Origin of the sequence: Sphingomonas tagetis (genome assembly GCF_024211275.1) — a bacterium.
Lineage (GTDB): Bacteria > Pseudomonadota > Alphaproteobacteria > Sphingomonadales > Sphingomonadaceae > Sphingomonas > Sphingomonas tagetis.
In genome coordinates this window covers 1-56,614 of sequence record NZ_JAMLDX010000015.1, presented here as the reverse complement: position 1 = coordinate 56,614, position 56,614 = coordinate 1, and the positions used below count along the sequence as shown (strand labels likewise).

General features: G+C 63.0%; 53 protein-coding genes and 4 pseudogenes. 42 read left to right on the top strand and 15 right to left on the bottom strand.

Going from position 1 to position 56,614, the window contains the following annotated elements; translation table 11 throughout:
• The first annotated feature begins 33 nt into the window (after nt 1-33).
• The gene (locus M9978_RS17150) at nt 34-486 is read left to right on the top strand and encodes a hypothetical protein (RefSeq protein WP_254295333.1); all 453 of its coding nucleotides are present in this window, start codon (nt 34-36) and stop codon (nt 484-486) included.
• Nucleotides 487-714: 228 nt separating this feature from the next.
• Here the strand turns inward: M9978_RS17150 and M9978_RS17145 are convergent, their stop codons facing one another.
• On the bottom strand, nt 715-921 hold the full coding sequence (locus tag M9978_RS17145) for a hypothetical protein (protein ID WP_254295332.1): 207 nt from the start codon (nt 919-921) through the stop codon (nt 715-717).
• 365 nt (nt 922-1,286) lie between these two features.
• Between M9978_RS17145 and M9978_RS17140 the strand changes: the two genes are divergently transcribed.
• From M9978_RS17140 to M9978_RS17130, 3 genes are all read left to right on the top strand, one after another.
• Nucleotides 1,287-1,757, top strand: a complete 471-nt coding sequence (locus M9978_RS17140; protein WP_254295331.1) for a DUF736 domain-containing protein — start codon at nt 1,287-1,289, stop codon at nt 1,755-1,757.
• A gap of 69 nt (nt 1,758-1,826) precedes the next feature.
• The gene (locus M9978_RS17135) at nt 1,827-2,831 is read left to right on the top strand and encodes a DUF2493 domain-containing protein (RefSeq protein WP_254295330.1); all 1,005 of its coding nucleotides are present in this window, start codon (nt 1,827-1,829) and stop codon (nt 2,829-2,831) included.
• A gap of 15 nt (nt 2,832-2,846) precedes the next feature.
• Entirely contained in the window at nt 2,847-3,098 is a 252-nt protein-coding gene (locus M9978_RS17130; protein ID WP_254295329.1) for a DUF6117 family protein, read from the top strand.
• Here M9978_RS17130 and M9978_RS17125 read toward each other — a convergent pair whose 3' ends face one another.
• On the bottom strand, nt 3,099-3,575 hold the full coding sequence (locus M9978_RS17125) for an SRPBCC domain-containing protein (protein ID WP_254295316.1): 477 nt from the start codon (nt 3,573-3,575) through the stop codon (nt 3,099-3,101).
• 451 nt (nt 3,576-4,026) lie between these two features.
• Between M9978_RS17125 and M9978_RS17120 the strand changes: the two genes are divergently transcribed.
• From M9978_RS17120 to M9978_RS17100, 5 genes are all read left to right on the top strand, one after another.
• On the top strand, nt 4,027-5,004 hold the full coding sequence (locus tag M9978_RS17120) for a DUF2493 domain-containing protein (RefSeq protein WP_254295314.1): 978 nt from the start codon (nt 4,027-4,029) through the stop codon (nt 5,002-5,004).
• 794 nt (nt 5,005-5,798) lie between these two features.
• Complete coding sequence (locus tag M9978_RS17115) at nt 5,799-6,095, top strand: CopG family transcriptional regulator (protein ID WP_254295312.1); 297 nt, start codon at nt 5,799-5,801, stop codon at nt 6,093-6,095.
• Nucleotides 6,092-8,068 (top strand): type IV secretion system DNA-binding domain-containing protein, encoded by a 1,977-nt coding sequence (locus M9978_RS17110; protein ID WP_254295310.1) that lies wholly within the window; start codon nt 6,092-6,094, stop codon nt 8,066-8,068. The genes M9978_RS17115 and M9978_RS17110 overlap by 4 nt, the downstream gene beginning before the upstream one ends.
• A gap of 28 nt (nt 8,069-8,096) precedes the next feature.
• Nucleotides 8,097-8,339, top strand: coding sequence for a helix-turn-helix domain-containing protein (locus tag M9978_RS17105; protein ID WP_367305114.1), 243 nt, complete (start codon nt 8,097-8,099; stop codon nt 8,337-8,339).
• Nucleotides 8,340-9,061: 722 nt separating this feature from the next.
• Complete coding sequence (locus tag M9978_RS17100) at nt 9,062-10,333, top strand: MFS transporter (protein ID WP_254295308.1); 1,272 nt, start codon at nt 9,062-9,064, stop codon at nt 10,331-10,333.
• Between the two features lie 11 nt (nt 10,334-10,344).
• On the opposite strand, the gene M9978_RS17095 is transcribed toward M9978_RS17100, so the two are convergent.
• Complete coding sequence (locus M9978_RS17095; protein ID WP_254295306.1) at nt 10,345-10,851, bottom strand: Lrp/AsnC family transcriptional regulator; 507 nt, start codon at nt 10,849-10,851, stop codon at nt 10,345-10,347.
• Between the two features lie 94 nt (nt 10,852-10,945).
• On the opposite strand from M9978_RS17095, the gene M9978_RS17090 reads away from it, so the two are divergent.
• From M9978_RS17090 to M9978_RS17045, 10 genes are all read left to right on the top strand, one after another.
• The gene (locus tag M9978_RS17090) at nt 10,946-11,995 is read left to right on the top strand and encodes a Glu/Leu/Phe/Val dehydrogenase dimerization domain-containing protein (RefSeq protein ID WP_254295304.1); all 1,050 of its coding nucleotides are present in this window, start codon (nt 10,946-10,948) and stop codon (nt 11,993-11,995) included.
• Entirely contained in the window at nt 11,992-13,230 is a 1,239-nt protein-coding gene (locus M9978_RS17085; protein WP_254295302.1) for a thiamine pyrophosphate-dependent enzyme, read from the top strand. Before M9978_RS17090 ends, M9978_RS17085 begins: the two co-directional genes overlap by 4 nt.
• 13 nt (nt 13,231-13,243) lie before the next feature.
• On the top strand, nt 13,244-14,248 hold the full coding sequence (locus M9978_RS17080; RefSeq protein WP_254295432.1) for an alpha-ketoacid dehydrogenase subunit beta: 1,005 nt from the start codon (nt 13,244-13,246) through the stop codon (nt 14,246-14,248).
• A 1-nt stretch (nt 14,249) separates the two neighbouring features.
• Nucleotides 14,250-15,560, top strand: a complete 1,311-nt coding sequence (locus tag M9978_RS17075; protein ID WP_254295300.1) for a dihydrolipoamide acetyltransferase family protein — start codon at nt 14,250-14,252, stop codon at nt 15,558-15,560.
• A gap of 118 nt (nt 15,561-15,678) precedes the next feature.
• Nucleotides 15,679-16,527 carry a dioxygenase family protein gene (locus M9978_RS17070; protein ID WP_254295298.1) on the top strand — a complete coding sequence of 283 codons (849 nt, stop codon included), beginning with the start codon at nt 15,679-15,681 and terminating at the stop codon, nt 16,525-16,527.
• A 27-nt stretch (nt 16,528-16,554) separates the two neighbouring features.
• Nucleotides 16,555-17,340 (top strand): fumarylacetoacetate hydrolase family protein, encoded by a 786-nt coding sequence (locus tag M9978_RS17065; protein WP_254295296.1) that lies wholly within the window; start codon nt 16,555-16,557, stop codon nt 17,338-17,340.
• Entirely contained in the window at nt 17,337-18,110 is a 774-nt protein-coding gene (locus tag M9978_RS17060) for an aldolase/citrate lyase family protein (protein WP_254295293.1), read from the top strand. Before M9978_RS17065 ends, M9978_RS17060 begins: the two co-directional genes overlap by 4 nt.
• 11 nt (nt 18,111-18,121) lie before the next feature.
• A complete protein-coding gene (locus M9978_RS17055; protein ID WP_254295291.1) occupies nt 18,122-18,766 on the top strand; it encodes a transporter substrate-binding domain-containing protein in 645 nt (214 codons plus the stop codon).
• Nucleotides 18,767-18,793: 27 nt separating this feature from the next.
• The gene (locus M9978_RS17050) at nt 18,794-19,786 is read left to right on the top strand and encodes a PDR/VanB family oxidoreductase (RefSeq protein WP_254295289.1); all 993 of its coding nucleotides are present in this window, start codon (nt 18,794-18,796) and stop codon (nt 19,784-19,786) included.
• 41 nt (nt 19,787-19,827) lie between these two features.
• Entirely contained in the window at nt 19,828-20,754 is a 927-nt protein-coding gene (locus M9978_RS17045; protein WP_436977199.1) for an NAD(P)-dependent oxidoreductase, read from the top strand.
• 71 nt (nt 20,755-20,825) lie between these two features.
• Here M9978_RS17045 and M9978_RS17040 read toward each other — a convergent pair whose 3' ends face one another.
• Complete coding sequence (locus M9978_RS17040) at nt 20,826-21,620, bottom strand: class II aldolase/adducin family protein (protein ID WP_254295285.1); 795 nt, start codon at nt 21,618-21,620, stop codon at nt 20,826-20,828.
• A gap of 286 nt (nt 21,621-21,906) precedes the next feature.
• Here M9978_RS17040 and M9978_RS17035 point away from each other — a divergent pair, with 286 nt between their 5' ends.
• From M9978_RS17035 to M9978_RS17025, 4 genes are all read left to right on the top strand, one after another.
• A complete protein-coding gene (locus tag M9978_RS17035) occupies nt 21,907-24,147 on the top strand; it encodes a TonB-dependent receptor (protein ID WP_254295283.1) in 2,241 nt (746 codons plus the stop codon).
• Between the two features lie 158 nt (nt 24,148-24,305).
• Nucleotides 24,306-25,610, top strand: a complete 1,305-nt coding sequence (locus M9978_RS17030; protein WP_254295281.1) for a Rieske 2Fe-2S domain-containing protein — start codon at nt 24,306-24,308, stop codon at nt 25,608-25,610.
• A gap of 126 nt (nt 25,611-25,736) precedes the next feature.
• Nucleotides 25,737-26,174: a Rieske 2Fe-2S domain-containing protein gene (locus tag M9978_RS23420; RefSeq protein WP_367305120.1), complete on the top strand. Its 438-nt coding sequence runs from the start codon at nt 25,737-25,739 to the stop codon at nt 26,172-26,174.
• Nucleotides 26,175-26,392: 218 nt separating this feature from the next.
• Entirely contained in the window at nt 26,393-26,959 is a 567-nt protein-coding gene (locus M9978_RS17025) for a hypothetical protein (RefSeq protein ID WP_436977198.1), read from the top strand.
• Between the two features lie 60 nt (nt 26,960-27,019).
• Here the strand turns inward: M9978_RS17025 and M9978_RS17020 are convergent, their stop codons facing one another.
• Nucleotides 27,020-27,877, bottom strand: coding sequence for an SDR family oxidoreductase (locus M9978_RS17020; RefSeq protein WP_254295277.1), 858 nt, complete (start codon nt 27,875-27,877; stop codon nt 27,020-27,022).
• A gap of 83 nt (nt 27,878-27,960) precedes the next feature.
• Here M9978_RS17020 and M9978_RS17015 point away from each other — a divergent pair, with 83 nt between their 5' ends.
• The 6 genes from M9978_RS17015 (at nt 27,961) to M9978_RS16990 (ending at nt 33,683) form a co-directional block, all read left to right on the top strand.
• Nucleotides 27,961-28,266 carry a DUF1330 domain-containing protein gene (locus M9978_RS17015; protein ID WP_254295275.1) on the top strand — a complete coding sequence of 102 codons (306 nt, stop codon included), beginning with the start codon at nt 27,961-27,963 and terminating at the stop codon, nt 28,264-28,266.
• 94 nt (nt 28,267-28,360) lie between these two features.
• Nucleotides 28,361-29,209 (top strand): alpha/beta hydrolase, encoded by an 849-nt coding sequence (locus M9978_RS17010; RefSeq protein WP_254295273.1) that lies wholly within the window; start codon nt 28,361-28,363, stop codon nt 29,207-29,209.
• A gap of 95 nt (nt 29,210-29,304) precedes the next feature.
• Nucleotides 29,305-30,627, top strand: a complete 1,323-nt coding sequence (locus M9978_RS17005) for a Rieske 2Fe-2S domain-containing protein (RefSeq protein WP_254295271.1) — start codon at nt 29,305-29,307, stop codon at nt 30,625-30,627.
• A complete protein-coding gene (locus M9978_RS17000) occupies nt 30,627-31,454 on the top strand; it encodes an SDR family NAD(P)-dependent oxidoreductase (RefSeq protein WP_254295269.1) in 828 nt (275 codons plus the stop codon). The genes M9978_RS17005 and M9978_RS17000 overlap by 1 nt, the downstream gene beginning before the upstream one ends.
• A 173-nt stretch (nt 31,455-31,627) precedes the next feature.
• On the top strand, nt 31,628-32,164 hold the full coding sequence (locus tag M9978_RS16995) for a MarR family winged helix-turn-helix transcriptional regulator (protein WP_254295267.1): 537 nt from the start codon (nt 31,628-31,630) through the stop codon (nt 32,162-32,164).
• Nucleotides 32,165-32,279: 115 nt separating this feature from the next.
• On the top strand, nt 32,280-33,683 hold the full coding sequence (locus tag M9978_RS16990; protein WP_254295430.1) for an FAD-binding oxidoreductase: 1,404 nt from the start codon (nt 32,280-32,282) through the stop codon (nt 33,681-33,683).
• On the opposite strand, the pseudogene M9978_RS16985 reads toward M9978_RS16990, so the two are convergent.
• Nucleotides 33,680-34,662 (bottom strand): annotated as a pseudogene (locus M9978_RS16985) (IS481 family transposase). The gene M9978_RS16990 and the pseudogene M9978_RS16985 overlap by 4 nt on opposite strands.
• A 270-nt stretch (nt 34,663-34,932) precedes the next feature.
• Here M9978_RS16985 and M9978_RS16980 point away from each other — a divergent pair.
• Nucleotides 34,933-38,364, top strand: coding sequence for an indolepyruvate ferredoxin oxidoreductase family protein (locus tag M9978_RS16980; RefSeq protein ID WP_254295265.1), 3,432 nt, complete (start codon nt 34,933-34,935; stop codon nt 38,362-38,364).
• Here the strand turns inward: M9978_RS16980 and M9978_RS16975 are convergent.
• A complete protein-coding gene (locus tag M9978_RS16975; protein WP_254295263.1) occupies nt 38,342-39,136 on the bottom strand; it encodes a GntR family transcriptional regulator in 795 nt (264 codons plus the stop codon). The genes M9978_RS16980 and M9978_RS16975 overlap by 23 nt on opposite strands.
• Before the next feature lie 125 nt (nt 39,137-39,261).
• Here M9978_RS16975 and M9978_RS16970 point away from each other — a divergent pair, with 125 nt between their 5' ends.
• Nucleotides 39,262-39,981, top strand: coding sequence for a GntR family transcriptional regulator (locus M9978_RS16970; RefSeq protein WP_254295261.1), 720 nt, complete (start codon nt 39,262-39,264; stop codon nt 39,979-39,981).
• Between the two features lie 7 nt (nt 39,982-39,988).
• Here M9978_RS16970 and M9978_RS16965 read toward each other — a convergent pair whose 3' ends face one another.
• A complete protein-coding gene (locus M9978_RS16965) occupies nt 39,989-41,194 on the bottom strand; it encodes an MFS transporter (RefSeq protein ID WP_254295259.1) in 1,206 nt (401 codons plus the stop codon).
• Nucleotides 41,195-41,271: 77 nt separating this feature from the next.
• Nucleotides 41,272-43,494: a TonB-dependent receptor gene (locus tag M9978_RS16960; protein ID WP_254295257.1), complete on the bottom strand. Its 2,223-nt coding sequence runs from the start codon at nt 43,492-43,494 to the stop codon at nt 41,272-41,274.
• 283 nt (nt 43,495-43,777) lie between these two features.
• Here M9978_RS16960 and M9978_RS16955 point away from each other — a divergent pair, with 283 nt between their 5' ends.
• From M9978_RS16955 to M9978_RS16945, 3 genes are all read left to right on the top strand, one after another.
• Nucleotides 43,778-44,287, top strand: a complete 510-nt coding sequence (locus M9978_RS16955) for a cupin domain-containing protein (RefSeq protein ID WP_254295255.1) — start codon at nt 43,778-43,780, stop codon at nt 44,285-44,287.
• 125 nt (nt 44,288-44,412) lie between these two features.
• On the top strand, nt 44,413-45,273 hold the full coding sequence (locus tag M9978_RS16950; protein WP_254295253.1) for an alpha/beta hydrolase: 861 nt from the start codon (nt 44,413-44,415) through the stop codon (nt 45,271-45,273).
• Nucleotides 45,254-45,883, top strand: a complete 630-nt coding sequence (locus M9978_RS16945; protein ID WP_254295251.1) for a cupin domain-containing protein — start codon at nt 45,254-45,256, stop codon at nt 45,881-45,883. Before M9978_RS16950 ends, M9978_RS16945 begins: the two co-directional genes overlap by 20 nt.
• A gap of 35 nt (nt 45,884-45,918) precedes the next feature.
• On the opposite strand, the gene M9978_RS16940 is transcribed toward M9978_RS16945, so the two are convergent.
• The 6 genes and pseudogenes from M9978_RS16940 to M9978_RS16920 all read right to left on the bottom strand — a co-directional run bounded on the left by M9978_RS16940 (nt 45,919) and on the right by M9978_RS16920 (nt 50,478).
• Nucleotides 45,919-46,662 carry a GntR family transcriptional regulator gene (locus tag M9978_RS16940; protein ID WP_254295249.1) on the bottom strand — a complete coding sequence of 248 codons (744 nt, stop codon included), beginning with the start codon at nt 46,660-46,662 and terminating at the stop codon, nt 45,919-45,921.
• A 29-nt stretch (nt 46,663-46,691) separates the two neighbouring features.
• Nucleotides 46,692-47,048, bottom strand: coding sequence for a 3-hydroxyacyl-CoA dehydrogenase family protein (locus M9978_RS23410; protein WP_367305112.1), 357 nt, complete (start codon nt 47,046-47,048; stop codon nt 46,692-46,694).
• 124 nt (nt 47,049-47,172) lie between these two features.
• Nucleotides 47,173-47,631 (bottom strand): annotated as a pseudogene (locus M9978_RS23405) (3-hydroxyacyl-CoA dehydrogenase family protein); the annotation flags it as partial.
• Between the two features lie 24 nt (nt 47,632-47,655).
• The gene (locus tag M9978_RS16930; RefSeq protein ID WP_302054071.1) at nt 47,656-48,426 is read right to left on the bottom strand and encodes an SDR family NAD(P)-dependent oxidoreductase; all 771 of its coding nucleotides are present in this window, start codon (nt 48,424-48,426) and stop codon (nt 47,656-47,658) included.
• A 22-nt stretch (nt 48,427-48,448) separates the two neighbouring features.
• Nucleotides 48,449-49,225 (bottom strand): SDR family oxidoreductase, encoded by a 777-nt coding sequence (locus tag M9978_RS16925; protein WP_254295245.1) that lies wholly within the window; start codon nt 49,223-49,225, stop codon nt 48,449-48,451.
• Nucleotides 49,222-50,478: an acyl-CoA dehydrogenase family protein gene (locus M9978_RS16920; protein WP_254295243.1), complete on the bottom strand. Its 1,257-nt coding sequence runs from the start codon at nt 50,476-50,478 to the stop codon at nt 49,222-49,224. The genes M9978_RS16925 and M9978_RS16920 overlap by 4 nt, the downstream gene beginning before the upstream one ends.
• On the opposite strand from M9978_RS16920, the gene M9978_RS16915 reads away from it, so the two are divergent.
• From M9978_RS16915 to M9978_RS16880, 8 genes and pseudogenes are all read left to right on the top strand, one after another.
• Nucleotides 50,477-51,739: a phosphotransferase gene (locus M9978_RS16915; RefSeq protein WP_254295241.1), complete on the top strand. Its 1,263-nt coding sequence runs from the start codon at nt 50,477-50,479 to the stop codon at nt 51,737-51,739. The two genes, M9978_RS16920 and M9978_RS16915, sit on opposite strands and share 2 nt — an antisense overlap.
• A 364-nt stretch (nt 51,740-52,103) precedes the next feature.
• The gene (locus tag M9978_RS16910) at nt 52,104-52,358 is read left to right on the top strand and encodes an AMP-binding protein (RefSeq protein WP_254295239.1); all 255 of its coding nucleotides are present in this window, start codon (nt 52,104-52,106) and stop codon (nt 52,356-52,358) included.
• Nucleotides 52,351-52,586, top strand: a pseudogene (locus M9978_RS23400) (AMP-binding enzyme). The gene M9978_RS16910 and the pseudogene M9978_RS23400 overlap by 8 nt, the downstream one beginning before the upstream one ends.
• Before the next feature lie 96 nt (nt 52,587-52,682).
• Complete coding sequence (locus tag M9978_RS16905) at nt 52,683-52,895, top strand: hypothetical protein (RefSeq protein WP_254295237.1); 213 nt, start codon at nt 52,683-52,685, stop codon at nt 52,893-52,895.
• Nucleotides 52,865-53,806 carry an acyl-CoA dehydrogenase family protein gene (locus M9978_RS16900; protein ID WP_254295235.1) on the top strand — a complete coding sequence of 314 codons (942 nt, stop codon included), beginning with the start codon at nt 52,865-52,867 and terminating at the stop codon, nt 53,804-53,806. Before M9978_RS16905 ends, M9978_RS16900 begins: the two co-directional genes overlap by 31 nt.
• A 16-nt stretch (nt 53,807-53,822) precedes the next feature.
• A complete protein-coding gene (locus M9978_RS16895) occupies nt 53,823-54,665 on the top strand; it encodes an SDR family oxidoreductase (RefSeq protein ID WP_254295233.1) in 843 nt (280 codons plus the stop codon).
• A gap of 349 nt (nt 54,666-55,014) precedes the next feature.
• Nucleotides 55,015-55,561 (top strand): annotated as a pseudogene (locus tag M9978_RS23395) (enoyl-CoA hydratase-related protein).
• Nucleotides 55,562-55,685: 124 nt separating this feature from the next.
• Nucleotides 55,686-56,495, top strand: a complete 810-nt coding sequence (locus tag M9978_RS16880) for an enoyl-CoA hydratase/isomerase family protein (RefSeq protein ID WP_254295231.1) — start codon at nt 55,686-55,688, stop codon at nt 56,493-56,495.
• Nucleotides 56,496-56,614 lie beyond the last annotated feature (119 nt).

Below are 56,614 nucleotides of genomic sequence, written 5' to 3'. Positions count from 1 at the left end.
CGCGCGGCGGCGGCTCTGTACGCGCGTCCACAGTTGACCTTGCCCGACGTGCTGCTGATCGATGTGCCGGCGCGGTTCGCGCATCCGAGCCTTTTGCTGGGCCGCTATGATCCGATCCTTGTCGAGACCGGGGCCGAGCGCACCGAACTCGAGGCATATCTTGCCGCCCCGCGCGATGCGCCCGTCCGCCCCGACCTGTTCGATCGGCGCCCGAGCGCACTTCGTGCGCGCAACATCACCTTCGCCAGCTATTCGCCGCCGGAGTCGGGTTGGCCGTATCTTCTGCTGTGCCATTGGCCCGAGACCTATACCGGGCTGGCTTCCGATCCCGCCATGTTTGCCCGCGGTGCTTATACCAGCGAAGCCTTTGAAACGGTCGAGGCGCTTTCCGTCGCTTGTGGTCGACTTCTCGACAGCCTTGGCGGCGAGACCGGCGTGTCGGTGACGATGGTACCGGCAAGTCCCGGGGCTGCCGGGCGAGCTTGACGGGGGTTGCAGGTTGGGGTGGCGGGCTGGGGTTGGTGGGTGGGTTGGCGGTTGCGATTGAGCCACGGGCCGAGCTGGATTTGGCGGATGCCCGCCTGCGGCGGGCACCGGCGTGCTATCTCCGCTTCGCTCCGACCGAGCTCCGGCTGCGCCGGATCTCGGCCCTGCGGGTAACGCCCACCTTCCGGCAGGGGAAGTGCGCGGGCGGGATTGGGCGGGCGGTCGCGCTCAGCTGGGACGGCGTTGGCGGGCCGGTCTCCGCTCGAACTCGGCCGCGCTGATCTCGAGATCGATCGCCAGCTGGGTCAGCGCCCGCTCGGCGCCGAGGCGCGCCATGCCGTCGCCGTGGTCGGCGCCGTTACGCGCCGCGCGTCTGCGGACCAGCTCGGCCCCGGCTTGAACCGTTGGCGCGTCCATCCCGGCTTTATACGCCATTGACCCCCGCCGGAGCGAGCGGTCTTGCGCCGTACGTTGAGTCAGGCCGGAGGAGAGGGGGTGGGGCTGGGATGTCGCCGGTTTGGCGCCACGCCCTTAAATCGGACGCGGCGCTGCCGGATCTGGTGAAAAGCTGCAGCAGGATGGGCGCGAACGGGAAGGAGCGCCGGTCCCACCATCCGCCGCCGCGCGTGCCGCGCGGCCGCCCCGGCTTCCGCCCGGCGACACCCTGATTTGTGTGGTTGATGGCGCGCGTCCCAGCGGTCGGCAGAGGTGCGGCGCGGACGGCGCAGCAGAGGAGAGAGGGATCTTTGCTTGTGTCGCTTCGGATTGGCTGAGGCGGCGACAAGTCGAAGGAAAATGTCATGAATATCGGTGAGTTCAAGCAGAGCAATGGCCGTCTGATGGGTTCGATCGCCACCCGCACGATCGATCTGCCGCGGCTGGGGCTGCGTCCGGTCGAGAGCAGCAACGACCGCGCGCCGGTCTTCGAGATCGTCGCGCTCAATGTCGGCAATCGCTGGGTGCAGGTCGGCGCGCTGTGGGAGGCCGTCGCCAAGCATACCACCGGCGAGGTCTTCTACCAGGGCACGATCGACGATCCGAGCCTGGCCGAGCCGCTGCCGGTCGCGTTGTTCGGCAACAACGAGGAGGGCTATCGCGTCGCCTGGCGCCGTCCGCAGCGTCGCGATGACTTCGGCACGTCGGTGCGGACTGGCCGAGGCGATGATGCACCGTCCGGTCAGGGCGGGTTCGGCGAGAGCACGGCCGGGTTGGACGGCTCGTTCGCCGGTGCGGGTGCCGGCTCGGATCTCGATGACGTCGTGCCCTACTGAGGCACGCTTTGGGCCGGGGGCGCTTCGCGCTCCCGGCCATTTTTTTGTCCCTTTCCGAGGAGCATCGTCATGTCCCGTCCTTCAAGTGTCGGCGGCTTCGCCGACCTCAAGCAGCTTTACGCCGAAGCCACCGCGACCCCCGAATTCCGGGCCGCCTTTGGAGACCCGCTGCCGCTCTCGATCGTCGAACCGGGCGAGGCGCCCGCCGAGCATGAGATGCCCGAGCCCCTCGCCGTGCAGGCGGATTGCGCGGGCATCGTCGCCACCATCTTCGACCTGTTCAGCGGCACACGGCTCGAGCCGCTGGCGGCCGAAATCGCCTGGGGGTTCGTGAACTCCTTTCACTTCGTGGCGGGGAAGCTCGAGCGACGCGAGGACGGCATCGCGCAGGAGCTTGGCGGGATGGCGCGCGCGCCGGATCTGAGCGAGATCTATACGGTCGAGCTCGAGGAGAAGCAGCTGCTCTGCCAGTCGCTCGCCGAGCAGCGCGAGGCGATCGAGTGCATGCGCGATTATGCCGCCGAAATGTACCGTGCCTGTTCGGGCTGGCCCTGGTCCCCGGCGCGCGGCACGCGGGCATCGACCGCCTCGTCGGCGAGCCAGATCGCGGCGCAGGATTTTCTGCGCGCGCGGGCGCTCGAGCAGCGCGACCGGCATCTCCCGCAGGGGCCGATCGTGGTGTTCTCCGGTCCTGCGCAATGGCACGACTGGGAAGCGCTCTGGGCGCGGCTCGACCAGATCATGGCGCGGGTGCCGCACATGACCCTGGTCACCACCGGGCAGCGCAAGGGCGCCGATGCGATTGCCGCCGCCTGGGCGGCGCGGCCGGGCGTCAACGTGCCGGTGGTCGCCTATGGGCTTTATGGCTCGGGCCGGAAGGTGGCGTTCACGCGCAACCGCAAGCTGGTCGAGCTCAAGCCGGTCGAGGCGGTGTTGTGCGAGGGGTCGGGGTTGCAGGCCAATCTCTACCAGCTGCTGCGCGATGCCGGGGTGCCGATCCACGCCTTCAAGAAGGCGGACCAGGCCGAGTCGGCACCGGCGCTGCCGCGGGCGCGTGCCCGCGTCGCGGCCTGAGCGGGGGAGGGCGAGATGGCGATCCCCGAAGCCTATATCGCGAACTTCCGCACGATGATGCGCGCCGCCGAGGCGGGTGCGCTGGCGCTGATGGAGTGCGCCGACACGGTCACTGGCGAGCCGCGCTATGTGCTGTGCGCGGTGTCGTTGCAGGGTAACGACTATGTGATGACCCCGTTCGGTCATCTCCATGACGGCAACCCCTATGAGGCCTATGTGCCGCCCGGCGGGTCGCGGCTCGAAGCGCCGGCACCGCCGCCGGGGTGATTATTCGGTGAGGAGCGCGAGCTTGCGCAACGAGGCGGCGATGCCGGACTCGTGTTCGTCCTTGCCGATGCCGGACGGGACCTGCTCGGCGGTCATCGTGACTCGGGAGCCATCGGCCACCGGCGCGAAGCTGGTGGTGAGGCGCATCTCCCCGGCAAAGGCGGGATCGTCGCTCTCGAACCGTACCAGCTCGACCACGCGCTCCTCGGCGGCGAGCTCGGCGAAGCTGACCTCGACAGTATCGCTGTTGGCGGTCGTCTTGCCGGGCTGATCCGTGGCGTCGGCATAGGTCAGGGTCATGCGATAGCCGCCGCCGACTCGCGGATCGAACGCCTGCATTCGCGCGGACATGCCGTCGGGCGCGCGCCACGAGACCATCATCTCGGGATCGACGAACGCCCGGAACAGGGTCCGCGGCGAGGCAAGAATGACGCGCGAGGCGCTATGCACCCGCGCCTCGGCCAGTTCGATGGTCACGCAAAGACACCCCTGTCTTCAGGGCCGTCTACCCCCGACCCCGAATGCTTTTTGGAAGATGCGGGGGCCGCGACAATCGATTCCTGCGCGGTTCGTCGCAACGGGTCTCTCGCGCGAGCGAGAGGCCTGTTTTCATGGGTGGGGAAGGGGACGCTCGAGGGCGTGGCGGAAATGGCTGGCGGGGGCATCGAGCCCCCGCCAGGCCAGCCAGTCTTCTTCTCTCAAGTCGTCTTAGGGTGGCACGGGGGCGCGGCGGCCTCAAGGACGGCGGGGCCCCACCATTTTCCCTGGCGGAGCGGACGGTGGGGATCCTCGCGGGCGTGGTGGCCGCCAGAGAAAATCGTGACCCCCACCGCCGCTGCGCGGTCGCGGCCCTGCGGTCCGCGATCCTTGACCCCGCCGCTCGGAGCCCGTGCCGGGGAAGGGACCTCTTCAGAAAAAGGAGGTTCCAATGACCAACATCACTCGTTCCATCCGCAGCTTCAGCGAGATCGCCGGACTCATCGCCGAGGAGACGGCGAGCCCGAACGATGCTTTTGCCGGGGCGTTCACCGAGACCATTGACGGGTTCCGAATCGATGCCGGGGCGGACGTAACCGATGCTGCGATGCCGGACCCACTGGAGGTGCAGCTCGCCACCGAGATGGTGGTACGAACGCTGTTCGACGTGTTGCGCGACACGCGGCTCGAGACCCTCTCCGACCGGTTCGCCTGGGGCATCGTGCAGGGGTTCCATCGGGTCGCGGGGCAGCTCGAGACCGAGGCCGATCGGGCGGCGCTTCGGGTCAAGGACCTGATCCGCGATGCCGATGGCAGCGAGGTGATGACCGCCGAACTGGAGGAGGCGCAGCTCGCCTGTCAGTCGCTCGACGAGGCGCATGAGGCAGCGGCTTGCATCCGCGATCATGCCGCCGCGACTTACCATAGCGAGACCGGACGGCCCTGGTCCGCGCCACGGGGGTCGCTGGTGTCGAGCAAGCGCACCGCCTCGGTGGTCGCGGCGTCGGATTTTCTGGCCGCGCGCCGCCAGCGGCGGATCGACGCGCATGCGCCGCAAGGGCCGGTCGTGATCTTCTCGGGCGGGCAAGCCTGGGAGGATCATCGCCAGCTGACCGACGCGCTCGACGCGATCCGCCAGCGTGTTCCGACGATGGTGCTGGCAACCACCGCACAGTCCAAGGGGTGCGATGCCATTGCAGCCTCATGGGCAGCGCGGACAGGCACGCCGCTCATTGCGTTCACGCTCAATCACAAGCTCGGACAGCGCGCCGGGTTTGCCCGCAACGAGCAGCTTCTCGCGCTGCGGCCGGTCGAGGCGGTGGTCTGCGAAGGGTCGGGACTGCAATCGCATCTCGCGCGGCTGGTGCGGGCGGAAGGGGTACCGGCGCACTTCTTCACGCTCGGTGGCCAGCGGCGCGCGGTGGCGTGAGGATATGGGAACCGGTCCGGATTGTCCGGGCCGGTCCCCTTTTTTTGGGGGTGGAGGTCGCCCCGCTCAGGAACCCCTGCGGGGTCCGTCGCGGGGCGATGCTGCATCCCCCGTCAGAGGGATGCAGGCCTCCTGCGCGCGGCTCCGCCGTGCTCGTCGCAGGGCCGCCCCTTCGGGGCGAGTTCGATGTTAAACGGGGGCTGCGGACAGGACCTTGAGCGCGGCGATCGAGGCGGTGCCGTCTGCCCGCTAGCGCGAATTTTGCATGGCTTCGGAGTTGCCGCAATGTCGATGAAGCGGAGGCCGGCTGGCGCCGGCATCAGAAGAAGATGCCCCCTGCGGGGGCGCCCCGCCCTTGCCAGGTCGAGGCGGCGCAGCGCGCGAGAGCGCTGCGAAGGCAGGACGCACGCCGCAGGGGCGTTTGTAATGCACCGTACGCACGCGTGCTGCGGATAAAATCCGCATTCAGTTCAACGGGTTATACGCGATGACGGCGTCATCGAACGCGCCGTGAATTTCGATGACGGTGTCACCGCGGCAGGGTAATGGCCAATGGTATATCACTGATATTGCTGAATATTTCCGGCGATGACGGCGTCACCGCTTGCGTCATCGGGCGTCATCAGGCGGCTGTGACAGACATTTTGCCGTTCGTCCCGGGCGGGCTCGATCCGCAAGCCGTAGGCGCAATCCCGGTCGCTCCGGCATCTCAATGCCCCGACCCATGCGCAGCCCACACTCAGCGGTTACAGCGGTTCGCGCCTTGGCGGGCGGACAGGAACAGGAGTCTTGTCATGCCCACGGTCTCGGTCCGCATGGACGAAGCGCTTTACCGCCAGCTCAAGCTATGCGCCTACAGCGCTGATCTGAGCTTCTCAAAATTTCTGCGGCCCGCGATCGAGCGCGCCGTGTCGCCCGATGGCAAGGCGACCATCACCGTCATGGACGAGCTGCTGGGCATCCAGATCCATACCTTCGCGCTGCTCTCCACACTGGCGCGTGAACAGTCGCCGGACATCTGCGGCAAGGGTCTCGAGGAAGCGCGCAAGCTCCTCGCCGAGCGCGGCCTGCTCGAGGAGCCGGCCCGATGAGCATCTTCCGCAACAACACGGTCGGCTCCTGGACGCGGGGCGGTCAGGCGATCGTCCACAACATCCGCATGACCACGCAGGTGTTCTTCCAGACCCTGCTGGCCAGCGGGGTGATCTGGGCCGGCTGCACCCTGTGGTACGCCTATGAGCAGCTTAGCGAATACCAGCGCTACGTGCTGGCCAAGGTCGCCGAAGCCTACCTTAAATCGGGGGTGCCGGGCACGAGTGCGCCGCTCCTGTTCGAGACGCCCTGGGGCATGAAGTACTGGACCAGCGCAAAGGCGATGCTGGGCTCGGGTGTCGCGGAAAATGCGCTCAAGGCGGCCGAGCAGCATCTCGTGCGCGGGGCGATCCTGTCGGGGCTGTTCGCGTTCCTCGTGATGGTGGGCGCGTGGTTCTACTTCACCCGCACCGGCAAGGGGCTCGGCTCCAACCAGTATCTGCGCGGGGCGAGGTTCGGCACCGCGCGCGGGCTGCGCTGGCAGCTTCGATGGAAGAAACGCGGCAGCTTCAGGATTGGCGGCGTGCCGATGCCGGCGGCGTTCGAGCCCGAGCATATCCTCGTCAGCGGCGCGCCCGGCACCGGCAAGACCAACCTCATCAACATCATGCTCGACGGTATCCGCCAACAGGGCAGGCGGGCGATCGTCTATGACACCGCCGGCTCATTCGTGGAGCGGTTCTATCGCCCCGGCCGGGACGTGCTGCTCAACCCGCTCGACGAGCGTTCGGCGCTCTGGACGCCGTGGGCCGATGTCCCCGAAGAATATCACTACGATCAGATCGCGGAGTCGGTCGTGCCGGATACCGGCAAGGACCCGTTCTGGGCCAAGGCGGCGCGCGGCACGCTGGTCGCGGTAATGCGCACGCTGGTCCATAAGGACCGCATGCGGGTGTCGGTGCTGATGGACATCCTCACCCGCTCGGGGCTCAAGGGGCTGTCGGCGTTCGTGCAGAACACCGAGGGCGCGGCGTTCATCTCGCAGGAGGGCGAGCGTACCTCGGCGGGCATCCAGGCCGAGCTCGCCTCAGTCCTGCGCGGGTTCCGCTATCTCGACGACAGCGATCGCGGCCTGTCGATCCGCGACTGGGTCACCAACGAAGATGACGACAGCTGGCTGTTCATCACGGTCAAGGCCGACCAGCTGCCGACGCTCCGCCCGCTGATCACCATGTGGCTCGATATCGCGATCAGCGCGATCATGAGCATGGCGCCTCACCAGTGTCGCCGGCTCTACTGCGTGATCGACGAACTCCCCTCGCTCCAGCGGCTCCCCTCACTCGGCGACTTCCTCGCGCGTGCCCGCAAATATGGCGGGTGCGGCATCCTCGGGTTCCAGTCCTATCCGCAGCTTGAGGCAACCTACGGTGTCCAGGAAGCCGCCGCGATCACCGGCTATTGTTCGACCTGGGTGGCGCTGCGCGCCAACGACACGCCGACTGCGCGCCACGTCTCCGAGAACCTGGGGCAGGTCGAGCAGGTGGAGGCCAATGAAGGCATGTCATATGGGGTTAGCGACATGCGTGATGGGGTCAACCTCTCGCGCCAGCAGGTCACCCGGCCGCTGGTCATGCCGACCGAGATCGTCAACCTGCCCAACCTCACCGGCTACCTGCGGTTCGGGCGCGATCTGCCGGTGATCCGGTTCCGCTGCAAGTATCGCAACGCGCCCGTTCGGGAGCCTGCGTTCATCAAGCGGACAACGCTGCCGAAGCGAATTCAGGATGAACCGAAAACCGAAAAACCGGTGGCAACCGCCGACCTGGTTGAAGTTCCACAGTCCGTGTTGCCGTTGCCGGAGCCTCAGAACGATCGCGCGCCCGAAGCGCGCGACGAGGCAGGTCAGAGCCCCGATAACCACGACGCGCCCCAGCCGGACTCGGCTTTCGTCAGTCCGCGGAGCCAGGAGCGGAAAACCGTTCAACGGCAGAGCCGTCCAAACGAGCTGTGGCAACCTGCCAACCCTGCCTGACATCACCCCAAGCGAAAGGAAGAAGCCCATGGACCGGAAGGCACTGAGCCGGCAGATGCGGCTCGACGAGCAAAGGTCGAAAGCCGCGCAAGATGAGGTGATCTTGCCCATCACCGTGCGCATCCCGGCCGCGATCCGGATGACCGGGATAGGGCGATCCAAGCTCTACCAGCTGATCGCGCGAGGCGAGATAGATATGGCGAAGATCGGTACGGCGACGCTCATTACTGTGGAAAGTCTGCAACGATTGGTGGAGCGGAACAGGCGATGATACACCTTCGCTGAGTAGAAATCACCGAGACCTGCTGACGGTGTCTTGCGGACGCTGTGTTGACATCGCAGGGTTCGCAAGTTCAATCCCTGCCACGCCCACCATTATAAAGCCCGCAAGCAACCTACCCTCAAGCGCTAGCTTCAATGTGTCACTCAAGCCGCTACGGCACGAAAAAACGCACTTACGTGGGGCCAACTAGCGATACAGCCAATGTGCTCGATTCTCTTTCATGGCTTCGATCTGGAGCGGCAGATAGCGCGGCTTTCGGCATACCTGGGCGACATTCACCCCTGAGGCGTTACTTATCCGAGTAAGCATTGGGTGGTGTTTACGCAGCATGAGACCCGCACGTGATGGAACTCGCGCGTCGAGTTCAGCGTCGAGCTCGCCGGCCGTCAGGCCGGCGTCCTCAAGCACCGTGCGCGTTATCGTAGAGAGGCGCCTTCTCATGATCTATTGGCGACCATGCCAGATGTGCTCTTGAAAGTCACCCGGTGGTGACCCCTACGGGAGGTGTCGGTGCTAAGACATCGCGCGCCGTCGAGACATGTCAAAAAAGATCGCCGCGCACCTGCCGCCGCTGCTCAATTTGCTTCCGAGGAAGATTTCGTTTTGCGAACGAGTGCACCTGTGGTTGAAATGTGACTGTCCCCGGTTGGCACCTAGATCGAGCGCCACTTGCCGTCCAGAACATGATCGTTCGTGCATAGAGAGTGAAAATGAACACCATTAGCGGCCCGACGCCATCGCCCGACTCAAATCCTGCCTCGGAATGGCGTCATCATGGTACGCTGCCCTTCGCGGCCGCCTTTGGCTGTTCAATCTCAGTGCTGCAAATGTACGCAATGGGTCCGTTCATCGAGCCGTTGCAACAGGAGTTCGGCTGGTCCCGCACAGAGATCACGACGGGAGCGGCACTGTCCGGTCTTGTCGGGGCGGCGATGAGCGTTCCGGTCGGCATGCTGGTCGATCGCGTCGGTGTTCGTAAGGTCGGGCTGGCGGGCGTGGTCTTGTCCCCCCTGGCTTTTGGACTGTTGAGTACCGCGAGCGGGACGATGACGAACTGGCTGTTGCTATGGTCCGTCATTGCCCTCGCGGCGTTGCTGAGCCAGCCGACAGTCTGGACCAAGGCTGTTGCATCACGGTTCGAGCGATCGCGCGGGCTTGCCCTGGCGGTGACGCTATCCGGTACATCGGTTGGGGCGACGGTTTATCCATTGCTGGGGAGCTGGTTGATCGAATCATATGGGTGGCGAACTGCATTCTGGGGCCTCGCTGCGATTTGGGTGGCAATCGTGCTGGCGGTCGTCCTGCCGTGGTTTCGCTCTGCGCCGCATGCCCGCAGCGAAGAAGCAACGGACAGCCTCATGGTTGTCGAGGGATTTAGCGTAGCGGAGGGACTGCGTTCCTTGTCTTTCTACAAGCTGGTCGGGGCAAGCGGCTTGTTCATGTTCGGACTGATGGGGCTGATGGTCCATTTCGTGCCGATCTTGTCGGAGCGAGGTGTCGACCGGATGAGCGCAGCCTCGACCGCATCGCTTGTCGGTATTTTTTCGATCGTGGGCCGTCTTGCGACCGGCCTGCTACTCGATCGCTTTCCGGGGCGCGTCGTCGGTTCCTGCATCTTCACGATGCCGATCATCGCCAGCCTGCTGCTGCTCTCCGGGGGGGCAGGGGGAACGGTCAATAACGTTGTCGCCGCCATATTTCTCGGTTTGACGGTAGGCGCCGAAGTCGATGTCATCGCCTTCCTTTGCGCCAGATATATGGGGCTCAAAAGTTTCGGCGTTTTATTCGGCGCGATGGTCGGCGCGCTATCGCTGGGGGCTGCGCTGGGGCCACTGATTGCCGGTGCGTTTTACGACCAGTTCGGCAGCTATGCGCTATTCCTGATCGTTACGATGGCCATTTCTGCCGCGACGGGTATCGCGATTGCCACACTGGGCGAGCCGCGCTTTGGTCGATCAGCGCCGCAACCTCCAGCCCGTTGAAGCGGCACATTTCAATCGTCGGCAAGGTTCGCAAGCGGCAAGGCGGTCGTCGATTTTATCTCCGAAAGCGCAACCATCGAGTTGACGTCTTGGATCCCTGCAACCTTTGACAGCTTTTCGAAGAAAAAACGTTCGTAAGCCTCGATATCCTGCGTCACGATCCGCAGCATGAAATCAGCTGATCCCATCAGTACATAGCAATCCAGCACCTCGGGGAATGCCTTGATGGCATCGGCGAACTCGTTCAGGTTCGACCGACCAACCGCTGTCAATTTGATCTGTGCGAACACCTGTGTGTTCAGGCCGAGCTTTCGCCGGTCCAGCAAGCTGACTTGCTCCCTAATATAGCCGTCTCGCTTCAGGCGTTGGACGCGCCGCCAGCATGGTGCCTCGGACAATCCGACAAGCTCCGCCAATTCGGCGTTCGAACGTGTCGAATCTTGCTGAAGCAGCCCGAGCAGTTTGTGCTCGAAGCGGTCAAGCGTGGCGCTAGATTTATGCCGTTGTGGCTGCCTCACCGAAAGATCCTTTCCATTGCGCTGTACGACTGACCCAAAAAGGAAAAGTTTCCAAGGAAGATTATTGCTAGATATCCGGCGTAGGAGAGATGCAATGGTTCACCTTCGCACCGCCGGAGCCGCCGTCCCCGAACGGCTGCATGTCATCGACGATCAGGCAAGTGGCATGTTCGGCGTCATTGTCGTAGATTCGACCGTTCGCGGTCCTGCGGCTGGCGGCTTCCGCCTTCTCCCGTACGAAAGCGAGGCAGCCGCAGTACAGGCCGCGGTCAGATCGGCGCGCGGGGTGACCTACAAGCACGCGCTTCCAAATCTCCCCTTTGGAGGAGGGCAGGCGGTGCTTCGGGTACCAGACCGCGCGTTTGACCGCACCCCAGCCTTGCGCGTGCTGGCCGATGCCCTGGCCAATTTGAAAGGCGGATACATCATCACGCCGCATTTTGGCGACGACATTGTTGACATAGCCGCTTTGCGACGGCGGACAAGCTATATCGCCGACAACCGCTTCACGCTTCAAAGGAGTGGGGACGACGCATCTCGCTGGACGGCGCTCGGTGTGTTTCGGTCGATGGAAGCCGCAGCGAAGCAAGCGCTGAATGCGTCGCTTTCGGCGCTGCGAGTCGGCGTTCTGAGCGTCAGCGGGGTCGGCGCGGAACTCTGCCGCCTGCCCCATCATGCCGGTGTGCGCCTGGCGATCGCCGATCAGAACTCCGTGCACGTCAGGAGACTTGCCGAGGGAACGAACGCGACGATATTCTCACCAGAGGGGCTCGTTGGTGCGCAGCTGGACATCTTTGCACCCTGCGGAGGCGGCATCTTGAACGCGCCAAATATTTCACTCCTGCAAGCTCATCTCGTCTGCGGAGCAGCGGAAAACCAGCCGGCCAGCGATGAGGACGGACTGGCACTGTTTCGGCGCGGGATCGTCGTTGCGCCCGACTATCTCGTGAACATCGGCGGCATCCTTGGTGCGGCCGCGTCACATCTCGGTGAGACTTGTCGGCAGCTGCAGGATCGCATCGAACAGATTCCGGCTCGCTTGTTACAGGTGCTCGCGGCCGCCGACCGCAGCGGGGAACCACCGCATCGGGTGGCGGATCAGATGGCGGAAGCAGCGGTTTGCAATCGGAGACTTGTGGCATGATGCGCGCACTCCACAACGGTCTTTCCCTCCATGTGCCCGAGCCGTGGTGTCGGCCTGGCTCGAAGGCAAACTTCGATGCATTCGACATACCCGCGGCGGGTAGCGTCGCGCGACCGCCGATCGAAGTCGAACCCTTCGCCATTCGCGAACTTGCCTATTCGCTCGTAAGAGTGATCGATGAACAAGGTAATGCCACCGGCGACTGGGATCCTTGTCTCACTGCCGATGTCTTGAAGCGTGGTCTTCGGGCAATGGTGCTGACCCGGGTCTATGACAATCGCATGGTCCGTGCTCAGCGGCAGGGGAAGACCAGCTTCTACATGAAATCGACGGGCGAAGAGGCGGTCGCCGTCGCTGCTGCAATGGCGCTCGATCGTGCCGACATGTGTTTCCCGACCTATCGCCAGCAAGGGCTGCTGGTCGCCCGTGATTGGCCCTTGCTAGATATGATGAATCAAGTCTTCTCCAACAGTCAGGACCGGCTGAAGGGGCGGCAGATGCCCGTCTTCTATTCGAGCCGCGAAGCGGGCTTTTTTTCCATCTCCGGCAACCTGGGCACGCAGTATAGCCAGGCGGTCGGCTGGGCGATGGCAGCCGCGCTCGATCGCGATCCCCGAATTGCAGCGGCTTGGATCGGCGAGGGTGCGACGGCGGAGGGTGACTTCCATCACGCACTGACCTTCGCGAGTGTCTATCAGGCACCGGTAATTCTGAACATCGTAAACAACCAATGGGCTATTTCGAGCTTTTCCGGCATCGCCGGTGGCGAGCGCACGACGTTCGCGGCGCGCGGCGTCGGGTTCGGGCTCCCGTCCCTGAGGGTCGACGGCAACGATTTCCTGGCCGTCTATGCCGCCACGGACTGGGCGGCGAAGCGTGCTCGCGCCGGCCATGGCCCGGCGCTGATCGAGCTGTTCACCTACCGCGCCGAAGGCCATTCGACGTCCGACGATCCGGGCAAGTATCGTCCGGGCTCCGAAGCGGCGGCTTGGCCGCTGGGCGATCCGATCGAGCGGCTCAAGGCGCATCTGATACGCCGGGGCGATTGGGACGACACACGCCACGCCGAGATGCTGGCCGAAGCCGAGGCCCACGTGCGCGACGTCGGAAAGCAATCCGAACGGCTCGGCACGCTGAGAAGTGGCGCACGACCGGAAGTAAGCAGCATGTTCGAGGATGTGTTCAAGAACATGCCGCCGCATTTGCGCGCTCAGCGCGACGAGATGCTGAGGTGACCCCATGCCGCAGATGAACATGATCGAAGCGATCAATTCCGCACTCGACTGCGTGCTGGCAAGCGATAGGAACGTCCTCATCTTCGGCCAGGACGTGGGCTATTTCGGCGGCGTGTTCAGGGCGACCGATGGCTTGCAGCGCAAGCATGGCCGGGATCGGGTGTTCGACGCACCGATAACCGAAGCCGGCATCGTCGCGGCGGCCGTGGGCATGGGCGCATATGGCAAGCGGCCGGTCGTCGAGATTCAGTTCGCCGACTATATCTATCCCGCCACCGATCAGCTGATCTCGGAAGCTGCACGGATGCGCTATCGCACGGGGGGCGAGTGGTGGTCTCCGATCACCGTGCGCTCGCCCTATGGCGGCGGAATTTACGGTGGGCAAACGCACAGTCAGTCGCCCGAAGGCATTTTCACACATGTCGCCGGGTTGAAGACAGTCATCCCTTCGAATCCGCATGACGCGAAGGGGTTGCTGATCGCGGCGATCGAGGACGATGACCCGGTTCTCTTTTTTGAACCCAAGCGGCTGTATAACGGTCCGTTCGACGGTCATCACGACCGACCGGTACAGTCATGGGCGGGCCATCCGGCCAGTGCTGTTCCCGCTGAACATTATCGCATCGAGCTTGGGAAAGCGAAAATAGCTCGTCCCGGCGAGGCGCTCACGATGCTCGCTTATGGCACGATGGTGCATGTCGCGCTGGCAGCGGCACAGGAAGCCGGCGTGGACGTCGAGGTGATCGACCTGCGCACGCTCATCCCGCTCGACCTGCAAACGATCACGACATCGGTTGAAAAGACGGGGCGGTGTATCGTCGTCCATGAAGCGACGCGCACCTGTGGCTTTGGCGCAGAACTGGCGGCGCTGGTGCAGGAACATTGCTTCTATGCGCTGGAGGCGCCAGTCATGCGAGTCACGGGATGGGACACGCCGTACCCGCACGCGTTCGAGTGGGAGTATTTCCCTGGTCCGGCGCGCGTCGCTCGCGCCATCCGACAGATTATCGAGGTTTAGGATGCCACGTTTCACCTTTCGTCTGCCCGACATCGGCGAAGGCATCGCCGAGGCCGAGGTCGTCGCCTGGCACGTCAAGGTCGGCGATCGAGTCGAGGAAGACCAGCAGGTCGCCGACATGATGACCGACAAGGCGACGGTCGAAATGGAGTCGCCGGTGTCCGGCACGGTGGTCGAGCTGGCGGGCGAGGTCGGCGATCTGGTGCCGATCGGCTCGGCGCTGATGGTGGTGGAAACCGACGGCGAGGTGGCTGTGGAGCCCGAGCCCGAAGCGACGGTCGATGCCGCCGGGATGGCGGTTGAGCCGGTGCCGGTGAGCGAGGCGGTCGAGGAACAGATCGAGGCTGAAAATCCCGGCGTCGAGGAAGTGGTCGCGCCTTCGCCTGCCGTTCATTCCGCGCCCGTTGCAGAACAGCCGAGCGACGCACCGGCGACAATGGGGGAAACGGATCGCGCCGTCCTTGCCTCACCCGCGGTGCGGCAGCGCGCGAAGGACCTCGGCGTCGACCTGGCGCAGGTCAAGGCGGATGGCGACCGCGTGCGGCACGCCGACCTCGACGCGTTCCTGCGCTATGGCTCGGGCCAAGGCTATCACGCACCGCATGCCAGCCGCGCGCGCGAGGACGTGCCGGTTAAGGTGATTGGCATGCGCCGCCGCATCGCCGAGAATATGGCGGCGTCAAAGCGCGCGATCCCGCACTTCACCTATGTCGACGAGATCGACGTCACGGCATTGGAGGCGATGCGCGCGGACCTCAACGCCAATCGCGGCGCTCGGCCCAAGCTCACCATGCTGCCGTTCCTGATCGTCGCGATCTGCCGCACGCTGCCCGATTTCCCTTTGCTCAACGCGCACTATGACGACGAGGCCGGCGTGGTGACGCGGCACGGGCGTGTGCATATGGGCATGGCGACACAGACCGATGCCGGGCTGATGGTGCCGGTGCTGCGCGACGCGCAGGACAAGAATGTGTGGCAGCTGGCGAGCGAGATCACGCGCCTTGCCGACGCCGCGCGGACCGGCAAGGCGAAGAGCGAGCAGCTGTCGGGTTCGACCATCACCGTCACCTCGCTCGGGCCGCTGGGCGGCATCGCGACGACGCCAGTGATCAACAAGCCGGAAGTCGCGATCATCGGGCCGAACAAGATCGTCGAGCGTCCCGTGTTCCTGGGTGAGGACATCGTCCGCGCGAAGCTGATGAACCTGTCGATCAGTTGCGACCATCGCGTGGTCGATGGCTGGGACGCGGCAAGCTATGTCCAGGCGGTGAAGAAGCTGCTGGAGACCCCGGCATTGCTGTTCGCCGCATAGGTAGCGTGCCGGGATCAACACACGCAGGCAGCGGGTTGATTTATCTTCCACAGAAGATAAATGGAGCAGTATGATCAAGCTACAGCCAGTCAAGGGTCCCGACGACATCACCGGAAATGTGCTGCGCGTGATGCAGGCGACGCCGGACCCTCGCCTGCGGGAATTGATGGTTGCGCTGATCAAGCATCTTCACGGGTTCGTGCGAGAGGTGGGCCTCACCGAAGCGGAATTCCGAACGGCGACGGCATTGATCAACCGAATCGGCCAGCTTTCCAATGCACGGCATAACGAAGCGGTGCTGATGGCCGGGTCGCTGGGAGTGTCCGCGCTGGTCTGCCTTCTCAACAACGGGAATGCCGGCCAGACCGAGACGTCGCAATCGCTGCTGGGTCCGTTCTGGCGGATGCATTCGCCGGTGACTCCTAACGGTGGCAGCATCGTCCGCAGCGAAACACCCGGTGATCCCGTCTACGTCCGATTGCGGGTGGTGGACCCCGAAGGGCGGCCGGTCGCTGGCGCAGAGGTCGATGTGTGGCAGGCGGCCCCGACAGGTCTTTATGAAAATCAGGATGATGCACAGGCCGATCACAATCTACGCGGCAAGCTGACGACCGATGCGACGGGGATCGTCGATTTCTGGACCGTGCGTACGGTCGGCTATCCCATTCCGACCGGTGGCGTCGTGGGTGAATTGCTGGGCGCCCAGAAACGGCACCCGTTCCGCCCGGCTCATCTTCACGCATTGGTCGTCAAGCAGGGGTTCAAGGTTCTGATCAGCCAGATCTATGACCCGGCCGATCCGAACATCGACAGTGACGTGCAGTTCGCCGTCACCAGCGCGCTGACTGCCGAATATGTCCGGCACGAGGAACCGCGCGACGGCATCGACGGTCCTTGGCACTCGCTCGATTTCACGCTGACGATGGAACCCGGGGATGCCGTACTGCCCCGGGCGCCAATCGACTGATCCAACGGCAAGCGCAGGGGCTGAAACATGGCGACGGACGAACAGCATCGGCAGGCAGCCGAGGCGATCCTGGCGGCTGAACGAACGCGAATTGCGACGCCGCAGATCAGCAAGATGTTCCCCGACATGACGCTTGCCGATGCTTATCGAGTCCAAGACCTGTGGGCCGATGCGCGCATCGCTGCGGGTGCCACGGTGGTCGGTCACAAGATCGGGCTGACCAGCCGCGCCATGCAGATTGCTTCCAAGATGACCGAGCCAGACTATGGCCGGATCCTGGACGACGCTCTTTATAATGACGGCGCGAAGGTCAGCGCGGCTCGCTTTCTGAAGCCGCGACTGGAGGTCGAACTGGCCTTTGTCCTGGCTGAAGACCTGGGCGGACCGGGCAAGCGCATCTATGATGTGATGCGAGCGACCGAGGTGGTCGTGCCCGCGCTCGAGATTATCGACTATCGTACCGAGGTACCCCGCTCGATCGTCGACACGATCGCCGACAATGCGGCATTCGGCGCGATCGTGGTCGGCGGTCGACCGGTGCGACCCTACGATATCGATGTGCGATGGGTCGGCGCAACCTTGTCAAAGAACGGCGTCATTGAGGAATCCGGGGTCTCGGCCGCGATCATGGGGCATCCGGCGGCTGGTGTCGCCTGGCTGGTGAACAAGCTCCACGAGGTGGGCGATTGCTTGAGAAAGGGCGAAATCGTCCTTGGCGGGTCATTCACGCGACCGATCGATGTTGCGGCGGGTGACGTGGTTCATGCCGACTATGGTCCATTGGGCAGCCTTTCGCTCGAGATCGTCGCATGAAGATTCCGCATAACGCCTTTCGCCATGCCTTGATTGACGGTGTCGCCCAGATTGGCCTGTGGTGCACGCTGTCGAGCGCGTTCACAGCAGAGGTAGTCGCGGACGCTGGTTTCGACTGGCTGTTGCTGGATACGGAACACTCACCGGGCGACGTACTGACCGTGCTTGGGCAACTGCAGGCGCTGGGCGGCCACGGCTCGTCGCCCGTTGTCCGGCCGGCGGTCAATGATCCGGTGCTGATCAAGCGATATTTGGATATCGGCGTCCAAAGCCTGCTGATCCCCTATGTCGAGACCGCGGAACAGGCGCAGGCCGCGGTTGCCGCAACCCGCTATCCGCCTGCAGGCATTCGGGGCGTGTCTGCGCTGACCCGCGCAACTGCGTTCGGTCGAGTCACCGATTATCCTGATCATGTCGAGCGGGAGCTGTGCCTGCTTGTGCAGATCGAAAGCAGGCCCGCTCTGGACGCCATAGAGGAGATCGCATCGGTCGAGGGCGTCGACGGCGTCTTCATCGGGCCGGGGGACCTGGCCGCAAGCCTGGGGCATATCGGAAAGCTCAATCACCCGGATGTCATGCATGCGGTCGAATCCGCGATTGAACGGATCGTCGAGATCGGAAAACCAGCCGGTATTCTCACTGGCGACCCGGCCTTTGCCGACCGTTGTTTGGCGCTGGGTGCCACATTTGTTGCCGTCGGGATCGACGCGGGTATTCTTGCGCGCGGGGCGGACGCTCTTGCAAGGCGGTTCGGACGCGAACCTTTGTGAAAACGACGGACGTGAACTGCCGCTTTGCCGTGAACCTGAGCAACGCTGCGCTGGTTGCGATGGACGATCATGGGCGTATGACTGGAATGGCGCCCGAGGTTGCAGACCGCGTCGCCAGCGCGATCGGCAAGCGTGCCATACTACTGCCATTTGCGACCGCCGCGGATATCCTGAACGCCGGTGAAGGGACATGGGATGTCGCCTTTCTTGCGATCGATCCCGCTCGACGCGAAACGGTCGCTTTTACGCAGCCTTATCTCACGCTCGCGGTCGGCGGGCTTGCGCGCAGCCAATCGCAGTTGGATCGTATCGACCAGGTCGATCGTCCCGGGATGCGAATAGGCTGCGCGAAAGGCGCGTATCTCACATCGGTACGCCAGTCGCTTCGGCATGCCGCATTTGTCGAATTCGGATCCGCCGGGGAGACGCTTGAAGCCCTCTTGCGCGGCGAGATCGATGTAGCCGTTGGATTGACGGCTGCGCTGCACAAGGTCGCGTCGGGCAGCGACCTGCGTGTTCTGGACGGCACCTTCGCACATGTCGAACACGCGCTGGCGGTGCGGCGCGACCATATCGAATCGATCGCTGCGCTCGAACACGCGCTGCGCACGAATTCGGGTGCGCTTCCGCGATGCGCCACAGCCGGCACGGGTTGACAATCAGCGCGCGACACATAATCTTCCATGGAAGATTTATTGTTGATTGGAGTGCTCGTGTCCGATTCCATACCTCGCGAATTCCAGGTCCGCGGCATGCGACGGGAAGCTGAGGAAGTCCTGTCGATCGAGCTCACGCCTTGCGCCGGCACGCTGCCTGAAATCTCACCGGGATCGCATATCGACCTGCATCTCGGAAATGGACTGGTTCGCAGTTACTCGCTGATGAATAGCCCACAGGAGCGAGACAGCTACAGAATCGGCGTATTCCGTGACCCGGGCAGCGAAGGCGGCAGCAAATATATCCATGATCACTTGCGGGTCGGTCAGTTGCTGCGTATCGATCCCCCACGCAACAATTTCGCCCTGCATGAGGGTGGTGAACATAGCGTGTTCTTTGCAGGCGGTATCGGCGTGACGCCTTTCATCGCGATGGCGGCCGCGTTGAACGCGCGAGGTCATGCTTGGACGCTGTACTATAGTTGCCGCAATCGGAGCCGCGCGGCTTTCATGGACACCCTCCAGCGGCTGGCGGTCGATGGCGGCGGGCGTGTCGAATTTCATTTTGACGACGAGGCGGACGGGCGGCTGTTGGACATTCGCGGGATTGTCGGTGCCGTCGGGCCGGACGACCATCTGTATTGCTGCGGTCCTTCGGGAATGCTGGCGGCGTATCGCGACATATGCGCCAACCTGCCGCCCGATCGAGTCCATTTCGAATATTTCGCTTCCGATGCGGGCCTGGCGAGCGAAGGTGGTTTCGATGTGGTGCTGGCCAAGAGCGGACGGCGGATCAACATTCCGCCCGGCAACACCATTCTCGAAGCGCTCGGTGCGGCGGGCGTGACGGTGCCCTATTCCTGTCAGCAGGGCATTTGCGGCGCATGCGAGGTCAAGGTTTTGTCGGGGGTGCCGGACCATCGCGACATGATCCTGTCTGATGCCGAGCGGGCGTCGAATGAGACGATGCTGATCTGCTGTTCGGGCGCGCTATCCGACGAACTCGTTATCGACCTTTAAGAAGCTTTGGCCGTGCGCGCGGGTGCGATGACGACCAGGAGATGCCGATGTCCCGACCGCTCGTTCTCTTGACGACACCGCAACTTGATTTCGCCGCACCAGCGCTGTTGGAGCGATACGATGTCGTGCGCTGGTGGGAAGCGCCGCCAAACGAGCTGCTGCAGCGCGTGAAGGCGCTGGTCTGCATGGGACATCACCCACTGCATATGCTTGATCGCCTAACCGATCTGGCGATGGTGGCATGCTTTACCGCGGGCTATGACGCGATCGATCTGGCGGCGTTGCGCGAACGCAACATCGTCGTGTGCAATGCCGGAGAGGCCGCCGCTGAACCCGTCGCTGAGTTTGCTCTGGCGCTGATCCTGGCGTCCACAAGGAACGTGGCGTGGGGCAATGCCCTGGTGCATGCCGGTCATTGGGGCGATGGGCCGATTCGACTGGGCCGTGGCTTGCCCGAACTGAAGCTGGGCATCGTGGGCATGGGTGCCATTGGGCGAGCTCTGGCGGCGAAGGCGGACGTGTTGGGCATGTCCGTGCACTGGTGGGGCCCCAGGGCCAAGCCGGAAATCTCGACGCCCCGGATGGCGACGTTGCTGGAGCTTGCAGCGCAATGCGATGTGCTGGCGCTGTGCGCGCGATCCGACGAAACCAATCGTCATATGGTGTCGCGTGCCGCCTTGGATGCGCTGGGGCCGACCGGACTGCTGGTCAATGTCGCGCGCGGTCAACTGGTCGATGAGGATGCATTGCGCAACGCCCTGTGTGAAGGGCGCCTGGGTGCAGCCGCACTTGACGTGTTCGAAGTAGAGCCGACCCCGGCGGATCGCTGGGCAGGCATACCTAATCTGCTAGCGACCCCGCATATCGCTGGGGCGACCAAGGGTAACGCGGTCGGTATGACTGCCGTTATGCGTGACAATCTGGACCGGTTCTTCGACGGGTTGGCACCATCTAACCGGATTGTTTGAGCGGTCGCCAATGTCCGAGAGACCGGCGGTTCGCCGGCGCTCGGACATCGGCGGCCCACTTACCGTGAGGCCTAGTTCTTGTAGCTTTCGTCCAATCGATCGACCATCCGGCGCAGTGTCGGCCAATCGCGCTCGGCCGCAGCATAGCTGTTCTCGCGGTAGACCTGAGCCGTCATCTCGATCGCCTCGGTCGCTGGAAAGCAAAGATTGTCCCACCCTGCCGCGAGCGCCTTGACCTGCGCTTCGCACGCCCGCTCGAGATAAACCATGGCGTTGAACGCTTCCGCCACCGAACGTCCGGTCGAAAGCAGACCGTGGTTGCGCAGGATCATCGCAACGCCGTTGCCCAGATTTTCGACCAGTCGAGCGCGCTCGTCCATGCTGATCGCTATGCCTTCATAGTCATGATAGCCGATTTGTCCGTGAAACAGCATGGCGGTCTGGCTGAGCGGCAAAAGGCCATGACGTTGCGCGGATACGGCCATGCCAGCTGGCGTATGATTGTGAATCACGCAGGCTATGTCGGGGCGGGCCTCGTGGATCGCGCCATGGATCACATAGCCTGCTTCGTTGATACCATTGCCGACGGGATCGTTCAGTATGCGGCCATACAGGTCAATCTTTACCAGGTTCGATGCGCAAACTTCTTCGAACATCAGGCCGAAGGAATTGATCAAAATTTCCTCGCGGTCGCCAGGGATGCGAAGTGAGATGTGATTGTACGTCAGTTCGTTAAGCCCGAAATGCGCGATCAGCCGGTAACAGGCAGCCAGATCGACCCGCGCCTGCCATTCATCCCGACTCATCTCGGAAGGAGTGGAGGCCGCTGCGCCGCGACGAACCAAGCGGGGCATTGAATGTGACATGTTAACTCTCCTTCATATGCGCCGAGTCTTCCTCGGAAGGTCGGCAGTGTCTTCGTGGTCAATCTCTGATGGTTGATCCAATGCGAAAGCCCTTGCTTGGCTATTGCGGGGCGTCTGATCGACCGGCATGCCTAGCCCCGCCTTGCACCATGCGAGGTAATCCATACCATGCCGCGACGCGCATTGACATGAAATCTTCCACGTCATAATAACTTCCATGGAAGATAATAAGATCGGAGGGGAGCATATGCGTGTAAGCCGTGGACTGTACTGTTCGGGCGTTTCGATGGCGCTGATGGTGGCGATCAGCCCCGTTGGCGCGAATGCTCAGCAGGCGACAAGCGAGCCGGCGTCGGCATCGCCTGTTATAGCGGAGGGCGAGATCCTGGTCACCGCGCAACGGCGGGCGGAACGTATTCAGGATATTCCGGCAGCAATTTCAGCGCTAGGCTCCGAGTCGCTGGAGCGCGCCGGCATTGTCAGCCTGGATAGCGTCGCGCCCCAGGTTCCAAGTTTCTACTTCGGCAGTGCCGGCGCATCGCGCCCGCAGATGTATATCCGCGGCATAGGAACGCGCTCGTTCGATCCCGGCTCGGAAAGCTCGATCGGCGTGTTTGTCGATGACGTGTATCTCGGCCGTGCCGCTGGCTCGTTCAATGCCTTGCGTGATATCGAACGTATCGAGGTTCTGCGCGGTCCGCAGGGAACCCTGTATGGCCGGAACACGATCGGCGGCGCTGTAAACGTGATTTCGAAGGCGCCGACGTCGGATTTCACCGGCGACTTCGAAGTGGGTGTTTCCAACTATGGTGGTTATGAGGGCGTGGCGGCGGTCGGCGGGCCCTTGACGGGCGACGGGTCGCTGAAGTTTCGGGCGGCGGGGTGGCGAAGCTATCGTGATGGCTATCTGACCAACCTGACGACGGGCACGACCTTCCAAGGCGTGGACAATTGGGGCGGGCGATTACGCCTTACCTGGGAAGCGACACCCGAATTCAAGATCGACCTGACCGCAGAGTATGGCAAGGACGGTAATGAAGCCGCGTTTGCCGGATTCGGTCGTGGCAGCGGCCCCACAGCGACAACGCCGGCCAATCCCTCCCTGGTATTCTTTGGTCGGCCAGGGCAGGTGCCGATCGCGTATCCCGGCGGGCGGTACGAAGGCTATATGACGCACGACCCGTCATCCGATCGTGACGTTCAGACCTATATCGGCCGGATTGAGTATGATGCGGGTTTCGCGACGCTGACTTCCATTTCCGCGTATCGCGACCAGAAGCTGGCCGAAGCCCGCGATCTGGACGGTACGTCGGTCGATGCGCTCTATCATATGACCGGGGAACAGACGCAGCAGTTTACGCAAGAATTCCGCATCACGTCGAACCCGACCGGCCCTGCGTCGTTTGAGGGCGCGCTCGATTGGATCATCGGGGGCTTCTATTATCACGACGACAGCGCGCGCTCCGACCTCTACAACGTAGGCGTGGGAAGCACTGCTTTCGCGCTTACTGGCGCGACGCAGGTTCAGGGCATTTTCGGCAACTACAAGGTCAAGAGCTATGCGGCGTTTGGCCAGTTCACCTGGCACATCACCGACGCCTTGGATTTCACCGTCGGTGCACGCTACACTCACGACAAGAAGAGCGCGCGCCAGCGGGGCGAAACCACCTCGCCAGGTGTGCCGCTCATTCCCGCGCCGTTCGACGTGACCAATGCAGCCGACTATTCCTCGTTCGACCCTCGCTTCGTGCTCGACTACAAAATTTCGCGCGATGTTTCAGTCTATGCGAGCTTCAGTCGCGGCTTCAAGAGCGGTGGTTTCCAGAACGCGGCGATTTCCGCCGCGCAGGCCAACCAGCTATTCAATCCGGAAAAGATTACTGCGTATGAAGTCGGGTTTCGCAGTGAATGGCTGGGCCGTCGTTTGAAGTTGAATATCTCGGCCTTCCAATATGACTATCAGGATCTTCAGGTATCGAGATTCATTTCGCGTCCGGGTGTGCCTATTATCAATATTATCTCGAACGCAGCATCCAGCACGGTCAAGGGGGTCGACTTCGAACTTGGCCTGAAGCCCACTGATACGTTGACCTTCAATTTCACCTATGGCTATCTGGATGCTAGGTACGACGATTATATTTTCGATGCGGCGACCAACTTCTCAGGCACGCGGATGGTGCGTAGTCCCGAACATTCGATCAACGTGAATGGCGAGTGGCGTGTGCCGATCGGCGATCGGCGGTGGTTCTCGCTCGGCGGCAATTACGCGTTGCTGAGCACCCTGTATCATGAACCGGGCGAGGGGCGCCAGGAGTTCGGCGGTGCCGCCGTCCTTTCGCGCGAGCCCGGCTATGGCCTGCTGGACCTTCGCGCGTCGCTGGAAATCGACCGGTTTACCGTCACTGCCTATGTCAACAACGCCACGAAGACCTATTATCGCCGTACGATCCTGGCTGCCGGCCCGACCGTGATTGACTATCCCGGTACGCCGCGCGTCTTTGGTCTGCGCGCCGCCTACCGCTTCTGAACGGAGAAGCTGGCGATGTCAGCAGCGACGTTGACATCGCCGGCCAAATCCGGATATCTTCCTAGGAAGATAAACATGTTATGATCGCCGACGATGGGCGGCTGCGCCAACCTTGCGTCGCGTCGTTTGCGCCCGAGGCAATAGAGTGAGGGTCTGAGATGATTGATAAAGCGAAGCTGTTGTGCGATATCGAGCCGGGCGCACCGATGCACGACACGGTCAAGCGCTATTGGCTGCCTTGTGGCCTGAGCTCGGACCTTCCCGAACCCGATTCCGATCCCAAGCCGATCACCTTGCTTGGCCAGGACTATGTCATGTTCCGCAATACCGTGGGGCAAGTTGCGGTCATGCGCGAGCAATGCTGCCATCGCGGTGCCTCGCTCCTGTTAGGTCGTGTCGAAGACGGCGGCATCCGCTGCATTTATCATGGCTGGAAATTTGCGCCGGACGGCACGGTGCTTGAGATGTTGAACTGCCGCAATCCCGAACGGTTCACCGACAAATATCGCCAGCCGGCCTTCCCCGTTCGCGAAGCGGGCGGCATGATTTGGGTCTATCTCGGCCCGGCCGAACATGAGCCGCCATTCCTTCACTGGTCGTTCTTCGACGTGCCCGAAAGCCATGTGTATATCGGCGCGCCGATGTTCGAGGCCAATTTCATCCAGGTGATCGAAAGCGGACTCGACTCTTCGCACCTCGCCATCCTTCATCAGGCATTCGGCAGCGCCGCAGTCGGCCGGGATCTTGCGCCGCGGTTCGAGGCCGAGGAAACCGAATATGGCTGCCGCTATGCGGCGATCCGCGACGTCCGTGGCGCGGACGGCAAGATGCACGAGGTCGCGCGTGTTACCAACTTCCAGTTCCCGTCAGTGTGCGCGGTTCCGGGCGGAGGTGGTCTACTTTATGCGGTGCCGATCGATAATAGCCGGACGATCTTCTATCACATTTTCTGGAGCATGGAGGCTCCGGTCGACAAGGCGCAGCGCGATGCCTTTTTCGGTCTGGACGAATATGGCGCGAAGACGTTCGGCCTCGGGCGGGAACATCATGGCAAGCCGGGGACGGCAATGCGTGAGAACAACTTCCTGCAGGACCGTGAGGCAATGCGCCGGCGCGAGACGTTCAGCGGGCTGTACCCGGTGATCGGCGAGGATGCCGCCGTTACCGCGTCGATGTTGCGGCTGGATGCCCGGGAATATGAATCGCTGGTGCCCTCTGACATCGGGATCGTGCGCATGCGACGCGCGATGATCGCCAACTGCGAAGGCGTGATGGCCGGCCAGCCTGCACGGGGGCTTGGGCCAGAAATGGTGCTGGGCCAGGCGCAGGGCGTGATCGGTCCCGACATGCGGTGGCAAGACCTGCCCGGCATGCTCGGCGAAAGCAGCGCGCTGCCCAATATTGATCCGAGCAACCTCAAGAAATTGATGGGTTCGGAACCCGCGCTGGCGAGCGCATCCTGACGGACGCTCGAGATGCGTCAGGTGGAGTGAGATGATGAAAAAAGAGGAAAACGAGTTCCTCTGCCGTGTCGGGAAAGGTACGCCGATGGGCGAAGTCTTTCGGCGTTATTGGCAACCGATTGCATCGTGCGAGGAGATCGCCTCGGTGGGTCGGACGCCGTTGCGCGTTCGCGCACTCGGCGAAAACTATGTCTATTTCGCGACTCGGCCGGCAAGTTGGGGTTGCTGGATGAACAATGTTGTCGTCGTGGCGCGTCGCTCTGCCTCGGTCGTTTGGAAGGCGACGGAGTCCGCTTCCTGTATCATGGCTGGAAGTTCGACACGGACGGTACGTTGGTCGACATGCCGAACATCCGGTCGGCCGAAAAGATCATGGCCAATTACCGCCAGCCGTCCTTCCGGTGCGCGAGGTCGGTGGCGTCGTGTGGGGCTTTTTCGGCGATCCTGCACACATGCCGCCCGAGCCGACTTCATGTAGCTGACCGCACCGGAGCGGCATCGCGTTGTCACGCCTTTCATCGTCCACTGCAATTATCTTCAGGCGACAGAAGGGGGGGGCGATAGCTCGCACCTTGGTATTCTGCATGCGTCGGCCTTCCATCGCGACACGACTGATTTCGGCAGTCAGGACCTCGACAACGTCATCAGCATGCTCGCGCCCGAAATCTATGTCGAGCCGTCATGGTTCGGCCTGTTCGCGGCCGCGTCGCGAGAGCTGAAGCCGGGCCGCAACCGCTGGCGGGTGCCAGCCTATATGGCGCCTTCGACCGTCGCAGTGACCGGTGGTGCTCCGTCACGCGATTCGTGGGCACAGGTCCTGCCGATCGACGATCACAAGACATTATTCTTTCTTGGTAACTGGAATCTTGAGGAAGATATCGGCCTCGAGCCGAAGAGGGCCGCGATCCGGTCCTTTCAGGGGGTCGATCCGGAAAACGCTGGAACGCATAAGCTGCACCCGCGAAACGCAACATCGGTCAGACCGCGCGCGACTGGAAAATCACTTCCACCAGGATCGCGACAAGATGGAATCGGGCGAAAGCTGGACTGGGCTGCCGCTGTTCCTGCCCGAGGATATCGCGATCACCACGTCAATGACCCCGATCTGCGACCGTACCAAAGAACATCTTGTGTCGGCCGACATCGGAATCGCCGGGATGCGCAAGGTACTTCGCGACTGTGCGACACGAGTCGCCGAAGGCAAGCCGCCCGTCGGGCTTGACGGTTCCGTTCCTGGCGGATCGGCCGCGATCTTCGTCACCGAAGTGGACCTGGACGCCGGCGAGGACTGGCGACAACTGCTTCCCGATTTCGGTCAGGCTCCCGCCGTTCAGCAGGCTGCGGAGTAGTCAGTTGCCATTATCGGTCGGGCGCGTCGGGCGGTCCGGCCGCTCCGACGCGCTTTGCGTTCAGCTCAGACCCCATTGTGCGGCGGTGCGTGTCACATAGTCGGCATAATCGACGGGTTGACGGCCCAGCAGTCGGACCGTGCTGTCCATCTCACGTTCCGAAGCGATGTATCCGTCGCGCCCGAACGTCTCGTACATCGTCATCAGGTCCAGCCCCAGCCAGGCCGGCATGGGCGAGCTCGCTCGCCAGCGCGCCGGATCGGTATCGTAGGTGACCGGTCGCCGAAGTACCTCGCTCCAAGCGGCTGCGCATGCGGCACCGTTCAATACCTGCCGGCCGACGATCGGATAATCCATGCCGTCATGGCCGTCGCTGGAAAGGACTCGGGCGGCTGCCGCGGCGATGTCCTGCGCGTCGATTCCGGAACAACCGACGCCCCCGATCGGGACCACGTAGCGACCGTCCGAGAGCGCCTCGCGGGTCATCCAATCGTTCTGGAAGAAGTGATTCGGCGACAACAGCGTCCAGGCCATGCCGGAATTTCGCACGGCGGTTCCGATCGCGACCTTGGAGGCGACATGCGGCAGATGCGCATGCGCTTCGGCGTGGAAGACCGATTGATATACGAACCGACGCACCCCGGCACGCCGCGCCAGCAATACCGCCAGCACACCTTCGACGACCTCCGTCGCGACGGGGCGGTTCAACATGAAGACCTGGTCGATCCCGTCGAAGGCGGCCTGCGCGCCGTCCGGATCGTCGACGATGGAAACGACGGCTGGATCGACGCCTGTCGGTAGCAGTGCCACGCGGTCTTCACTGCGGACCAGGACGCGCACCTTCGCGCCGTTTGCGGCAAGCGTCGTTACCAAAAGCGTGCCCACCTTACCGGTGCCGCCGATCACCAGAACCGTCACAAGGCATCCCTCCAAATTGATTGACTAACGAAGCATAGTCGCCCATTTCCTTCCGTGGAAGAAATAATTGAGCAGGAGGCGATGTGGCTGACGATGACGTATCCGCGAGGCCGGCGATCGTGGTGGTCGAGATTCGGGAAATCCACGACGCCGAAGCGATGCGCGCGTACCAGCTTGGGGTGCGCAAGCATATGTCGCAGTTCGGCGGCGAGGTGATCGGTCGCGATGCCGAGACGGTGTTCGGCGATCCGTCCTTTGCGACCTTAGTCGTGCAACGATGGCCATCGCGCGCCGCGTTTCGCGAATGGCAGGACAGCGAAACCTATCGCCCGCTGCGCACCCTGCGTGATCGGGCGATGGACGTGCGGATCGCCGTTCTCTCGGCATGATCGGCGCATGCATGGGCACGCTGCGGGCGAAGGTCAATAACGCGCGAGGATTGACGTGACGCAAGCCAATCTGTTTTCGGAGCGTCTGCGGGCGATGGGCGCCCGTTTCGACCCGGCCGTCCTGGCCCAGACGCGCGAACTCTTCGCGATTGGCGCCAAGCAAGCGCCTTGGGCAGGGATTCAGCCCATTCGCGACCTGCGGTACGGTCCAGCGGCACGTCATGTGCTGGATTTCTTTCGAACGTCGCGAGCAGACGCGCCGCTGCTGCTGTTCGTGCACGGCGGCGGCTTCGTAGCGGGCGACAAGGACGGCGACGGCGTCTTTTATGGCAATGTCGGCCGATATTTCGCGCATCACGGCTATGCTGCCGTCTGCATGAACTATCGGCTGGCGCCAGAGGCGCCATGGCCGAGCGGGAGCGAGGACGTGGCTACTGCGCTGGCCTGGCTTGCGACGCATGGCAGCGAGTATGGCGGCGACCCCCAGCGCATCGTGCTGCTGGCCCAGTCGGCCGGTGCTGCGCATGCGGCCGGCGCGATCTTCGATCAGCGCTTCGGGGCGCCTGCCGGACTACGCGCGGCAGCGTTGCTCAGTGGCTTTTACGAGATGACGGCGGACGTCGTTGGAACGCCTGCCGCCTATTTCGGTGAAGACCCTGGCGTTTGGACCGATCGCTCGCCCTTGAACCACATTGCGCCCGGCCATGTCGAACTGCTCCTGACGCTGGCGGAACTCGATCCGGCCGAGGTTGCGCATCAGACGTTGCGCCTCGCGATGGAATTGAACGCGGTCGATGGGCGGCCGCCGCAGCTGGCATGGCTCGAAGGGCACAATCACGTCTCGCCGGTGCTGGGCATCGGTCTGGGCGATGATCGTCCGGGGAAGATCGTGCGGTCCTTTTTCGACGCCATCGTCGGCGCGTCAAGCTGGGTGGCGCAGTAGGGCGCCAGTCGAGCGAAAGCGGATGTCGGAACGCTGGCGCTTGACACACCGGACCTCGTACCAGTATCTTCCATGGAAGAATTAGAGGAACGATGATGGTCACTGCTGCCGAGAACAAGAAACTGTGTGAGGTCGGTTCGGGGACGCCGATGGGTGCCGTCATGCGCCGCTATTGGATGCCGTTCGCGCTGTCGTCCGACTTGCCCGAGCCCGATTGTCGGCCGATTCGCATCCGTTTGTTCGGCGAAAACCTGGTGGCGTTCCGAAACAGCGACGGCCAGGTTGGTCTGCTCGAAGAGATGTGCATGCATCGGGGCGTGTCGCTTGCACTAGGACGGGTCGAGGATAACGGTATCCGGTGTCTGTATCATGGGTGGAAGTTCGGCGCGGACGGTACCATCCAGGAGACGCCGAACCATTGCGACGCGCGGTTCAAAGCGCGCATGAAAGCGCCGGCGTACAAGACTCATGAAGCGGGCGGGATGCTGTGGGCTTATCTGGGGCCGCAGGACCGGGTGCCGCCATTCCGGCATTTCGCATTCATAGACGTGCCGGATTCGCATCGTACGATCTTTCGAGTCGTTCAGCGCTGCAATTACCTGCAGTTGGTCGAGCAGGGGTCCGACAGTTCGCATGTCGGCATCCTGCACAGCGACAATGCGCGCCCGGGCTGGCTGGAGAAGACGTTTACGCCCAGTGCCGACACCATGAACCCGGCGGCATTCGCGGTCGAGGACAATGCTCCGGCGATGGAGCTGGAGGACACCGAGTACGGCTTCCAATATGTCGCTTTCCGCCAGTCCGACCGCGTGGACGGGAAGTTTGACGAGACGCGCGAACGGCATGCGCGGGTCTATCCGTTTCTGATGCCGACCATTCGCTTCATTCCCGCGCCAAAGGTGTTGTTCACCGTGTTTGAAGTGCCCATGGATGATACGACGACGGCGACGTTCTTCGTTATTCACGGAGAGCAGCCGGTCGATCGTGGACATCTGAAGCGCCTGCTGGGATTGAATGATCCGCGCTACTGGTCGGACGAGGATAACGAGTTCCGGGCCAATTGGTCGAACGGCATGGGCCAGGATCGAGACAAGATGAAGGTGCATTGGACCGGCCTTCCCGGCGTCGCTTTCGAAGACGCGGTTATGGGCGTTGCTGCCGGCAGCATCGCCGACCGCACCCGCGAGCATCTGGTTGCGGCCGACGTTTCGGTCGCGCGCGTTCGAAAGCTGTTGCTCGGCGCGGCGGACGACGTTGCGGCGGGCCACGACGCGCGGGGCGCAAACTATGCCGACTGTACTGATCTTGCGGCGTTCGATACCCTCGTCGCGCCCGGCGTCGATTGGCGTTCGCTGATCCCGTTTGGTGCGACGGCACGACAGCAAGGTGAGGTTGCGAACGCGGCTTCTGTGGACTGATGCTGAAGGCACGTACGATGACGGCAAAAATGCACATTCCCGACTTTCGATCGATGCTGGACCTGCACGGACGCAGGTTCGTGGTGCTGGGCGCCGGCGAGGGCATCGGGATTCAGGTGTCACACGCGCTCGCGCAGTGCGGGGCACGGCTGTTGTGCGTTGATATCGACGGCGATCGTGCGAAGCGCATCGCCGAGGAAATCGGAGGCACTGCCTTTGTCGCGGACGTGACCGATCCGGTTCAGGTCGAGGCCGCCTTTACCGAGGCCGCACGCAGGTTAGGCGGGGTTGATGGGCTGGTCGATGTGATCGGCATGGCGCGGATCAAACCCATCGTCGACATGTCGCCGCAGGATATTTCGTGGCAGCTCGACATCGTCTATCGCCACGCGCTGTACGCGATCGCCGCGGGTGCAAAGGCGATGGTCGACGGCGGAACGATGGCGTTCGTGAGTTCACTGGCGGGGGAGCGCTATGTCGAGAATCAGGTGCTGTACGGTTCGGCAAAGGCCGCGCTGAACCAGCTGGTACGAGGTGCAGCGGCAGAGCTCGGCGCACGCGGGATTCGCATCAACGCTGTCGCGCCCGGCTTCATCCGCACACCTCGCATGCTGGATCTGCTCGGCGACGGGGGGTGGCAGGCCCTTGACGGCGCCAGTCCGAGTGGCCGCAGTGCCGATCCATCGGAGATCGCGTCGGCATTATTGTTCCTGTCCTCAGGCCTTGCTTCGCATGTTACCGGCGTGATCCTTCCGGCGGATGGCGGCATGGTCGTGAAGTCCGCGTTGCCGCCGCTCTCTTTCGGCGCAGCGTCGCGGGGCGAATAGGGCTCGGCTCGCTCGCATTCATCGGTGCTCGATGGGCATCGCCGGGGCAGTACGCGTCATACGCTTTCCTTCGTCGATGATTGCTACTAGCTTTGGCTAGGCTCCGGCGTTGGGGTCGGTCCCGAGAGCGGTAATCGATGGCGGCACGTTCCAAACCACAGTTTCAGCCGCAAATGAAGAATCTGATCGACTCCTGGCTGGAGCAGCGGCCGGATCTCGATCTCGACGCATTTTTGCTGTCCATTGTCGTGATGCGCATCGGCCGTATTCTGGAAGATTTTCATGAGCGCTTGTGTACCGAGCGCTTCGGCGTGTCTGGATCGGACATGCGCGTGCTGTTCGCGTTGCGACGATCTGGCAAGCCATATGCGCTGCGGCCGACCGACTTGTTCAAGGCGTTGCTGGTCACTTCCGGCGCGATCACCAAACAGGTCGATCGCCTTGAGGAAAAGGGGTTGGTCGAACGTTGGGGATTGGCCGGAAGCGGACGGACGATGGTCCGGCTGACCCGCAAGGGGCTCCGCGTCGCGAACAGCGCGACAGAGGCCTTAGCGACCGAATCCCGCTTGGCGCCCGCAATGGGCGAAATGTCCGCCGAGGAGCGGGCGGCGGGGACCCAGTTCGTCTATGCGATGCTCAAAGAGCTCGAGCCGTTGAACGACTTGCAGGCCGTTGCTGTCGCTGGCTCCAAGACCCGTGCGGGTAATTGAAATCTTTCGCGGAAGATTTCGTGGACATCGATTGGCACGCTCTGTAGCAGGTTTGCGTCGGCTGCAGCAGCGCAAGTGCGCATGTCGGCGATTGCTCTGCTATTTGGGTCCATACATGAACAGTCCAGTCGAGTTCCGCCGCGCTGCCGTTGAGCCGCAGTTCCTGGAAGCTTTGCGGCAACGGTTCGGGGATCGTGCGCAGACTGGCGAAGCCGTGTGTCGTCTACATGGCAGCAGTGAATCGCATTTCGCGCCTGCGCTCCCGGATGCCGTGGTGTTCGCCACATCGACACAGGATGTCGTGGATCTGGTCATTCTGTGTGCCGCCAACGAGGTTCCGGTCGTCCCGTTTGGCGCTGGAACTTCGATGGAAGGCAATGCGCTGCCGGTTTGCGGCGGCGTCAGTCTCGACCTCTCGCGTATGAACGCAATCTTGGCTGTGAATGCCGAGGATTTCGATTGCACCGTGGAGGCGGGGGTGTGCCGTGAGGAGCTTAATCAGTTCCTGCGCGATACCGGCCTGTTCTTCCCGATCGATCCCGGCGCGAACGCCACGATCGGTGGCATGGCGTCGACGCGGGCGAGCGGCACGAACGCGGTCCGTTATGGCACCATGCGTGACGCCGTGCTGGCGCTGACCGTCGTCACTGCGCAGGGCGAGGTGATCCGCACTGCCCGGCGCGCGCGCAAATCGGCCGCAGGCTATGACCTCAGCCGCTTGTATGTCGGGTCCGAAGGAACACTTGGCATCATCACCGAAGTGACGCTGCGCCTTCATCCGATCCCCGAAGCAATCTCGGCGGCGGTTTGCGGTTTCGCGACGTTGCAGGGGGCTGTGGACACCGTCGTGCAGTCGATCCAGCTTGGCATCCCGATGGCGCGCGTGGAAATCCTGGATGACATGCAGATCCGGGCAGTCAATCGCTGGTCGAAGCTCGAACTTCCCGAAGTGACGACGCTTTTCTTCGAATTTCACGGGTCGACCGCATCCGTTGCGGACCAGGCCGAGATGGTGAGCGGGGTTGCGCGCGAAAATGGCGGCGGCAATTTCGAATGGGCGACCACGGCGGAAGAGCGCTCTCGGCTGTGGAAGGCGCGCCACGAGGCCTATTATGCCGCAGTCAACCTGCGGCACGGCGCGATTGGCTGGGCGACCGACGTATGTGTGCCGATCAGTGCATTGCCGGCCTGCATCACCGAAACGAAGGCGGATCTGGCGACGGCCAGCGTCCCCGCGACGATCCTGGGCCATGTCGGCGACGGCAATTTCCATGTGATCTTTTCGATCGATCCCACCAATCCGAAGGAGATGGAGGAAGTGGAAGCGATCAACGCGCGTCTGGTCGCCCGCGCGCTCAGCATGGACGGCACTTGTACGGGCGAGCATGGCGTCGGCCTGGGCAAGCAGGAGTGGCTGAAGCAGGAACTCGGCGAGCCGGCCATCGAAGTGATGCGCCGCGTGAAACATGCACTCGATCCCCATACCATCCTCAACCCCGGGAAGATATTCGCGCTCTAGGTGTGGAGCCTCAACAGGTTGTTCATCGGCTGAGGGAGTCGGCTGATGGGTGTCATGGATTGTAGGCTGCCGTGTGGTCGATGCCAGTTATAGTTGTGGAGCCCAAGGTTGGAGGGCGGCCTTGCGGTGTTCTGAGGTGGGATAGGCTTGAGCGTATGCCCATTCGCGCAGGGAGGTCTGGATGAAGCGTCCGGCCTTGCCGTTGGTCTTGGGAGTGTAGGGTCTGGTGCGGATATGCTTGAGGCCGAGCGCCTTGCAGGCGTCGCGGACGGCGAAGCTTTTGTAGCATGATCCGTTATCGGTCATGACGCGTGTGACGGTGATGCCAAGGCTGGCATAATAGGCGACGGCGGCGTGAAGGAACGGAACAGCGCTGGCTGCCTTCTCGTCGGCGAGCACCTGGCTTAAGGCGATGCGCTAGGCGTCGTCGATGCAGACATGGACATACTCCCAGCCGACGCCATAGCGTTGGCCATCCCCGTAGCCGCGGTGGTTCGCCTGCCTGGTGCGCTCCCGAGTGAAGCGGGTGGCCGACACGTTCGAAGCGGCCGAGCTTCTTGATGTCGATGTGGATGAGCTCGCCGGGGTGATTGCGTTCGTAGCGGCGCACCGGTTCGGGCGGATCGAGGTCGCGCGCCCGGCTGAGGTGCGCCTTGCGCAGGATGCGGCTGACGGTTGCCGACGAGAGCGTCAGCGCCGCCGCGATCTGCTTGCCGACGAGGCGTTGACGACGCAGCGCGATGACCTGCTCGACGATATCGGCAGGTGTGGCATAAGGCATCCGGCGTGGCCGTGAGCTGCGCTCGGCAAGCCCGGTTGCGCCTTCGCGTCGGTAGCGCGCCAGCCACTTGGCCACGGTTCGGCACGAGACACCGAGTGCGGTCGCGACCGCACTCGGTGTCTCGCCAAGCAGGACCACCCGCCGGACGATCTCGGCTCGACTGTAGGGCGTGGTTCGGGCATTCTTGTGGATGTTCATCCGGTCGTTCCTCGCAAGCTGACGGGTCGCAACATCAGTCTTGCCCGGTCACACCGGATGAACAACCTCCTGAAAGCTCACATCTAGGTGCGCACCGGGCTCGCCAAATTCCGACACGATGTGCGCGGTCTCGGGTGAGCGTCGGCGCGCAACGATACCGCCGCGCCGACATGGCAGGCTACAGCTTGCACCTCCGAACATTACGTATAATATTACACGTAATGTTCGGAGTGAACGGCAGTCGGAGTGAGCGCTGTGTCGATATCGTTGATGGACCGTTACGATAAGCGCGACGGCCGAATTCTCATCAGCGGCGTGCAGGCGCTGGTCCGGTTGATGCTGCTGCAGGCGGAGCGCGATCAGGCCCAAGGCGTCGAGACCGGCGGCTATGTATCCGGCTATCGCGGATCGCCGCTCGGTACGCTCGATACGGCCTTCGCATCGGCAGCGACCCAGGCCGCATCGCGGGGCATCATCGTGCAGCCGGCGGTGAACGAGGAACTTGCCGCGACTGCCGTTGCCGGCTCGCAGCAGATCGCGCAGACCTCAGGCGCGCAAGTGCAGGGCGTATTTTCGCTCTGGTATGGCAAAGGGCCAGGCTTCGATCGCGCATCGGATGCTTTGCGGCATGGCAATTATCAGGGCACGTCCGAACACGGCGGCGTGGTGTTGGCCATCGGCGACGATCATGTCGCAAAATCATCCTCGATCATCTGCCGATCGGACGAGATCGCCGCCGCGCTGGCAATTCCGCTTTTCTATCCGGCAGACCCTGCAGAGATCATCGAGCTGGGTCTGCACGCATTTGCGATGTCACGATATTCGGGAAGTTACGCGGCGCTCAAGATCATCACCGAAGTCGCCGATTCCACACGTGCGATCGATGCAGCGACGGTGGCCATCGACCCGATCTTGCCGGAGCGGGACGATCATCCCCTGGGCTACCACAATCGCTGGCCAGAGACGCCGCTCGAACAGGAGGAGCGACAGGTTCGGTTGAGACTGCCGGCCGTTGCCGCTTATGTGAGGGCGAATCGACTGGACCGGATCATTTCGAAGCCGCCGAATGCGCGGATCGGCCTGATCGCAAGCGGCAAGAGTTGGCACGATCTGCGTTCAGCGTTGGAGTTGCTCGGTCTGACCGACGCCCGCCTGACCGCATTGGGCATCGCGCTCTACAAGCCAGCGCTGATCTGGCCGCTGGAGGCAGAGGGGCTGGCCGAGTTTGCAGATGGCCTCGGAACGCTGCTGGTCGTTGAGGAGAAGGATGGGTTCGTCGAGGGGCAGGCGAAGCAGATCCTGTACAATCGATCCAACGGACCGGCGATCTATGGCAAGCAAGGTCCAGACGGGCGCACGTGGCTATCCGCGACCGGAGATCTCACGCCGGAGGATATTGCTCATGCTGTCGGCACGCTGGTGGCGGCGCTGACCGGCGATGTCGCGTTACGCGCCGCGGCCGCTGACACGCAGCGGTTGCTTGAGGCGCAGGCGCGCTTCACGAACCCGCCTGCGATCCGTAAACCGTTTTTCTGTTCGGGTTGTCCGCATAACCGGTCTACCGCGCTGCCCGTTGGCAGTCGGGCAACGGCCGGTATCGGATGCCACGGTCTGGCCGCTTATAACCGGCCCTTCACAGGGAGTTTCGCGCAGATGGGCGGGGAGGGCGTCCACTGGATGGGCCTTTCACCGTTTACGAGCGAGCAGCACATCTTCGCCAATATGGGCGATGGGACCTACTTCCATTCCGGCCTGCTGGCGGTTCGTCAGGCGGTTGCGGCGCGGCTGAACATCACCTTTAAATTGTTGTACAATGATGCCGTCGCGATGACGGGCGGGCAGTCGGTCGATGGCGATCTGTCGGTCGATCGATTGATCGATCAGCTTGCAGCGGAAGGCGTCGGCACCATCGCGATCGCGTCCGACGACTCTGATCGCCGACGCGACGCAGTCGACGCGCGCAAGGTCGCGAAGCTTGTGCACCGTGACGATTTCGAGGCGCTGCAACTCGAAATGCGCGACCTGCCGGGCGTGAGCGTCATCATCTACGAGCAGATGTGCGCGACGGAAAAGCGCCGCTTGCGCAAGCGCGGACGGATGGCGGACACGGCGCCGCGCGTGTTCATCAACGAACTGGTTTGCGAGGGATGCGGCGACTGTTCCGTCAAGTCCAACTGCCTGTCGGTCGAACCTGTCGAAACCGAGTTCGGCGTCAAACGGAAGATCAACCAGTCCAGTTGCAACAAGGATCAGAGCTGCGTCACCGGCTTTTGCCCCAGCTTCGTGACGGTGAAGGGTGGCCGGTTAAAGCCTCCCGCTCCGGCCGCATTCGAGTTTGACGGGAAGCTCCCTCGACCTCGACAGGCCGCAATTGCAGATGAACGCATAATGGTCGCGGGCGTAGGTGGCACCGGCGTGGTGACGATCAGTGCCCTGCTGGGCATGTCAGGACATCTGCTCGGCAAGCAGGTCGGGATGCTGGACCAAGTCGGCATGGCGCAGAAGGGCGGTGCCGTGGTGAGCCATGTGCGCGTAGCGGATTCGCAGATCGCCGCTTTGCGGATCGAACCGGAGGGGGCTGGCCTGATCTTGATATGCGACGAGATCGTCGGCAACAGCCGCGATGTGATGGCGGCCGTCAGACGCGATGCTACGCATGTGCTGGTCAATACCGACGTTTCGATCACCGGCGATTTCGTGCGCGATCGCGATGCGCGGCCTGACACGTCGTTTCTGACCCGCCGGCTGCGCGACCGAGTGGGGGAGGGCCGCCTAGCGGCCTATCCCTTCACGCAGCTCGCGGACCGTTTGCTCGGCGATGCGATAGGTTCCAACCTCATGATGGTGGGCTTCGCCGCTCAGAAGGGTTGGCTTGGCGTCGATCTTGCCGCGATCGATGGCGCGATTGTACTCAACGGAACGGCGGTCGAGAGCAATCGCGCGGCGCTCGCGATCGGTCGACAGCTTGCCGAAGCGCCCGACCAGGTACTCCGCGCGGCCGACTTGGACGCGTTGCCTACCAATGAGGATCCGATCGCTCGACGCGCCGCGTTCCTCACCAACTATCAAAACCAGGCCTATGCCGCCCGTTATCTGGCCACGGTCGATCGCGTTGCCGATGCGGAAGCGGCGATCGGCACCGGCGGCGAACTGACACGCGCGGTAAGCCGGAGCCTGTTTCGGCTGATGGCCTACAAGGACGAATATGAGGTTGCGCGACTTTATACCGATGGCTCATTTGCTGCGGCGCTGAAGGATAATTTCGAGGGCGACTTCAGCTTGACCTTCCACCTCGCGCCGCCCGCTTTCGCGCGTCGCGACGAAGTCAGCGGACACCTTCGCAAACGAGCATTCGGCGGCTGGCTTGCTAGGGTATTGCCCGTGCTTGCCCGGGGACGGCGGTTGCGCGGATCGCCCTTCGATCCGTTCGGCTACTCGGCTGAGCGCCGCAAGGAGCGGAGCCTGATCGTCGATTATGAACGGCTGGTCGATACCCTGCTCGCGGGGCTTGGGCCGGCCACCATCGGGACTGCCGTTCGGATCGCTGCCATGGCCGAGGAGATTCGCGGTTACGGTCATGTCAAGGAGGCGGCGATCGCCACATATGAAGCTGCGATCGTCACGGCGATCGCCGACTATGTCGATGCGCCGCCGGTCCCTGTCATGCCAGCGCGTTCGGTCAGTGCGGGGTCTCAAAGCTGAAGAAAAAGGGATCGGCGGGGAAATGCATATCGAACGCACCGACCGCTTTGCCTTGCTTGTCGAATGTCACGCACATCAGCGCCAGTGCGGGTGAAACCGGCTCGATCGCCAAATAATGCGCGACCTCGCTTCCGGCGGGTGCCGCCTTGACCTCGAAATGCGACCGCGCAATTTCGGCGCCGCATCGCTCGGCCAGCAAGCGATAGATCGGATACCGGGTCAAAAGATCGGTCGTCAGCTGGGCAGCAAACCGCGCCGGGACGTACAGTGTCCCATAGGACCAGGGCGTCTCGCCGCGAAAGGCGAGCCTGCGTATGAATGACAGCGTTTCCATGCCCGGAAAATGCTTGGCGAGCATCGGCGGCACAGCCGTATTGCCGCGTTCGAGGATGGATGCGGGCGTGGCGAATTCGCGCGAGTAAAGCGCCTCGAGCGACGTTGCGCCCGCGACGCTCAACGGTAATGTTTCGCTGACATAGGTGCCGCTTCCCCGTCGGCGGACGATCAGACCCTCTGCTTCCAACGCGCGCAATGCCTGTCGAACCGGCATCACGCTGATGCCATGCTGCTCGGCGAGCGCCAATTCCGGCATGATACGTTGGCCTGGACGCAGACGTGAGCTCGTGATGTCCGCTCGCAACGCCTGTGCCAGCTGATACCAGATCGGCAGATTTCCGGAAAATCGGGTCATCGGGTCGGGCAGGCCGTGGTTTTGTGCATGATCGCGCGGACTGTGCGCGCCGTGATGGCTTGGGTCAAACTGCGGCGTCATTGGTTGCTGGCTGTCTCGACTGCACCGTGACCGATCCTTCTCCTCGCGCCGGGAACCGGGTTTAGTGTGCGTCGCACTTTGGCGATGGCCGATGATGTGGCACATGGGTCGGCAAGGGGTGCATAATGCAACGATTTTCCAAGAGACTCCCGCTTTGGCATCAGATTGCCGCGCTGCTGCGGTCGGAAATCCTGAGCGGCGGGCGCGGCCCAGGCGATTCGGTTCAGCCGGAACTCGAGCTGGCAAGGCAATTCGGCGTGAGCGTCATTCCGGTCCGGCAGGCGTTGCGCGTGCTGGAGGAAGAAGAGTTGATCGTCCGGCAACGCGGTCGCGGTACGTTCGTGAGCGAAGCTGCACGCGGTCGTCAGCAGGTCGTCACGCCAATCCAGCAATTGTTTACCGCGGAGTTCGAAAAGCGGGCGCAAGTATTGGAGCGCGGCATCGTGTCCACGCCACCGTCGCTACAGACGGTTTTCAGCAATCAGGTCGAGCTCGCTTTCGTAAAGCGACTGGCCTTCCAGGACGGCCGCCCATGGGTATACGGTACGCTCTATTTCGATAAGGAGTATGCGGCCGCGGTAACGACGCCGCTTCTGCGTCGCTTCCCGCTTTACCGGATCCTCGATGAGCAGTGCGGACTTCGCAGCACGCGGTCCCATTTCGACGTGATGGCCACGGGTGCTTCATCGGATTGTGCGCAGCATCTGGGCATCGATCCGCTTGCATCGGTGCTCTCGCTAAATTCCGTGACCTATGATGCGCATGGCCGTGCGATCGGCGCATTCAATCTGTATTTTCACGGTGATTCGTTCGTGTTCCGCTTCGACATGCCACATGACGATTAAATGCCGATCAGCGGTCGGTCGATTTCGGCTTCGCCTCCAGGTGATGTGCGGCCCGGAAGATGAAGGCCGCGCCCGCCGCATAGAAAACGGACATGGCAATCATTGCAAGGCCGAGTGCGCGCGCGCCGTGAGCCGGCGTCAGATGGTCACTCAGCAAGCCCGCAAGATACGGCCCCAATCCAAAGCCGACCAACACGCTGAGCGCGCCAGCCAGCGATGCGGCAAGCGCGCGCAATCGGTCGCCTGCGAGGTTCTGCACCATGCTATGCATCGGGGCTGCCCACAGCAGCGACAGAACCATATGCAACGCCAGCATCATCAGCGCCATGGTGAGATCGCGCGCGCCATACAGCAGAAAGGATGATGGAATTGCGGCGACGAAAGTCGCCGTCAACAGCCAGAGCGGCCAACGCGCATCCCTGCGGGCCAATAGATCGGAAAGCACGCCGCCGCCCAGCCCACCTGCGACATAGCCAAGCGCGCTGATCGTGCCATAGGCGGCACCGACTTGGCCGGGTGAGAGCGCGAATGCCCGCATCAGAAATGCGGGCGTCCAGGCGAGGGTCGCATAGACCGCAACAGATACCGTCGCATACCCGATGCACAACAGGCGAAAGGCCGGCACGCGCCATAACGCCGCAAGGTCGTGTCGCATCGAAGCCATGTCGGACGTTGCCGATAGCCCGGGAACGACCGGTTCGCGTATGACGAGCAGCACCAGCGCGCCGACTCCAATGCCCGGGATCGCCGCAACGACGAAGGCGGCGCGCCACCCGCAATGCTCCGCGACATAGCCGCCCACAGCGGCGGCGAGCGAAATGCCCAGGCCGCTTGCGACCGCGATCGCCGCCATGGCGCGGGCGCGCCACTGGGGCTTGGCATATGCCGAAGTCAAAGCATGGATCGTTGGCGACCCTCCCGCTTCGCCCACGCCCACGGCGAGCCGTGCCGCATATAGCGTCGCGAAGCTGGTTGCTGCGCCGCAAAGCGCCGTCGCGATCGACCAGAAAAGGAGACTGACTCCGAGCACGCTAACGCGGCGGGATCGGTCGGCGTAGAAGGCGATCGGAATGCCCACCACACTGTACACAAGCGCAAAGGCCAGACCGCTCAGCAGCCCGATCTGGCCATCGCTCAGCCCCAGTTCCAGCTTGATGCCCTGAACAAGGATGCCGATCAGATTGCGATCATAATAATTGAGCACCGTCGCCATCGCCAGGATGGCGATGACGACGATGACATAGCCTGATCCATGGTCGCCGCCATTTGCAGGATCGGCCCGATCAGCCATCAGTTCGCCCCGAACTTGAACCCGAGCCGAACCCCGAAGGTACGCGGCGCGCCAGGCGTCTGGATGGGTGTCGCGGGAATTGCCAGCGCTTCGACCAGATAGCGCTTGTCGAAAAGGTTCTTTGCCCAGAAGGCGAGCGACCAGCGATCCTCAGGTGCATTCCATACGATCTGCGCGTTCGCCAGCGCATAGCCCGGTTGCGAAAAAAAGTTGTCCTGTTCGAAAAAGAATTTAGACTTGTATGACAAGCTGACCGAAGCATCGACGCTGCTGCCGTCCTTCAAGTCACCATTATACGCCAAGGTTGCATTGGGCGTGAAGGCGGATGACATCGGCAGACGATTGCCAGCGCAATTGCGCACCGCGCTTGTCGTGCCGCCTACGCTGGGCGGGTTTACGGTCACCGTCGGACAGAGCGGATTGCGTGTGAACTTCGCATCGAGATATTCTGCGCCGCCGCTGATCTTGAAGCCTCCGCCGATCGCCACCTGCATATCGACATCAATGCCCCAGCCCCGGGCATCGCCTGCATTGGTGAAGGTCGTGATAACGGAATTTGGCAGGAATGCGCGAAGCTGAAGGTCCGTGACGTTGTAATAAAAAAGCGAGGCATTGAGCTGAACACGGCGATCGAAGAAGCGCGTCTTGAGGCCGGCCTCGTATGAGTCGACATTCTCGGGGGTCAGCGCTGATGCCGCGGGCGCTGCTACGCTGAACACGCCGGACTTGAACCCCCGCGAATAGGACAGGAATCCGAGCACATCCGGCGCGAAGTCATGATCGATCGAAGCTTTGTAGGTGATCTCGCCATAGCTGGCGCGTTTCGGGTTCACGACGGTCGTCGGCGCGCCGTTCAGCGGACCTGTAAAGCCTTCGATCTCGCGTCGGTCCGCAGTGTAGCGCAGGCCCCCGGTCACACGCGTCTTCTCGCCGAGCGGGATGGTGACCTGCGCAAAGGGCGCGATCGATCGCGTCTTGATGCGGCTGCTGATGACGGATCCCGCGGGCACGGCCGGCCCGGTTTGCGTCTGACGAAACTGGCTGCGCTCATCCAGATAATAGAGGCCCAACTGCCACGCAATCGCCGACCCGCTCGGCGACGCCAGGCGGATTTCGTTCGTAAAGGTGCGATCGGGTTGCATCGAATCGAAAAATTGCCGGTTGACCGGCGTCATATCGATGTCCTGGAAATAGTTGGTTCGCGATGTCTGATACGACGCGATGTTGATGAGCGTTGCCCATGGCAATTGATAGGTCAGTTTCGCCGAGCCGCCAGTCGCGCGGCCCCGCGTTCCATAGGGATCATTGGTGTTGATATCGTAGGTGCCGCAATTCGTGCACACATAGGTTGACGGGGTCACGCCCGGAATGCGGACGACGGCGCCCGGCACCATGGTCGTCGCTGCATTCGTCCGGAAGAAGCTGCTGTACCAGCCAGCAAAGATTATCTCGAGGTCCTCGGTCGGTTGAAAGCGCAATTTCGCGCGCAGGCTGCTTTCCCACCCCTTGCGGAATTCGGAGCCGTCGAAAAGGTTACGGCCCCAGCCATCGTTCTGGATGCTGTAATATCCGGCGACGTTCAGCGCCACGGAATCGGAAAACGGCAGGTTGATATAGCCATGGGTCGTCCCGGTTTCATAGCTGCCGATACCGAAGTCGGCGTCGACCGCGGGGCCGGTGAACCTGGGATCGCGCGTGTGAACGGCGATGACGCCACCACTGGAATTGCGACCGAACAGTGTACCTTGTGGCCCCTTCAGCACTTCGATCCGACTGATGCTGTTCAGCAGGAAGCTGCTCCCGACCGGCGTGGGTTGATATACATCGTCGATATAGGTCGCCACTTCCGATTCAAGTCCGATCTGCGCGGTGGCGGTTCCGAGGCCGCGGATGAACGGGGCGGGGTTCACGAGCTTCTGGTCCATCGTGAGGCCAGGCACCAACTGCTGCAGATCGATCGCCGAGGTGATCACCGCATTCTGGAGATCTTCAGCGGGCAAGGCGGTGACTGTGATCGGGACTTTCTGCAGGTTTTCCTCACGCCGATTGGCAGTCACGACGATATCGTTGAGGCGATCGGCATCGTCCTGTGCAACCGGCTTTTCATCGGCCGCCGTTTGCGCAAATGCTTGCGCATGGCATGCCATGGCGCACGCCAAGGCCCCCGTGCGCACCATCCAAACGACGCGCCACGTGCGGCGGCTCGAACTATCGTGCAACATATCCCCTCCTCCGAAATGACGTGGAGCATGTGCCCCATCTTTCATGGTTGGTCGGACCGCAGGTCGGTTCCTGAATGCATCTCGACCGTTCAGCATCGGTTCGGACTGCGTCGCCGATAACTGATAAACGTATATCTACATACGTCTTTCAATCGCTGTCAATCCTGTCTATTGAGCGTTTGAGACCGCAGTGCAGGATGCAGCTCGGAAGATAGCTGCGCAGCATCTGCGGCGGGTTTGCCCGAGGCGATACGGGCGGGTCGTTACATGTGGAGAGCGATGGATGCCAAGTCAGGTTTATAGCGGATCTATTTCGGACCTTCCTCGCGAAACGCGGTTCGGCAACCGGTACCACCGCACCGGGTTGGTGATGGATTCGGCCAATATGAGTTTCCTGTGGCTGGAGCCGGATGCATTCGGCGACGCGCTCGATGGGGACGGCAATCCGCTGTGTCATTCGCACCCATTCGACATGTTTCTGTACGTGATCGACGGCGCGGTGGACTTTCTGGTCGATGGCAAATGGCATCACCTCGATCGCGATCATTTCATTTATATTCCCGCTAACGTGTCGCACGGCGGTCGACCATCCGGTGGCCAGAAAGTCCGTTTGATGGAGTTCTTTGCACCCATCCGAACCGACTATCTCTACACGGCGGAGCATCAGCTTGCGCTCGGTCAGGCGGCGCGTGGATCCGACGGCTCACGCGTCGACGAGCGTTCGACTCGCGAAGCGTATGCGGCGATGGCGGATTCGGCCGTGCAGCAGCGCGGGGAAGGGGCGGCTGAGTGACCGCGGCTGCCGCGCAGGCGTCGCGATGGGGCCATTTGCTCGACCCGCAGCTTGCGGCACTCGCAGAATTTAGACCGCGTTCGACGGCGCTCGCGACGGCCCCGTCGGCGATGATCGAAGCGCTCATGGCGAAGCCGGTGCCAGCGGCTGAGGATGTCGAGAAGCACGAAGTGTTCATCGACGCCAGCCAGCCGGACCGTCAGGTGCGATGCCTGATCTATCGGCGCAAGGCCCGCACCGGGTTGAACCCGGTCATCCTGTACATGCATGGCGGTGGTTACCTGCAGGGATCGGCAGAGATGGGCGAGGCGTCGCATCTCCACCTTGCACGGGAGCTAGATGCGCTCGTGATCTCGATCGACTATCGGCTATCACCGATGACTCGCTTTCCCGGCGCACTGGAGGATTGCTATGCGGCGCTGCGCTGGGTCTATTGTCAGGGTGGCGCTTGGGATGCGGATTTGTCCCGCGTCATGGTCAGCGGTGCGAGCGCGGGCGGCGGACTGGCTGCCGGGCTGGCGCTGCTCGCCAGGGATCGAGGCGAGTTTCAGATCCACTTTCAGCATCTGATCTATCCGATGCTGGACGACCGCAGCGGCATGCCGGGTGTCGCGCCGGCGTGTACCGGGGAATATGTGTGGACACCGGAGGCTAACGTGTTCGCGTGGCAATCGTTGCTGGGCGACGACCCCGCGTCGATGTCGCCATCGCCCTACGCCGCGCCTGCACGGGCAACCGACGTTTCAGGCCTGCCGCCGGCTTTCATCGCCTGTGGTGCCATTGATCTCTTCATCGTCGAGAATGTTGCATACGCGCGGAAGCTGATCTGTGCCGGCGTGCCCACTGAACTGCATGTCTATGCAGGCGCGCCGCACGGTTTTCACCTGATCGGCGAGGCTGACGTGACTAGATCCGCCAATCGCGATTCGTTCAATGCACTGGCGCGCGCCGCGGGCGTCCGCGAACATGACCGTCGAGCCGCATAAAAGGAGTGAAGTGACGATGAAAATCTGGATATCGGCAGCATTACCCCTTGCCGCGATCGTATCTGGAGCTGGGTCGACACCCGCGATCGCGCAATCGGGGGCGAATCCGATCGATGCCCCATTGCCCAAGATCATCGAATATCCCGAGGGGGCCAAACCGCCGCCGCCTGAGGCACCGTTAGCCAAGGATGGAACAGGCATGATCTGGTCCGGCGAAAAACTGCAACAGGCTTTCGGCGGCAACGTCGATGTCCTGCGTGGCGGCATCTATGCCGCGAGCACTGAATATCGATTGATGCTGGTTCAGCGGCCTTATCTCGACGCGGGCAAGGTCGGTGCGGAATTCCATCAGGATCATACCCAGATCTATTTCATTCTGGCCGGCAGTGGAACCGCGGTTCTTGGCGGTACGCCGGACGTCTGGCGCGATGGAGGCGATGGGCACCGGTTCTCCGATGCCGGGCCGCTGAAGGGCGGGACAAGCCGCCCTGTCAAAGCCGGTGATATCATTCTCGTACCGCCCTCAACTTGGCATCAGACCTTTGCGGATAAGGGCAGCTCGCTGAATTATCATATGGTCCATATCTATACCCGTCGACGATTGCCTTGAGGTCAGTCGGCAGGCAGGCGGCGAAGCATCACGGATCAGAGGTAGGCGTCGCCGCTCGGCAAGGGGGCGGGATCGGGTTCGAACGCGCGATCGGGCAGCGCGTAAACCCGGTCCATCGTCTTTCGGACATGAGTACGACCAGCCTGCTCGGCCAGCGTCGGCTCACCCGACAGAACTGCGGCGTGCAATTCAGTGTAATCGCCCATCACCGTTGAATCCGCGGCCCTGTCAAATGATCGCAGCTGGACCCGCATGATTTGTACCTGAATGTCCGGGAATACCCGGCGCAATTCGTGATTGTCGGATGCGGCGACCAGAAAGCGGTAGTAGCTTTCCCTGGCCGCCAGGAAGCGATTGAAATCGACCTCCGCCGCGATCCGACACATCTCGGCGTAGCGTGCACCGAGGCCGTCGCGGATCGCCGTGGACGCGACGGCAGTCGCGGCGCCCCGCGCCGCCAGGCCGAGCAGCACCTCAACGACCTCAAGCACGCCGGTGACTTCGGTGCGGGACAGCCTGCGGACCTGCGCGCCCTTGTGGGGCTGGATCGTCACGGCACCCGTCGATGCCAGACGCTGAAGCACCTCGCGGATCGTGCCGCGTCCAACGTCAAACTCGCGCATCAAATCCGGTGCCGCCAACCGCTGCCCAGGGACGTAGCGTCCCTCGTAAAGCGCGCGCAAGATACTTCGGTACACACCCTCGAACGGCGTCATCCCGGCATCCGCTTCATCGCGGCCAACAGTTATTCGCGCGTTCAAAACAAGATGCTCACTCATGGGGCTGACCTGGGTCACGGATCCAACTTCTAAACGTCTGCGATCGTCGCTGACAATGTCGTTGAGGCATGCGCGGCAGATCGCCGCCTACGGGCGGTGTCGCGTATGCGGGAGGGTATGCCGACAGGGGCAGGGCGTGTCGGCTTGCCCTTGCCGCCGCCATAGCCGGCGCGCACACGCTGCTTGAGCAGCGGGGGCGGGCGGAAGCGTTCGCTATAGGATTCCTGCATGATCTCCTGCGCCTGCACGCACAGGTTCGACGTCACCGCGTCCATCAGTGCGAACGGGCCGATCGGATGACCCAGGCCAAGGCGACAGGCGGTGTCGAGATGCTCGGGCGTGGCGACGCCTTCCTCGACCAGTTTGAGCGCTTCGATGATGAACATGTGCAGCATGCGATTGACGGCGAAACCGGCGATATCCTTGACGCGGATCGGCGTCTTGCCGATCGCGGTCATCACTGCCATCGCCGCGTCGGTGGTCGCATCGGTCGTCGAAGCCGGGAATGACCTCGACCAGCTTCATGCGGGAAACCGGCGAGAAATAATGCGTGCTGATGAAGCGCGGACGCCGCTCGACCCACAGTTCCGCAGCCAGCGTCGAGATGGGGATGGTCGAGGTATTCGATGCGATCAGGCAATCGGCCCCCCAGATGCCGTCGAGCGCCTTGAGCACCGCTGATTTCACCTCGATCGTCTCGAACACCGCTTCGGTCACGATGTCGCGGTCGGCGAAGGCCGTGAGGTCGATGGTCGTGCGGATGCGGGCCAGCGTCGGATCGACCCCCTCGGCGGTATAGAAGCCGCGCCCCACGCCCTTTTCCATCAAGGTGCGCAGGCGGGTCAGCGCGCGGTCGAGGCTGGCCTGGTCGCGATCGTTCAGCAGGACGTCGTGACCGGCGAACGCAAAGACGAGCGCGATCTCGGCACCCATCAATCCCGCGCCGACGAGACCGATTTTATTTTTCAATTCATGTCTCCGGTCCGATCAGAATCACACACCGCCGACGGTCACCGTCGCGCCGCCATCGACGATGATCGTCTGGCCGGTGACGTAGCGGGAGGCGTCGGACGCTAGGAACATGGCAGCCCCGGCGATCTCGTCGGGTTCGCCGATCCGGGCCAACGGCGTACCGCTGAGCGCCCGAGCGAGATTGGCCGGATCCTCCCAAAGTGCGCGGGCGAAGTCGGTCTTGATCAGGCCGGGCGCAATGCAGTTCACGCGCACTCCGCTAGCCCCATATTCCACCGCCAGATTGCGGGCGAGCTGGAAGTCGGCAGCTTTCGAGATGTTGTAGGCGCCGATCGTTGGCGAGCCTCGCATCCCACCCATCGAAGAAACAAGGATAATGGAGCCGCTGCCACGGTCGATCATTTCGGGTGCGACCAACGTCGTCAGCCAATGACTCGACAGCAGGTTGTTGCGCAGGATCTTTTCAAACTGCTCGTCGGTGATCCCGGCCATCGGACCATAATACGGATTGGAAGCCGCGTTGCAGACCAGAATGTCGATGCTGCCGAGCACCGACCGCGCGCGATCGACCAACCGTTCCAGATCGCTTTTCGTCCCGACATTGGCGGCGATCGGCGTAGCCCGGCCCGCGCCGCGTGCGTCGATCGCGGCGGCCACTTGGTCACAAGCGGGTTGCTTGCGGGAGGAGATGATGACGTTGGCCCCATGTGCCGCCAGCGCTTCGGCGATCGCTTTGCCGATGCCGCGCGAAGAGCCGGTCACGATGGCGCCTCGACCGGAAATATCGAACATTGGAATCGTCATAGGTGCTGCCTCACATTGCTGAAATGCCGCCGTCGAGCTTGAGCTCGGCACCGGTCATGAAGCGACTTTCGTCGGATGCCAGATAGACGACCGCATGCGCGACCTCGTCCGCTTCACCCAGGCGACCGAGCGGCACTTGCTTGGCAAGCTTGGCTATCACCGTCGCCTCGTCGCGGTCGCCGACCAGATCGTTGAGGATCGGCGTCTTAATGAAGGTCGGGTGGACTGAGTTGCAGCGGATGTCCCATCCGCCGCGCGCGCAATGCAGGGCGATCGACTTGCTGAGCAGCCAGACCGCCGCCTTGGTCGCATTGTAGTTGGCGAAGTTGTGGGAGGCGATCAGACCCGCAATCGACGAAAGGTTGACGATCGATCCCGGCTGGTGCTCGCGCATCAACGGCAGCGCCGCCTTCGTCCCCAGAAAGACGCTATCGACATTGACCGCGCCGCCGTGCCGCCATTGTTCGAGCGTGAAATCCTCGATCGAGCCGGTCAGCACGATCCCGGCATTGTTGACCAGCACGGAGAGGCCGCCCAGCTTCTCGCCGGCCAGTGCGATCATGCCTTGCCAATCCGCCTCGCTCGCGACGTCATGTCGGGCCGCATAGGCCGTGCCGCCTCCAAGTTCGGCATCGATTGCCGCAGCCGTTGCGATCGCGCCATCCTCGTTCAGGTCGGTGAGCAGCACGCGCGCGCCTTCGCGCGCCAGGGCATGTGCCGTCGCGGCCCCAAGGCCTTGCGCTGCACCCGTGACGATCGCTTTCTTGCCGGCCAGCCGTCCGCTCACGCGTTGAAGCCCTCGGGGCACGGCCACAGCCCTTCGCGCGCCATTCGGTCCGCCTCGTCAAGCGCCAGCACATCGGCATGGCCGCCGGTCAGGTCGGGATCGACGCCGCGATAGCGCTTGATCTCGAGCCGGCCGATCTGGTTGCGATGCACCTCGTCGGGTCCGTCGGCGAGCCGCAACAGACGTGCGGTGGCGAAGGCGGCGGTGAGCAGATGGTCGTTGCAGGTGCCGCCGCCGCCGAACATCTGGATCGCCCAGTCGATCACCTGTTGTGCCATCAACGGCGCGGCGACCTTGACCATCGCGATCTCGCGGCGCGCTTCCTTGTTGCCGACGGTGTCCATCATCCACGCTGCTTTCATCGTCAGCAGGCGGGCCTGGTCGATCAGGATGCGCGCCTCTGCGATACGCTCCAGCGTGATGGTCTGATCGGCCAGCGTCCTGCCGAACGGTGTGCGCAGATCGGCGCGGCGGCACATCCGTTCCAAGATGCGCTCGCACAGGCCGATCAGCCGCATGCAGTGATGGATGCGGCCCGGCCCGAGGCGGCCCTGCGCGATCTCGAACCCGCGACCCTCGCCCAGCAGCATGTTGGTCGCCGGAATGCGGACATTGTCGAACGCCACCTCTGCCGCGCGATCGGGGACGCCATAGAATCCCATGACCGGAAGCGAGCGGATCACGCGCACGCCGGGGGTTTCACGCGGGACCAGGATCATCGACTGGCGGCGATAGGGATCGTCACCTTCGGGCTGGTTCTTGCCCATGAAGATGATGACCTTGCACGCCGGGCTGGTCGCGTTGGTGGTGTACCATTTGCGGCCGTTGATCACATATTCGTCGCCGTCACGGACGATCGAGCTGCCGATATTGGTCGCGTCGGACGATGCGGCTTCCGGTTCGGTCATCGCGAAGGCGGACCGGATTTCGCCGTCCAGCAATGGCTTCAGCCATGCCGCCCGCTGTTCGGTCGTGCCGTAGCGCAGGATCGTTTCCATATTACCGGTGTCCGGGGCGGAGCAATTGAACACTTCCGGCGCGAAGAGACTGCGGCCCATGATCTCGCACAGCGGCGCGTAATCGACATTGGACAGGCCGGCCGGATCCTCATGGATAGGCATGAACAGGTTCCACAGTCCGGAGGCGCGCGCCTTCGGCTTCAGCTCCTCGACGATCGGATATACCACCCATGGGCCCAGACGCTCGGCCTCAAGATAATAGCGGCGTTCATTCGGATAGATGTGTTCGGACATGAACGCCTTCAGGCGTTCGGCCAGTTCACTGCTCCGCGCGCTTGGTTCGATCACCCATCCGCTCCCAAATCTTCTTGAAGATCGTCCTACTATATCGTACGAAAGAAACAAGCTAAAAGGGGAAGGCGTGACGGCCGTTGCCGGTCAGCGGATGGAGAGGCGAGTGGCGATCAAGGCCAAAAGCGACGACGTTGAGCATGGCGAAGCGCTGCCGGCAGCGGTCGAGCAATGGTTGGCGACCCATGTTGCTGGCTATGAAGGCCCCGGCACGCTCCACAAATTCGGCTTCGGGCAGTCCAATCCGACCTACCGCCTGCGGGCGGCATCGGGCGACTATGTGCTTCGCCGCAAGCCGTTCGGGCCGTTGTTGCCCAAGGCACATGCGATCGAACGCGAGTTCCGCGTGCTCGACGCACTGCGCGACAGCGGCGTGCCCGTGCCGCGCGTCCATTGCCTGTGCGAAAACGTCACGCTGCTGGGTGCCGCCTTCTATGTGATGGATTTTGTCGAAGGGCGAATCTTCTACGACCAGCGGCTGCCCGGACTGGACGCCGGCGAGCGCGCCGCGATCTTCGACGCGATGAACGCCGCCGTCGCGAGTCTGCACAGTGCGGACCCGACACAGATCGGCCTGTCCGACTATGGTCGTCCGGAGCGCTTCTTGGAGCGACAGGTCCAGCTGTGGACGCGCCAATATCGTGCCAGCGAGGGCGAGCGGTGCGAGGCGATGGAACGGCTGATCGAATGGCTGCCGCAACATCTGCCGTCGGATCAACTGCCGCGCATCTTTCACGGCGATCTGCGGCTGGACAACATGATCTTTCATCCGACCGAGCCGCGCGTCATCGCGCTGCTTGATTGGGAACTATCGACGATCGGCGATCCGCTGGCCGATTTTGCGTATCATGCGATGGCGTGGCGGGTTGGGGCGGACCTCTTTCGCGGTTTCGACGATCTTGATCGGCCGGCGCTCGGTATTCCTCAGGAGGACGAGTATGTCGGCCGCTATTGCGAGCGGACGGGTCTCGACCGCATCGACCACTGGAACTTCTACCTCGCCTTCAGCCTGTTCCGCGTGGGCGCGATCCTGCAGGGCGTGTGGAAACGGGCACAGGACGGGCAGGCGAGTGCGGTGGATGCCGGCGTCGTCGGGGCCAAGTCGCACCCTCTGGCCGAGATCGGATGGCGCATCGCCCAGGGCGATCCGCCATCCGAGTCGCAACTGGCCGTTAGACAAGACCGGGAGAACGGACGGGCATGAACTCGACGACCCGCATCGTGAAGGCAGGCGTGGCCACCACGTCCGCGCCGCAACAGGAATCACCGACGTGCTGAGCACGTTCCGCGCTGCGGCGCATGCGCGTGGCCCGCATCCGGCGTTGCTCTATTTCGATGGCGCGGTGACCTATGACGAGCTGGATCGAGCCAGCGATGCATTAGCGGTCTAGCTCGCGGCGCGCGGGGTGGGACGCGGAGACCGCGTCGGCCTGGTGCTCCAGAACGTGCCGCAGTTCGTGATGAGGATGGTTGCGACCTAGAAGGTTGGTGTCATTCCGCTGCCCGGCAATCCCATGTGTCGGCGGGGCGAACTCGCGCGCGTTTTCGGGGATTATGAGCCCTCCGCTTTGCTGTGTCAACACGACAGCCCGATCGATCCGAAATCGGGCGCATTGTCGATCGGTATCGTCATGCGCAATACCGAGGCCAAGGTCGTCGGCGACGACGGGGAAGAGCTGCCGCACCGCGAGACGGGCGAACTGGTGATGCGCCGCCCTCAGATCTGCGTCGGCTATTGGCGCAAGCCGGAGGAGACGGCCGCTACGCTCCGCGACGGCTGGATGCACAGCGGCGACGTCGCCTTCCAAGACGAGAATGGCTGATTCTACCTTGTCGGTAGAGGACGCCATCTATCGGCATCCTGCGATCCGCGAAGCGGCTGTCGTGGGGTTGCCGACGCGTATCGAGGAGAGTCGGCCAAGACTTTCGTCTCGCTGAAGCCCGGCGCGACGCTCGAACCGCGCCCTCTGATCGAGCACTGCCGGGGCGAGCTGGCCGGATACAAGGTGCCGCGACAGGTCGAGATCTTGTCCGACCTCCCAAGACCGTGACCGCACGATCCAGCGAAGGGCGCTGCGCGTACCCGAGACGCTTGACCCTGACGGATCGTCGTGCAAAAACGTATGACGATAATGACGGATCTCAGGATGGTTATCGACAAGCGCGACATCAATATCCTGTTTGATTGGCTCGATCTCGACGGATTGCTTTCACGGCCGCAATTTCCCCAGCGTGACCGGCAGGTGGTCGACGTGGTCGTCGAGCTGACGGCGCAGATCGGCAAAGCCGAGTTCGCGACCCATCTTAGCGCCTCCGACCTGGCGCGGCAGTGCAGGGACTGCCGCAGATGTTCCAGATGATGAACGAAGTGCGGATTTCGGTTGGTCTGGCCGCCGCGATGCTGGCCAACCGAGGCTATATCATGTCGCGCGATTATGCGCTCGAACGTACGCAAGGGCGACCGGCGGGCGTGACGGGTGGTGGGCAGCGGCCGATCATCGAGCATGCCGATGTGCGCCGGATGCTGATCGCCCAGAAGGCGATCGCGCAAGGTGCGCTGGGGCTGGTAATGTTCTCGGCGCGGTTGCTTGACGACGAGAATACGGCGGAAACGGCCGAGGCGCGTGAGGCGGCCTCCGCTCTGCTCGCGCTGCTGACCCCGGCGACCAAGACCTGGCCATGGGAATGGGCGCAGCATTCGCTCCATCTGGCGCTGCAGATCCATGGCGGCGCTGGATACACACGCGATTTCGAGATTGAGCAGCTCTATCGGGACAATCGCCTGAACCCGATCTATGAAGGTACGACCGGCATCCAGGGTATCGATCTGGTCAGCCGCAAATTGCGGAGCGACCGAGGGGCTGCCTTTGCGCGTCTCGCCTCGGACATCCGCGAGACCATTGGTCGGACGAATTCTCGATCGCAGCTTGGGCAGGTCGCGGACGGGGTTCAGCGGCAGTTGCATCTGTTCGAGCGGGCCGTCGCGATGCTGCTTGCCGAAGCTGACGAACGCAAGGCGCAGGCGCATGGCACCACGGTGCTGACGGCATTTGGGCATCTTGTCGTCAGGTGGCTCTGGCTTGATCAGGCGTTGGCGGCCGAGGCGCTCGCCGCTGCTGGCGATGCGCTTTTCGAGCGATCGTTCCTTGATGGCCGCATTGGCGCCTGTCGCTATTTCGCGGAGGTGGAGCTGCCGCAGGTGGCGGTGTGGCTGGGGGCGGTGCTGACCGGCTCGACGCTGGTGCTCGAGGCACCGAGCGACGAATTCTAACGATGGGGAGGGAGCGATGATGCTCACGGGTAAGACGGTTTTCATCACCGGCGGCAGTCGCGGCATCGGACTTGCCATCGCTGAACGCGTGGCACGCGATGGCGCGAACGTCGTGATCGCGGCGAAGACCGCAGATCCGCATCCCAAACTCCCAGGTACGATCTACACTGCCGCCGAAACGATCGAGGCAGCGGGCGGCAAGGCGCTCCCGCTGCTGTTGAATGTGCGCGACATCGACGCGATCGAGGCCGCGGTGGCACAGGCGGCGCAGCATTTCGGCGGAATCGATATCTGTGTGAACAATGCCTCGGCAATCAACTTGGCGACGACCGAAGATATCGAGGTCAAGCGCTTCGACCTGATCCAGCAGATCAACATGCGCGGGACGTTTCTGGTATCGCGGACATGCGTGCCGCATCTTCGCCGGGCCGCCAACCCGCATGTCCTGTCGCTGTCGCCTCCGCTGACGATGCGCGCCGACTGGTTCGCGCAGCATCTGCCCTACACGCTCAGCAAATACGGCATGTCGATGGTGATGTACGGTATGGCCGAGGAATTTCGCGACGCCGGGATCGCGTTCAACGCGCTGTGGCCGCGTACGACGGTGGCGACCGCCGCAGTCGAGTTCGCCCTCGGTGGTGAAGCGCTGATGCGGCGATCGCGCCGGCCGGAGGTCATGGCTGACGCTGCCCACGCGATTTTCCTGCGCGATGCCAAGGCCTATACCGGCAACTTCGTGCTGGATGACGACGTGCTGCGCGAGGAGGGCGTCACCGACTTCGGCAGCTATCGCTACGATCCGCTTTCCGATCTCGAGATCGACATCTTCGTTGCCGCCGATGGTAACGCCATTCCGTGATGCTCGAACCGGGCCGGGCCGCAACGCACAACCCGCGATCCGTGCCGGCCATGCCGTCGAGCGCGCCACGCGCGTGGCCTTGGGCATCGCGAGCGCATCCGAAATTTTCTGAGCAAAGGGTACAACCCATGAACGTCGTCACCGTCGAAATTGCCGCGCCGCATGTAGCGCTGATCACCATCCGCCGCCCAGCGGCGTGTAACGCGGTTGATGGGGCTGTCGCCCGCGCGTTGGATGCCGCGGTCAAGCAGATCGAACTCGACCCGCATATCTGGAGTGCCGTGTTGGCCGGCGAGGGGGCGTCGCCTTTTGCGCCGGGGCCGACCTTAAGGAAGTTGCGGCTGGTCGCATGCAGGATCTGTTCACCCGCGACGGCCAGTTCGCAGGCTCCGTACAGCATCACCGGCGCAAAGTATGGATCGCGGCGGTGGATTGTTACGCGATGGCCGGCGGCTGCGAAATCGCGCTGAGCTGTGACATGATTGTCGCGTGGGAAAATTCGGTCTTCGCGCTGCCCGAAGTGATGCGTGGCCTGATCGCCGCTGCCGGCGGAGTGTACCGTCTTGTCCCGGCCATGCCGCGCGCGATCGCGATGGAATTACTGGCGACCGGAGACCGGCTGAGCGCGCAGCGCGCGGCGGAACATGGTCAACGGCGTGACGCGGTCGGGCAAAGCTGTCGAAGGAGCGATCGAGTTGGCGGTGAAGATCGCGGGGAAAGCACCAATCGCAGTGCGCGAGAGCCTTGGCGTCGCGCGACGCGCCTTCGGCATGGCCGACGAGGCATTGTTCATGCTCGGGCTCAAGGCGCAGGACCGCATCCTGCAAACCGAGGATTTTGCGGAGGGTCCACGAGCCTTCATCGAAAAGCGCGCGCCCAACTGGAAAGGGCGGTGACGTTCGCAGCGTCACAGCTTCCCATGCCGCGTTCGACGGGAGCCGGTGGCTGCGCGGCGGGCAGCGCATTCGGATCGATCCGTCGGCACGCAATCAGGACCAAAAAACAGTGAGGCACCGTACGATGAGCTTTCCGAAGTTTGACACATTGCGGCTGGAACGCGAGGGTGCCGTCGCCGTCCTGTCTTTAAACCGCCCGGACGTCGGCAATGCCATCAATCTGGCGATGGCCCGCGACCTGCTGCTGGCGGCGATCGCATGCGATCAGGATCAGGCGATCGGGGCCGTGCTGCTTCGAGCGGACGGGCCGATGTTCTGCGTCGGGGGTGATGTCATGGCCTTCGCCAATGCAGGCGATTCAGTGGGGACGCTTATTCTCGAAGAGATCGCTTTCCTTCACGCGGCGGTGTCCCGTCTGCTGCGGATGGACAAGCCGCTCGTGGTTGCGGTGCATGCCCCCGCTGCCGGTGCGGGCATGAGCCTGGCAATGATGGGTGACATCGTGATCGCCGGACAGGCAGCTAACTTCACGATGGCATATACGCGGATCGGACTGAGCCCCGACGGGGGCGCGAGCTGGCTGTTGCCGCGTCTGGTCGGTCTAAGGCGCGCGCAGGCATTGATTTTCGAAAACCAGAAGGTCTCGGCGCGCGAGGCAGTCGAAATCGGCCTCGTGACGCAGGTCGTCGATGATGCATCGCTCATGCAAGTGGCCTTGGACGGGGCGACGCGCCTGGCGCATGGTCCGACCGGCGCCTTTGCCGCTACCCGCGACCTTCTGCTGGGCAGCTATGGCGAGAGTGTGGAAGTCCATCTGGAGCACGAGGCGCGACGGATCGCGAACAACATCATGTCGGCCCATGGTCAGGAGGGCGTGGCGGCCTTTGTCGAAAAGCGGCAGCCTGTCTTCGACTCCGAGACGACCCATCGCTAGGGTCAGGATCTGTAATTTGCATCCGCTTGGCGGTTGTCCCTTGAGGGTCTCAAGGATCTGTCCGCACTCGCCGGCCTGAGGGTCGGTGGTGCTGTATCGGGTCTCACAAGGCCGTACGT

Excerpts from the sequence above, each read along its gene's own strand:
- M9978_RS16995 (WP_254295267.1), top strand. The coding sequence starts at position 31,628 with ATGAAGAATCTGATCGACTCCTGGCTGGAGCAGCGGCCGGATCTCGAT.
- M9978_RS16920 (WP_254295243.1), bottom strand. The coding sequence starts at position 50,478 with ATGTCCGAACACATCTATCCGAATGAACGCCGCTATTATCTTGAGGCC.
- M9978_RS17010 (WP_254295273.1), top strand. The coding sequence starts at position 28,361 with ATGGGCGCCCGTTTCGACCCGGCCGTCCTGGCCCAGACGCGCGAACTC.
- M9978_RS16980 (WP_254295265.1), top strand. The coding sequence starts at position 34,933 with ATGGACCGTTACGATAAGCGCGACGGCCGAATTCTCATCAGCGGCGTG.
- M9978_RS17050 (WP_254295289.1), top strand. The coding sequence starts at position 18,794 with ATGGAAGATTTATTGTTGATTGGAGTGCTCGTGTCCGATTCCATACCT.
- M9978_RS17090 (WP_254295304.1), top strand. The coding sequence starts at position 10,946 with ATGGTTCACCTTCGCACCGCCGGAGCCGCCGTCCCCGAACGGCTGCAT.
- M9978_RS17120 (WP_254295314.1), top strand. The coding sequence starts at position 4,027 with ATGACCAACATCACTCGTTCCATCCGCAGCTTCAGCGAGATCGCCGGA.
- M9978_RS16950 (WP_254295253.1), top strand. The coding sequence starts at position 44,413 with ATGGCGAAGCCGGTGCCAGCGGCTGAGGATGTCGAGAAGCACGAAGTG.
- M9978_RS17130 (WP_254295329.1), top strand. The coding sequence starts at position 2,847 with ATGGCGATCCCCGAAGCCTATATCGCGAACTTCCGCACGATGATGCGC.
- M9978_RS16990 (WP_254295430.1), top strand. The coding sequence starts at position 32,280 with ATGAACAGTCCAGTCGAGTTCCGCCGCGCTGCCGTTGAGCCGCAGTTC.
- M9978_RS17115 (WP_254295312.1), top strand. The coding sequence starts at position 5,799 with ATGCCCACGGTCTCGGTCCGCATGGACGAAGCGCTTTACCGCCAGCTC.
- M9978_RS16895 (WP_254295233.1), top strand. The coding sequence starts at position 53,823 with ATGATGCTCACGGGTAAGACGGTTTTCATCACCGGCGGCAGTCGCGGC.
- M9978_RS17060 (WP_254295293.1), top strand. The coding sequence starts at position 17,337 with ATGAAGATTCCGCATAACGCCTTTCGCCATGCCTTGATTGACGGTGTC.
- M9978_RS16940 (WP_254295249.1), bottom strand. The coding sequence starts at position 46,662 with ATGAGTGAGCATCTTGTTTTGAACGCGCGAATAACTGTTGGCCGCGAT.
- M9978_RS17030 (WP_254295281.1), top strand. The coding sequence starts at position 24,306 with ATGATTGATAAAGCGAAGCTGTTGTGCGATATCGAGCCGGGCGCACCG.
- M9978_RS17080 (WP_254295432.1), top strand. The coding sequence starts at position 13,244 with ATGAACATGATCGAAGCGATCAATTCCGCACTCGACTGCGTGCTGGCA.
- M9978_RS17135 (WP_254295330.1), top strand. The coding sequence starts at position 1,827 with ATGTCCCGTCCTTCAAGTGTCGGCGGCTTCGCCGACCTCAAGCAGCTT.
- M9978_RS16970 (WP_254295261.1), top strand. The coding sequence starts at position 39,262 with ATGCAACGATTTTCCAAGAGACTCCCGCTTTGGCATCAGATTGCCGCG.
- M9978_RS17085 (WP_254295302.1), top strand. The coding sequence starts at position 11,992 with ATGATGCGCGCACTCCACAACGGTCTTTCCCTCCATGTGCCCGAGCCG.
- M9978_RS17110 (WP_254295310.1), top strand. The coding sequence starts at position 6,092 with ATGAGCATCTTCCGCAACAACACGGTCGGCTCCTGGACGCGGGGCGGT.
- M9978_RS17075 (WP_254295300.1), top strand. The coding sequence starts at position 14,250 with ATGCCACGTTTCACCTTTCGTCTGCCCGACATCGGCGAAGGCATCGCC.
- M9978_RS17100 (WP_254295308.1), top strand. The coding sequence starts at position 9,062 with ATGAACACCATTAGCGGCCCGACGCCATCGCCCGACTCAAATCCTGCC.
- M9978_RS17065 (WP_254295296.1), top strand. The coding sequence starts at position 16,555 with ATGGCGACGGACGAACAGCATCGGCAGGCAGCCGAGGCGATCCTGGCG.
- M9978_RS16965 (WP_254295259.1), bottom strand. The coding sequence starts at position 41,194 with ATGGCGACGGTGCTCAATTATTATGATCGCAATCTGATCGGCATCCTT.
- M9978_RS17145 (WP_254295332.1), bottom strand. The coding sequence starts at position 921 with ATGGCGTATAAAGCCGGGATGGACGCGCCAACGGTTCAAGCCGGGGCC.
- M9978_RS16945 (WP_254295251.1), top strand. The coding sequence starts at position 45,254 with ATGACCGTCGAGCCGCATAAAAGGAGTGAAGTGACGATGAAAATCTGG.
- M9978_RS16960 (WP_254295257.1), bottom strand. The coding sequence starts at position 43,494 with ATGTTGCACGATAGTTCGAGCCGCCGCACGTGGCGCGTCGTTTGGATG.
- M9978_RS17000 (WP_254295269.1), top strand. The coding sequence starts at position 30,627 with ATGCTGAAGGCACGTACGATGACGGCAAAAATGCACATTCCCGACTTT.
- M9978_RS16905 (WP_254295237.1), top strand. The coding sequence starts at position 52,683 with ATGGTTATCGACAAGCGCGACATCAATATCCTGTTTGATTGGCTCGAT.
- M9978_RS17005 (WP_254295271.1), top strand. The coding sequence starts at position 29,305 with ATGGTCACTGCTGCCGAGAACAAGAAACTGTGTGAGGTCGGTTCGGGG.
- M9978_RS17140 (WP_254295331.1), top strand. The coding sequence starts at position 1,287 with ATGAATATCGGTGAGTTCAAGCAGAGCAATGGCCGTCTGATGGGTTCG.
- M9978_RS23410 (WP_367305112.1), bottom strand. The coding sequence starts at position 47,048 with ATGTTCATCATCGAAGCGCTCAAACTGGTCGAGGAAGGCGTCGCCACG.
- M9978_RS16930 (WP_302054071.1), bottom strand. The coding sequence starts at position 48,426 with ATGTTCGATATTTCCGGTCGAGGCGCCATCGTGACCGGCTCTTCGCGC.
- M9978_RS16955 (WP_254295255.1), top strand. The coding sequence starts at position 43,778 with ATGCCAAGTCAGGTTTATAGCGGATCTATTTCGGACCTTCCTCGCGAA.
- M9978_RS16975 (WP_254295263.1), bottom strand. The coding sequence starts at position 39,136 with ATGACGCCGCAGTTTGACCCAAGCCATCACGGCGCGCACAGTCCGCGC.
- M9978_RS17045 (WP_436977199.1), top strand. The coding sequence starts at position 19,828 with ATGCCGATGTCCCGACCGCTCGTTCTCTTGACGACACCGCAACTTGAT.
- M9978_RS17040 (WP_254295285.1), bottom strand. The coding sequence starts at position 21,620 with ATGTCACATTCAATGCCCCGCTTGGTTCGTCGCGGCGCAGCGGCCTCC.
- M9978_RS16915 (WP_254295241.1), top strand. The coding sequence starts at position 50,477 with ATGAACGCCTTCAGGCGTTCGGCCAGTTCACTGCTCCGCGCGCTTGGT.
- M9978_RS16880 (WP_254295231.1), top strand. The coding sequence starts at position 55,686 with ATGAGCTTTCCGAAGTTTGACACATTGCGGCTGGAACGCGAGGGTGCC.
- M9978_RS17035 (WP_254295283.1), top strand. The coding sequence starts at position 21,907 with ATGGCGCTGATGGTGGCGATCAGCCCCGTTGGCGCGAATGCTCAGCAG.
- M9978_RS17105 (WP_367305114.1), top strand. The coding sequence starts at position 8,097 with ATGGACCGGAAGGCACTGAGCCGGCAGATGCGGCTCGACGAGCAAAGG.